At 72.2% G+C, this 57,671-nt stretch carries 49 protein-coding genes and 1 pseudogene (1 of these 50 running past the window's edge); 11 read left to right on the top strand and 39 right to left on the bottom strand.

What is annotated here, in order from left to right:
• Positions 1 to 1,164: the 5' portion of an alpha/beta hydrolase gene (locus ACZ4FV_RS24335; protein WP_395862494.1), read on the bottom strand. 21 nt of this gene lie to the left of the window's left edge; 1,164 of the gene's 1,185 nt are visible here — the first part of the coding sequence; the start codon lies at positions 1,162 to 1,164; its stop codon lies off the left edge, out of view.
• Positions 1,165 to 1,430: 266 nt separating this feature from the next.
• Between ACZ4FV_RS24335 and ACZ4FV_RS24330 the strand changes: the two genes are divergently transcribed.
• Entirely contained in the window at positions 1,431 to 3,248 is a 1,818-nt protein-coding gene (locus ACZ4FV_RS24330; protein WP_402231724.1) for an ABC transporter ATP-binding protein, read from the top strand.
• On the top strand, positions 3,245 to 5,095 hold the full coding sequence (locus ACZ4FV_RS24325; RefSeq protein ID WP_395862490.1) for an ABC transporter ATP-binding protein: 1,851 nt from the start codon (positions 3,245 to 3,247) through the stop codon (positions 5,093 to 5,095). Before ACZ4FV_RS24330 ends, ACZ4FV_RS24325 begins: the two co-directional genes overlap by 4 nt.
• A 93-nt stretch (positions 5,096 to 5,188) precedes the next feature.
• On the opposite strand, the gene ACZ4FV_RS24320 is transcribed toward ACZ4FV_RS24325, so the two are convergent.
• The 12 genes from ACZ4FV_RS24320 to hisD all read right to left on the bottom strand — a co-directional run bounded on the left by ACZ4FV_RS24320 (position 5,189) and on the right by hisD (position 14,958).
• Complete coding sequence (locus tag ACZ4FV_RS24320; protein WP_395862488.1) at positions 5,189 to 6,043, bottom strand: septum formation family protein; 855 nt, start codon at positions 6,041 to 6,043, stop codon at positions 5,189 to 5,191.
• Between the two features lie 36 nt (positions 6,044 to 6,079).
• Positions 6,080 to 6,934, bottom strand: a complete 855-nt coding sequence (locus ACZ4FV_RS24315; RefSeq protein WP_395862486.1) for a septum formation family protein — start codon at positions 6,932 to 6,934, stop codon at positions 6,080 to 6,082.
• 142 nt (positions 6,935 to 7,076) lie between these two features.
• Entirely contained in the window at positions 7,077 to 8,303 is a 1,227-nt protein-coding gene (locus tag ACZ4FV_RS24310) for an MFS transporter (RefSeq protein ID WP_465323259.1), read from the bottom strand.
• Between the two features lie 98 nt (positions 8,304 to 8,401).
• Positions 8,402 to 8,968 carry a helix-turn-helix domain-containing protein gene (locus tag ACZ4FV_RS24305; RefSeq protein WP_395862483.1) on the bottom strand — a complete coding sequence of 189 codons (567 nt, stop codon included), beginning with the start codon at positions 8,966 to 8,968 and terminating at the stop codon, positions 8,402 to 8,404.
• Positions 8,969 to 9,087: 119 nt separating this feature from the next.
• Positions 9,088 to 9,849, bottom strand: coding sequence for an imidazole glycerol phosphate synthase subunit HisF (hisF, locus tag ACZ4FV_RS24300; RefSeq protein ID WP_395862481.1), 762 nt, complete (start codon positions 9,847 to 9,849; stop codon positions 9,088 to 9,090).
• Entirely contained in the window at positions 9,846 to 10,274 is a 429-nt protein-coding gene (locus ACZ4FV_RS24295) for a RidA family protein (RefSeq protein ID WP_395862479.1), read from the bottom strand. Before ACZ4FV_RS24295 ends, hisF begins: the two co-directional genes overlap by 4 nt.
• On the bottom strand, positions 10,271 to 11,005 hold the full coding sequence (gene priA / locus ACZ4FV_RS24290) for a bifunctional 1-(5-phosphoribosyl)-5-((5-phosphoribosylamino)methylideneamino)imidazole-4-carboxamide isomerase/phosphoribosylanthranilate isomerase PriA (RefSeq protein WP_395862477.1): 735 nt from the start codon (positions 11,003 to 11,005) through the stop codon (positions 10,271 to 10,273). The genes ACZ4FV_RS24295 and priA overlap by 4 nt, the downstream gene beginning before the upstream one ends.
• A gap of 90 nt (positions 11,006 to 11,095) precedes the next feature.
• Positions 11,096 to 11,734, bottom strand: a complete 639-nt coding sequence (gene hisH, locus ACZ4FV_RS24285) for an imidazole glycerol phosphate synthase subunit HisH (RefSeq protein WP_395862475.1) — start codon at positions 11,732 to 11,734, stop codon at positions 11,096 to 11,098.
• Between the two features lie 4 nt (positions 11,735 to 11,738).
• On the bottom strand, positions 11,739 to 11,894 hold the full coding sequence (locus tag ACZ4FV_RS24280) for a hypothetical protein (protein WP_170222315.1): 156 nt from the start codon (positions 11,892 to 11,894) through the stop codon (positions 11,739 to 11,741).
• The gene (gene hisB, locus ACZ4FV_RS24275) at positions 11,891 to 12,487 is read right to left on the bottom strand and encodes an imidazoleglycerol-phosphate dehydratase HisB (RefSeq protein ID WP_395862473.1); all 597 of its coding nucleotides are present in this window, start codon (positions 12,485 to 12,487) and stop codon (positions 11,891 to 11,893) included. The genes ACZ4FV_RS24280 and hisB overlap by 4 nt, the downstream gene beginning before the upstream one ends.
• A gap of 21 nt (positions 12,488 to 12,508) precedes the next feature.
• Positions 12,509 to 13,606, bottom strand: a complete 1,098-nt coding sequence (locus ACZ4FV_RS24270) for a histidinol-phosphate transaminase (protein ID WP_395862471.1) — start codon at positions 13,604 to 13,606, stop codon at positions 12,509 to 12,511.
• Positions 13,603 to 14,958 (bottom strand): histidinol dehydrogenase, encoded by a 1,356-nt coding sequence (gene hisD, locus ACZ4FV_RS24265; RefSeq protein ID WP_395862469.1) that lies wholly within the window; start codon positions 14,956 to 14,958, stop codon positions 13,603 to 13,605. Before hisD ends, ACZ4FV_RS24270 begins: the two co-directional genes overlap by 4 nt.
• Positions 14,959 to 15,064: 106 nt before the next feature.
• Between hisD and ACZ4FV_RS24260 the strand changes: the two genes are divergently transcribed.
• Genes ACZ4FV_RS24260 through ybaK form a run of 3 tightly spaced genes read left to right on the top strand, consistent with a single transcriptional unit; the run spans position 15,065 to position 17,799 of the window.
• Positions 15,065 to 16,555, top strand: coding sequence for an oxidoreductase (locus tag ACZ4FV_RS24260; protein WP_402231733.1), 1,491 nt, complete (start codon positions 15,065 to 15,067; stop codon positions 16,553 to 16,555).
• Positions 16,556 to 16,594: 39 nt separating this feature from the next.
• Positions 16,595 to 17,281: an LON peptidase substrate-binding domain-containing protein gene (locus ACZ4FV_RS24255; protein ID WP_402231735.1), complete on the top strand. Its 687-nt coding sequence runs from the start codon at positions 16,595 to 16,597 to the stop codon at positions 17,279 to 17,281.
• Between the two features lie 20 nt (positions 17,282 to 17,301).
• Positions 17,302 to 17,799, top strand: a complete 498-nt coding sequence (ybaK, locus tag ACZ4FV_RS24250) for a Cys-tRNA(Pro) deacylase (protein WP_402231736.1) — start codon at positions 17,302 to 17,304, stop codon at positions 17,797 to 17,799.
• A 324-nt stretch (positions 17,800 to 18,123) separates the two neighbouring features.
• On the opposite strand, the gene ACZ4FV_RS24245 is transcribed toward ybaK, so the two are convergent.
• The 4 genes from ACZ4FV_RS24245 to ACZ4FV_RS24230 form a co-directional block, all read right to left on the bottom strand.
• Positions 18,124 to 18,837, bottom strand: coding sequence for a hypothetical protein (locus tag ACZ4FV_RS24245; RefSeq protein WP_465323258.1), 714 nt, complete (start codon positions 18,835 to 18,837; stop codon positions 18,124 to 18,126).
• 88 nt (positions 18,838 to 18,925) lie between these two features.
• Complete coding sequence (locus ACZ4FV_RS24240; RefSeq protein WP_402231738.1) at positions 18,926 to 19,729, bottom strand: ABC transporter permease; 804 nt, start codon at positions 19,727 to 19,729, stop codon at positions 18,926 to 18,928.
• A 14-nt stretch (positions 19,730 to 19,743) separates the two neighbouring features.
• Entirely contained in the window at positions 19,744 to 20,772 is a 1,029-nt protein-coding gene (locus ACZ4FV_RS24235; protein WP_395862458.1) for an ABC transporter ATP-binding protein, read from the bottom strand.
• 87 nt (positions 20,773 to 20,859) lie between these two features.
• Positions 20,860 to 21,498: a hypothetical protein gene (locus tag ACZ4FV_RS24230; RefSeq protein WP_465323257.1), complete on the bottom strand. Its 639-nt coding sequence runs from the start codon at positions 21,496 to 21,498 to the stop codon at positions 20,860 to 20,862.
• A gap of 159 nt (positions 21,499 to 21,657) precedes the next feature.
• Between ACZ4FV_RS24230 and ACZ4FV_RS24225 the strand changes: the two genes are divergently transcribed.
• Complete coding sequence (locus tag ACZ4FV_RS24225) at positions 21,658 to 22,902, top strand: mechanosensitive ion channel family protein (protein WP_395862794.1); 1,245 nt, start codon at positions 21,658 to 21,660, stop codon at positions 22,900 to 22,902.
• Here the strand turns inward: ACZ4FV_RS24225 and ACZ4FV_RS24220 are convergent.
• From ACZ4FV_RS24220 to ACZ4FV_RS24200, 5 genes and pseudogenes are all read right to left on the bottom strand, one after another.
• Positions 22,806 to 23,405 (bottom strand): dienelactone hydrolase family protein, encoded by a 600-nt coding sequence (locus ACZ4FV_RS24220; protein WP_465323256.1) that lies wholly within the window; start codon positions 23,403 to 23,405, stop codon positions 22,806 to 22,808. The genes ACZ4FV_RS24225 and ACZ4FV_RS24220 overlap by 97 nt on opposite strands.
• Positions 23,406 to 23,481: 76 nt before the next feature.
• The gene (locus ACZ4FV_RS24215) at positions 23,482 to 25,071 is read right to left on the bottom strand and encodes a Na+/H+ antiporter (RefSeq protein WP_465323255.1); all 1,590 of its coding nucleotides are present in this window, start codon (positions 25,069 to 25,071) and stop codon (positions 23,482 to 23,484) included.
• Positions 25,072 to 25,187: 116 nt separating this feature from the next.
• Positions 25,188 to 26,132, bottom strand: a complete 945-nt coding sequence (locus ACZ4FV_RS24210) for an RluA family pseudouridine synthase (RefSeq protein WP_395862450.1) — start codon at positions 26,130 to 26,132, stop codon at positions 25,188 to 25,190.
• A gap of 284 nt (positions 26,133 to 26,416) precedes the next feature.
• Positions 26,417 to 27,034: pseudogene (gene lspA / locus ACZ4FV_RS24205) on the bottom strand (signal peptidase II); the annotation flags it as partial.
• A 30-nt stretch (positions 27,035 to 27,064) separates the two neighbouring features.
• A complete protein-coding gene (locus ACZ4FV_RS24200) occupies positions 27,065 to 27,514 on the bottom strand; it encodes a TraR/DksA family transcriptional regulator (protein WP_395862449.1) in 450 nt (149 codons plus the stop codon).
• Positions 27,515 to 28,141: 627 nt separating this feature from the next.
• Here ACZ4FV_RS24200 and ileS point away from each other — a divergent pair.
• The gene (gene ileS / locus ACZ4FV_RS24195; protein WP_465323254.1) at positions 28,142 to 31,291 is read left to right on the top strand and encodes an isoleucine--tRNA ligase; all 3,150 of its coding nucleotides are present in this window, start codon (positions 28,142 to 28,144) and stop codon (positions 31,289 to 31,291) included.
• A 139-nt stretch (positions 31,292 to 31,430) separates the two neighbouring features.
• Here the strand turns inward: ileS and ACZ4FV_RS24190 are convergent, their stop codons facing one another.
• From ACZ4FV_RS24190 to mraZ, 17 genes are all read right to left on the bottom strand, one after another.
• Positions 31,431 to 32,696: a DivIVA domain-containing protein gene (locus tag ACZ4FV_RS24190; protein WP_395862445.1), complete on the bottom strand. Its 1,266-nt coding sequence runs from the start codon at positions 32,694 to 32,696 to the stop codon at positions 31,431 to 31,433.
• A gap of 45 nt (positions 32,697 to 32,741) precedes the next feature.
• On the bottom strand, positions 32,742 to 33,026 hold the full coding sequence (locus tag ACZ4FV_RS24185) for a YggT family protein (protein WP_020552920.1): 285 nt from the start codon (positions 33,024 to 33,026) through the stop codon (positions 32,742 to 32,744).
• Between the two features lie 65 nt (positions 33,027 to 33,091).
• Complete coding sequence (locus ACZ4FV_RS24180; protein WP_026218733.1) at positions 33,092 to 33,736, bottom strand: cell division protein SepF; 645 nt, start codon at positions 33,734 to 33,736, stop codon at positions 33,092 to 33,094.
• Positions 33,737 to 33,809: 73 nt separating this feature from the next.
• Positions 33,810 to 34,535: a YggS family pyridoxal phosphate-dependent enzyme gene (locus ACZ4FV_RS24175; protein ID WP_465323253.1), complete on the bottom strand. Its 726-nt coding sequence runs from the start codon at positions 34,533 to 34,535 to the stop codon at positions 33,810 to 33,812.
• 43 nt (positions 34,536 to 34,578) lie between these two features.
• Complete coding sequence (gene pgeF, locus ACZ4FV_RS24170) at positions 34,579 to 35,310, bottom strand: peptidoglycan editing factor PgeF (RefSeq protein WP_395862442.1); 732 nt, start codon at positions 35,308 to 35,310, stop codon at positions 34,579 to 34,581.
• A 58-nt stretch (positions 35,311 to 35,368) separates the two neighbouring features.
• Positions 35,369 to 36,541, bottom strand: coding sequence for a cell division protein FtsZ (gene ftsZ / locus ACZ4FV_RS24165; RefSeq protein ID WP_395862440.1), 1,173 nt, complete (start codon positions 36,539 to 36,541; stop codon positions 35,369 to 35,371).
• A 290-nt stretch (positions 36,542 to 36,831) separates the two neighbouring features.
• Positions 36,832 to 37,656: a cell division protein FtsQ/DivIB gene (locus tag ACZ4FV_RS24160; protein ID WP_402231745.1), complete on the bottom strand. Its 825-nt coding sequence runs from the start codon at positions 37,654 to 37,656 to the stop codon at positions 36,832 to 36,834.
• Between the two features lie 21 nt (positions 37,657 to 37,677).
• Entirely contained in the window at positions 37,678 to 38,772 is a 1,095-nt protein-coding gene (gene murG, locus ACZ4FV_RS24155) for an undecaprenyldiphospho-muramoylpentapeptide beta-N-acetylglucosaminyltransferase (protein WP_395862436.1), read from the bottom strand.
• A 5-nt stretch (positions 38,773 to 38,777) separates the two neighbouring features.
• Positions 38,778 to 40,100: a putative lipid II flippase FtsW gene (ftsW, locus tag ACZ4FV_RS24150; protein WP_395862434.1), complete on the bottom strand. Its 1,323-nt coding sequence runs from the start codon at positions 40,098 to 40,100 to the stop codon at positions 38,778 to 38,780.
• Positions 40,101 to 40,111: 11 nt separating this feature from the next.
• Positions 40,112 to 41,611, bottom strand: a complete 1,500-nt coding sequence (gene murD / locus ACZ4FV_RS24145) for a UDP-N-acetylmuramoyl-L-alanine--D-glutamate ligase (RefSeq protein WP_395862432.1) — start codon at positions 41,609 to 41,611, stop codon at positions 40,112 to 40,114.
• Positions 41,612 to 41,616: 5 nt separating this feature from the next.
• The gene (gene mraY / locus ACZ4FV_RS24140) at positions 41,617 to 42,675 is read right to left on the bottom strand and encodes a phospho-N-acetylmuramoyl-pentapeptide-transferase (RefSeq protein ID WP_395862430.1); all 1,059 of its coding nucleotides are present in this window, start codon (positions 42,673 to 42,675) and stop codon (positions 41,617 to 41,619) included.
• Positions 42,672 to 44,093 carry a UDP-N-acetylmuramoyl-tripeptide--D-alanyl-D-alanine ligase gene (locus ACZ4FV_RS24135; protein ID WP_395862428.1) on the bottom strand — a complete coding sequence of 474 codons (1,422 nt, stop codon included), beginning with the start codon at positions 44,091 to 44,093 and terminating at the stop codon, positions 42,672 to 42,674. The genes mraY and ACZ4FV_RS24135 overlap by 4 nt, the downstream gene beginning before the upstream one ends.
• Positions 44,090 to 45,763 (bottom strand): UDP-N-acetylmuramoyl-L-alanyl-D-glutamate--2,6-diaminopimelate ligase, encoded by a 1,674-nt coding sequence (locus tag ACZ4FV_RS24130; RefSeq protein WP_395862427.1) that lies wholly within the window; start codon positions 45,761 to 45,763, stop codon positions 44,090 to 44,092. The genes ACZ4FV_RS24135 and ACZ4FV_RS24130 overlap by 4 nt, the downstream gene beginning before the upstream one ends.
• Before the next feature lie 96 nt (positions 45,764 to 45,859).
• Positions 45,860 to 47,623, bottom strand: coding sequence for a peptidoglycan D,D-transpeptidase FtsI family protein (locus ACZ4FV_RS24125; protein WP_402231751.1), 1,764 nt, complete (start codon positions 47,621 to 47,623; stop codon positions 45,860 to 45,862).
• 1,446 nt (positions 47,624 to 49,069) lie between these two features.
• Positions 49,070 to 49,705: a cell division protein FtsL gene (ftsL, locus tag ACZ4FV_RS24120; RefSeq protein ID WP_402231753.1), complete on the bottom strand. Its 636-nt coding sequence runs from the start codon at positions 49,703 to 49,705 to the stop codon at positions 49,070 to 49,072.
• A gap of 28 nt (positions 49,706 to 49,733) precedes the next feature.
• Complete coding sequence (rsmH, locus tag ACZ4FV_RS24115; RefSeq protein ID WP_395862421.1) at positions 49,734 to 50,687, bottom strand: 16S rRNA (cytosine(1402)-N(4))-methyltransferase RsmH; 954 nt, start codon at positions 50,685 to 50,687, stop codon at positions 49,734 to 49,736.
• 248 nt (positions 50,688 to 50,935) lie between these two features.
• Positions 50,936 to 51,376: a division/cell wall cluster transcriptional repressor MraZ gene (mraZ, locus tag ACZ4FV_RS24110; protein ID WP_402231755.1), complete on the bottom strand. Its 441-nt coding sequence runs from the start codon at positions 51,374 to 51,376 to the stop codon at positions 50,936 to 50,938.
• A 348-nt stretch (positions 51,377 to 51,724) separates the two neighbouring features.
• Between mraZ and ACZ4FV_RS24105 the strand changes: the two genes are divergently transcribed.
• From ACZ4FV_RS24105 to ACZ4FV_RS24090, 4 genes are all read left to right on the top strand, one after another.
• Positions 51,725 to 52,249, top strand: a complete 525-nt coding sequence (locus ACZ4FV_RS24105; RefSeq protein WP_395862417.1) for a beta-class carbonic anhydrase — start codon at positions 51,725 to 51,727, stop codon at positions 52,247 to 52,249.
• Positions 52,250 to 52,496: 247 nt separating this feature from the next.
• A complete protein-coding gene (locus tag ACZ4FV_RS24100; RefSeq protein ID WP_395862415.1) occupies positions 52,497 to 53,672 on the top strand; it encodes an AAA family ATPase in 1,176 nt (391 codons plus the stop codon).
• Position 53,673: 1 nt separating this feature from the next.
• Positions 53,674 to 55,077 carry a DUF58 domain-containing protein gene (locus ACZ4FV_RS24095; RefSeq protein WP_402231757.1) on the top strand — a complete coding sequence of 468 codons (1,404 nt, stop codon included), beginning with the start codon at positions 53,674 to 53,676 and terminating at the stop codon, positions 55,075 to 55,077.
• On the top strand, positions 55,074 to 57,509 hold the full coding sequence (locus ACZ4FV_RS24090; protein WP_465323252.1) for a transglutaminase TgpA family protein: 2,436 nt from the start codon (positions 55,074 to 55,076) through the stop codon (positions 57,507 to 57,509). The genes ACZ4FV_RS24095 and ACZ4FV_RS24090 overlap by 4 nt, the downstream gene beginning before the upstream one ends.
• Positions 57,510 to 57,671: the final 162 nt, after the last annotated feature.

Here is a 57,671-nt window from a genome sequence, read left to right as displayed (position 1 = left end):
CGCGGAGTCCTTGGGTTGGTCGGTGTTCTGTTGCGTGCTCATCCAGCGCAGCGCGTCCGGCAGGACCGCCTGCCAGGTCTTGAAGTTGTGCCCGCCGGTGGGCAGGAGCAGCGTGTCCACCTTCAGCGGCGGTTTGGCCAGTCGCTGGAACTCCTTGGTGTCGGCCAGGTTCGGCTCACCGCTCTCGCTGCTGGTGAGCAGCAGGCTGACGGGTGGCATCGGCATGTTCTTCAGCCGCCACATCAGGTCGTGCTGGTTGCGGTACGCCTTGCTGCCGCCGTACAGGTCGCCGGTGTCGCCGTCCATCGGCGCGCCGTAGTCGGCGGACAGCGCGACGCCCGCGCCGATCCGGTCCGAGTGCAGCATCGCGAGCTTGGCCGCGCAGTAGCCGCCGGTGGAGTCGCCGAGCATGCCCCAGCCGCGCGGTCCGGGGGCGACCCGGTAGGCCTGGCTGATCGCCTCGGGCAGGTCCTGGCTGAAGAACATGCCCACCTGCGGCCCACCGGGCACGTCGGTGCACTCGGTGTCGCGGGCGACGCCGACGCTCGGTTTCATCATCACGTAGATGGTGGGCTGGACCCGGCCGGCGGCGATCTCGGTGGCGGCGAACTTGGGCAGTTCCAGGCGGGTGACCAGGTTGCGCTCGTTGCCGGGGTAGCCGGTGAGCACGACCACGACCGGGAAGCGCCGGTCCTTGTACTGGGCCTGGAAGTACTGCGGCGGCAGGTAGACCAGCGCGGCCGTGCCCAGCCCGCTGCGTCGCCCTGCCACGTCCACCTGCATGATCTGGCCCGCGGCCTGCGGGTTCTTGCCCTGCGGGACGTCTATCGTCTCGGTCCCGTTCTCCTTGACCAGCTTGGGCACGTCACCGGGACCGTTGGTGCCGAAGTTCACCACCGGCTTGCCGGTGTGCCCGAGCAGGTCGTCCCAGGTCGTGTAGAAGACGAAGTAGCGGTTGCCGATCACCGCGACGGTGGCCATCAGCAGCACCTGCGTGCTCAGCAGGATGCCGACCCGTCCCAGGATCGGCAGTACCCCCTGGCGGGACAACTTCGGCCAGAAGTACACGGCGGCCGCGGCCGCCGCGAAGGCGACGACGCCGAGCAGGATTATCAGTTTGAGGCTGGTCAGGCCCACAGCGGCGTCCTCGGTCCTATGGATCATGGTCAGGGCACGCCCGTGGAGACGAGACCGGCCCGGGGTTTGGTTGCGGATGCCGGCGACACTCCGGCACGGCCGGCGGGGAACGCCCGAAACAGGGTGACATGCGGGAAAGGTGCGGTCCAAGCCGAGCCGGGTGCGTCGATCCTGATCGAACCGAGGTCCGCGCCGGGGAATCCGGGCCGTCCGACGTGCCTTGTACTTTCATTGGACAACCATCCTTCGAGAGCCCCGTTCGCGGCGGCCGGATTCCCGTGAAAGTGAGCCCCGTGGCGGACAAGGTCGTGCTGCGACAAGGACTGCGCGTCATCGGTGTGGCGATCCGCGAGGAACCGCGGATCTTCGCCGCCGCGGTGGGCGCGAGCGCGGTGTACGGCGTGATGACGGTCGGCTCGGCCCTGGTGCTGGGCCGGGTCACCGACGAGGTGATCATTCCCGCGTTCCGGGACGGGCGGACCACGGCCGGTGCGCTGATCGGCGCGTTCGCGGCGGTCTTCGGCATCGCGCTGCTCAAGGCGTTCGGCGTGATCGGGCGCCGCCTGTGGGCGGGTGTGATGCAGTACCGCCTCCAGGCCACCTACCGGCGTCGGGTCACCCGGCAGTACCTGCGGCTGCCGCTCGCGTGGCACCACCGCCACCCCACCGGGACGCTGCTGTCCAACGCGAACGCCGACGTCGAGGCGGCCTGGAATCCGGTCGCGCCGCTGCCGATGGCCACCGGCGTGGTGGTGATGTTGTTCGTCGCGGCGATCTCGATGGTGCTCACCGACTGGGCGCTCGCGCTGGTCGGCTTCGTGATCTTCCCGGCGATCGCCCTGCTCAACGTGATCTATCAGCGCAAGCAGGGCCCGCTGGCGATGCGCGCGCAGGAGTTGCGTGCCGACGTCGCGGAGATCGCGCACGAGAGCTTCGACGGCGCGTTGGTGGTCAAGACGCTGGGCCGCGAGACCGAGGAGACCACCCGCTTCGCCGCCGCGTCGCGCGAGTTGGCCGACGCGAACATCGCGGTGGGCCGGGTGCGGGCGCTGTTCGACCCGATCCTGGAGGCGCTGCCCAGCTTCGGCGTGCTGCTGGTGCTGGTGGTCGGCACAGTCCGGGTCTCGCACGGGGACCTGGCCCCCGGCGACCTGGTCCAGGTGGCCTACCTGTTCACCCTGTTGGCCTTCCCGGTCCGGGCGATCGGCTGGCTGCTGGGCGACATGCCGCGCTCGGTGGTCGGCTTCGACCGGGTCAAGGGGGTGCTGGAGGCCGAGGGCGAGCACGCCTACGGGGCGATCGAGGGCGGCGACGCCTCTGCCGGTCCGGCCCGCCTGCAGGCCCGCGCGGTGCGCTTCGGCTACACCGACGACACCGACGTGCTGCACGACGTGGCCTTCGACGTCGAGCCCGGGCGCACCATCGCGGTCGTCGGCCCGACCGGGTCCGGCAAGTCCACGCTGGTCTCGCTCCTGGTGCGCCTGGTCGACCCGGTCGACGGCGCGATCCTGCTGGACGGCACCGACCTGCGCGACTATCGGCGTGGCGGGATCGCGGCCACCGCGGCGCTGGTGCCGCAGCAGGCGTTCCTGTTCGACGACAGCGTGCGCGACAACATCACCCTGGGCCTGGACCTGGACGACGCGGCGGTGCAGGAGGCGCTGCGGATCGCCCAAGCCGACTTCGTCACCGCGCTGCCCGAGGGCCTGGACACCCAGGTGGGCGAGCGCGGGACCACCCTCTCCGGCGGCCAGCGCCAGCGCATCGCGCTGGCCCGGGCGCTGGTGCGGCGCCCGCGCCTGTTGGTCCTGGACGACGCCACCTCTGCGGTGGACCCGCGGGTGGAGGCGGCCATCCTGCACGGGCTGCGCGACGCGGGCCCCGCGACGGTGGTCGTGGTGGCCTACCGCAAGGCCACCATCGCGCTCGCCGACGAGGTGATCTACGTCGAGGGCGGCCGGGTGCTCGACCGCGGCCCGCACCACGAGTTGCTGGACCGCTCGGTGGGCTACCGCCGACTGGTCAACGCGTACGAGCGCGCCGCGCGCGAGGGCGCGGACGAGGATCTCGACATCGACGTCAGCGAGGCCGAGGAGGCCACGGCTTCATGAGTATCGCCACCGTCACGGCCAAGGCGCCCGAACCCGAGCCGAAGGCCGCGTCGCGGATCGGCGCCGACCCCGCGTCGACCCGGCCGACCGAGTCCGGATGGAGCGTGCTGCGCCGGGGCCTGCGGTTGACCCCGGAGTTCACCGAGGGCTGGATCGTCACGCTGTTGCTGGCCGTGGTGGGCACGGCCGGCCGGATCGTGGTGCCGCTGGCCGTCCAGCAGACCATCGACCGGGGCCTGCGCGCCGACGCCGGCCCGGACCTGACCGTGGTGCGCACGATGGCCGCGCTCGCGGCGCTGGCGGTGGTGGTCACCGCGGTGTCCGCGTACGCGATGAACGTGCGCCTGTACCGCACCAGCGAGCGCGGGTTGTCCACCCTGCGGGTGGCCGCCTTCCGGCACATCCACGACCTGTCCACGCTGCACCAGCAGTCCGAGAAGCGCGGCTCGCTGGTCTCGCGGGTGACCGGCGACGTGGACACGATCAGCCGCTTCATCCAGTTCGGCGGTCTGCTGCTGATCGTCAGCGTCGGGCAGATCGCGCTGGTGACGGTGCTGATGTTCGTCTACTCGTGGCAGCTCACGCTGCTCGTGTGGGTGTGCTTCGCGCCGCTGTACTTCTTCATGCGCGCGGTGCAAAAGCGCATCGCCGCCGCCTACTCGCACGTGCGGGTGGCCATGGGCCGGATGCTCGGCGCGATCGCGGAGCCGGTGGTGGGCGCCGCGATCGTGCGCGCGCACGGCATCGAGGACCGCACCGCGCGTCGGATCGACGCGTCGGTGGACGCGCACCGGGACGCGCAGACCCGCGCCCAGTTGTTCGTCGCGTTGACCTTCCCGATGGGCGAGTTCGTGGTCGGCCTGGCCAACGGCCTCGTGGTGGTGGTGGGTGTGTGGCTGGGCATCGACGGGCAGCTCAGCGTCGGCGAACTGGTCGCCTTCCTGTTCCTGGTCACCCTGTTCGTGGGCCCGGTGCAGATGGGCGTGGAGATCCTCAACGAGGCGCAGAACGCGCTCGCGGGCTGGCGCCGGGTGCTGGAGGTGCTGGACGCGGAGCCGGACATCGCCGACCCGGGCGACGCGGGCGAGGAACTCCCGCGCGGCCCGGTCGAGGTCGCCTTCGACCACGTCTCGTACGGGTACCCGGGCGGGCCGCGGATCCTGCACGACGTGGACGTCACGCTCGCGCCCAGGACGAGGATCGCGGTGGTCGGCGAGACCGGCTCCGGCAAGACCACGTTCGCCAAGCTGCTCACCCGCCTCGTCGACCCGGACGAGGGTCGGGTGCTGCTGGACGGCGTCGAACTGCCCCGGGTGCGCTTCTCGTCGCTGCGCGCCCGGGTGGTGATGGTGCCGCAGGAGGGCTTCCTGTTCGACGCCACGCTGCGCGAGAACGTGCGCTACGGCCGGCCGGACGCGGACGACGCGGCCATTCGCACCGCGTTCACCGACCTGGGGTTGGCCGATTGGTTGGCCGGGCTGGCCGCGGGCCTGGACACCCCCGTGGGCCAGCGCGGCGAGTCGTTGTCGGCGGGCGAGCGGCAACTGGTCGCGCTCGTGCGGGCCTACATCGCCGATCCCGACCTGCTGGTCCTGGACGAGGCGACGTCGGCCGTGGACCCGGCCACCGAGGTACGGATCGGGCGGGCCCTGGACGGGCTGACCCGGGGCCGCACCGCGGTGTTCATCGCACACCGGATGTCCACCGCCGAATCGGCCGACGAGGTGCTCGTGTTCGACGCGGGCAAGCTGGTCGAACGCGGGCCGCACACCCGCCTGGTCGGGGCCGGCGGGATCTACTCGCGGCTGCACGCCTCGTGGACGGCGCAGCAGAAGACGTCGCGCTGAGCCGAGCCCGGTCTTGGGCCGGTCGCCCCCGAGGGTCGGACGGGCCGTGCGGCCCCGTCCGGCCCTCGGGTCCGTTCGCGGTCCCCTGCGGTCCTATCGCAGGGGCGCCGTCAGCTTCTTGGTCTCGTCCACGTAGGACACCAGGCACTGCACCTCGCGGTCGCCACTGATCCAGCCCGATTCCTTCGGGTAGATGTAGAGCCAGGTCAGCTGCTCCGCCTCGGGTTGGCGGGCGATCACGGGTTCGGCGATCGGCTTGCACACCGCGGACGCCTGGGTGTCCATCGCCGCGTCGCCGGGCCAGGTGCCGTCCGGCAGCGCGACGTTCCGGACGTGCTGCCCGTCGTGCGGCGCCGTGCACGCGACCTTGTCCACGTCCGTGCCGACGGCCGCGAACGAAATGCAGTCGCCCGGGCTGAGCGGGACCTTCTTGACCGCGACGCTGCCGTTGGAGTTGGTCGCCTGGGGCGTGACGGCCCGGGTACTCGGCGGCTCGCTCGACGGCGGCTCGGGGGTGTCCGTGGGCGGCGGAGTGCTCGCCGGCGCGCTCGTGCGCCCGGTCGCGGTGTCCGCCGGGCCGGCCTTGTCGCCCTTGTCGTCGTCCCCGCCCAGGCTCAGCACCAGGGCGATCACGCCGCCGGCGATCACCAGCGCGACGACCACCACGATCGCCACCACGCGCCCGCCGCCCCGCCCGCCGGAGGGGCCGCCGGGACCGCCCGGGCCGTAGGGCGGTCCGCCTCCGTACGGTGGGCCGCCACCACCGTACGGAGGGCCGCCGCCGTAGGGCGGGCCGCCGATCGTCGGACCGTCGTAGGGCGACGGCGGGTTCGTGGGCGGCGGCCCCGCGGGGCCGCCGGGATAGCCGCCCGCACCGCCGCCGTACCCGCCCCCGCCGTAGCCGCCGGAACCGTGGTTGCCGCCCGGGTATCCGCCGGGAGTGCTCATCACGTCGATCCCTCCCCCAAGGGCCGGGCGCTCGGGTCAGCGCAGTGGCTTGGTGAGTGTCTGCCCCGACTTGTACTTCGCGATGCAGGTCACCTTGCGGCGACCGATGTCCCACCCCGGCTGCTTGGGGAAGGTGTAGGTGAAGGTGAACTGCGAGGCGTCGGACCGGCCGCTGAGCGCCGTGCTCATCGCGGGCGTGCACTTCGACTCGGTCTGGTCGGTGATCGCCGCCTCACCCGGGTAGGTGCTGCCGGTGAGCTCGTAGGTCAGGAAGACCTCGCCGGTGTGCGTGCTGTTGCAGGACGTCTTGTCGATGGTGCCCGACGTGGCGTCCAGGGTGACGCAGTCGCCCTTGGACAGGTCCACGTACCGGACCTCCGAGGGCAGGTCCGGGTCGGACGTGCCGGACGTGGTCCGCGGCGGGGTCGGGCGGCTGGTGGTCGGGCGGCCGGTGGGGGTGCTCGGCGCGCTCGTGCTGCTCGTCGGCTTGGAACTGGACGAGGTGGTCGCGCTGTTCGTGGGCCCGGCCTTGTCGTCCTTCTTGTCGTCCCCGCCCAGCACCACGACCAGCGTGGCGATGATGCCACCGACCACGACGATCGCGGCGATCACCACGGCGATCAGCGGGCCCTTGCCGGAGCCGCCCTGGTTGGGGCCGGGCGGCATGCCGCCGCCGTAGCCCCCGCCCCCGTAGTTTCCGGGGTACTGCGGTCCGCCGCCGGCCCCCGGGTACTGCGGCGCGCCGCCGTACGGGTTTTGCGGAGGCGGATACTGCTGCCCACCCTGTGGGTACTGCTGCCCGGGGTACGGCTGGTTGCTCGGATAACCCTGGCCGGGTTGCTGCCCGTAGCCGGGGTAGCCCCCCTGTCCGGGTGATGGCGGCATCGTCATGTGCCTAGCCTGCCCGATCGGGTGAACCCACCGCTCGGCCGGGCCCAACTACTTGACTCCGGGTCAGATGATCGTTGTGGGACCGGAATCCTTCCGTGACCCGATTTCGCGTCTGCCGGCCGGAGTCCGCGCCGGCGGCGCCTCACGGTCGGCGGCGAAACGCTCCGCTCACGAGCGCCAGGAGCACCCCCAGGAGCATCGCGCCGCCACCGGCGGCGAACACGACCGAGGGGCCGTGGGCCGACGCGAGCATGCCGCCGACGGGGTACAGCAGCGGGATCAGACCGACCCCGAACAACATCTGGAGCGCGGTCACCCGACCCAGCGCGCCGGGCGCGCACGTGGTCTGCACCAGGGCGCTCCCGGCACCGCCGACCACGCCGGTGCCCACACCCAGCGCCACCGCGCACGCCACGCCCGCTCCCAGGCCGGGCGCGTAGCCCAGGCCGACCAGACTCGCGGCCATCACGACCATCCCCACCGGCAACACGAGCGCCGGGCGCGGCACCCGGCCCGCGACGGTCAGTGCCAGCGCGCCGATCGCCGCGCCGATCCCCCACGCGCCCAGCACCACGCCCATCCCGCCCGGCCCCCAGCCCGCGTCGTCGGCAAGCAGCACGATGCCGATGTTCATCGGGATGGTGAAGCCCAACTCCATCAGCGCGGTGACCGCCAGCAGCGGCCCCAGCACCCGATGCCGGACCACGTACCGCAGGCCCGCACGCAGGCCCAACTCCGGCTCCTCCTGCCCCGGTTCCGCCTCGGGCGCGGGTCCCGGACGAAGCCGCCACAGCAGTGCGAGGGAGAGCGCGAACAGCGCCGCGTTCAGTGTGAAGGCTGCCTTCGCGCCGCCCATCGCCAGCGCCGCGCCGCCGATCGGCGCGGACACCACGGTGGCCACCCGCTGGGACAACGAGCGCATGCCCTGCACCCGGACCAGTTGCGTACGCGTGGTCAACCGCGCCGGCAACGCGCCCACGGCGGGCATGAACAACGCGTCCACCGCGCCGAACAGCAGCGCGATCAGCACCAGCAGCCCGATCCCGGGGCTGCGCGCGAGCACCGCGAGCGCGGCGACCAGCATCACCGCGCAGCGCACCAGGTCGCTGCCGAGGACCACCCGGCGCGGTCCGTACCGATCCGCGATCGCTCCGCCGGGCAACATCAGCAGGGCTCGGGGCAGCGATCCGGCGGCCAGCACCCACCCGGTCTGCGTCGCGTCGCCGCTGCGCACCGCCGTCCAGGACAGCGCCAGGAACCAGATCTGATCGCCGATCAGCGACGCGGTGTAGGCGCCGAGCCAGGCCAGTACGCGCGGGTCGCGATGGGCGAGCCGCGGTGTCGCGCCGGCGGTCCCGGTGATGGCCATGCTCGTCCCCGTTCCCGTGTGTGTGCGGTGCGTGCGGTCTGTGCGGCGCCGACGGCGCGTGGCGGGCGGCGTCCAGGGGCTCCCGCCCCGTCCGCGGATCACAGCCGGTAGGGGAAGCCGCGGTAGTAGATCTCCACGTGTTCCGCGCCGGGTGTCTCGCGGTCGCGGTAGCCGTCCACGAGGTCCTGGATGGCACCCGCGAGTTCGCGCAGTTCGGCGGCGGTCAGCCGGAGCGTGGGGGCGCCGCTGAAGGCCGCGCCGGCCCACTCCGCCCCCCACACCTGCATCTCGTCCAGGAAGCGCCGGTAGCGGTCCTCGGACTGCGAGCCCAGCACCCGCGCGATGCTCGCGGACAGGTCCCGGCCGACCCGGTCCTCGGCGAAGTCGCCGAACGAGAAGGTGAGGTCCTCGACCACCTTCCACCAGCGCTCGCGCCCGTCCTCGGCGTGCTCGGGGTCCTCGACCACGAAGCCGTGGCCGGCCAGCGTGCGCACGTGGTAGCTGACCAGCGCCGGCGTCGCGTCCACCCGCTTGGCCAGCATCGACGCGGTGGCCGGACCGCCGGCGTGCAACATCCGCAGCAGGCTGATCCGCAGCGGGTGGGTGAACACCTTGAGGGTCTGTACGTCCTTGATCATCCGGCGCGCCGGCGGCTGCTCGCTCATGAGCCCACCGTAGATCCGAAGGAATCTTTTCGCAATGAATCTTTCGAAAGAATCCCTTCGCATTCGGTCACGAAAAAGCCGACCGCGGGTGCGGTCGGCTCCTCGTGGCCCGCCCGTGCTCAGCGCACCGAGTGGCCCGTCGCCCGCAGCACGTCCTTGACCTGCGGGATCCGCAACAGGCCGAAGTGGAACACGCTCGCCGCGAGCACCGCGTCCGCGCCCGCGTCCACGGCCGGCGCGAAGTGCTCCAACGCGCCCGCGCCCCCGGAGGCGATCACCGGGATGCCCACTTCGGCCCGGACCAGTCGGGTCAGCTCCAGGTCGTAGCCGTCCTTGGTGCCGTCCGCGTCCATCGAGTTGAGCAGGATCTCGCCCGCGCCGAGCTCGGCCGCCTTCGCGGCCCACCCCACCGCGTCGATGCCGGTGCCGGTGCGCCCGCCGTGCGTGGTCACCTCGAAGCCCGGCGCACCGTCCCGGCGCCGCCGCGCGTCCACCGAGAGCACCAACACCTGCGAACCGAACCGGTCCGCGATCTCGGCGATCAGCTCGGGCCGTTGGATGGCCGCGGTGTTCACGCCCACCTTGTCCGCGCCCGCCCGCAGCAGCTTGTCCACGTCCTCGACCGCGCGCACCCCGCCGCCGACGGTGAGCGGGATGAACACCTGCTCGGCGGTGCGCCGGACCACGTCGTACGTGGTCTCCCGGTTGCCCGAGGACGCGGTGATGTCGAGGAAGACCAGTTCGTCCGCGCCCTCGGCGTCGTACACCCGGGCCATCTCGACCGGGTCGCCCGCGTCCCGCAGGTTTTGGAAATTGACGCCCTTGACCACCCGGCCGGCGTCCACGTCCAGACACGGAATCACCCGTACGGCCAACGTCACGAGGCCCTCCCCCGGTACGCGTCCACCTCGACCTCGACCAGCATCCGCGAGTCGATCAGCCCGGCCACCACGACCATCGTCGCGGCGGGCCGGGTCTCGCCGAACAGCTCGCCGTGCGCGCGGCCCACGTCGTCCGAGTCGCGGGCGTGGGTGATGAACATCCGGGTGCGCACCACGTCCGCGGCGCCGAGCCCGAAGTGCGCCAGCGCGTCCAGCGCGATCGCGAACGCCGCGAGCGTCTGGTGGTGCGGGTCGCCCTCGTGCGCGAGGTTGCCCTCGACGACCGCGGTGCAGCCCGACACGTGCACGTAGTCGCCGACCGCGACGGCGCGCGAGTACCCGAAGGTCTCCTCCCACCGCCCGCCGGACGAATACCGCTCGATATTGCCCGAGTTGTCACTGCCCAAATTGTCACTGCCCGTCACCGGGACACCGCCTCCAACGCCTCTTCGAGGGTGAACGCCTGGGCGTACAGCGCCTTGCCGACGATCGAGCCTTCCACACCCAGCGGCACCAGTTCGGCGATGGCGCGCAGATCCGCCAACGAGGACACCCCGCCCGAGGCCACCACCGGGCGGTCCGTGGCCGCGCACACGTCCTTGAGGAGTTGCAGGTTCGGGCCGGTCAGGGTGCCGTCCTTGTTCACGTCGGTGACCACGTAGCGCGCGCAGCCGTCCGCGTCCAGGCGGGCCAGCGTCTCGAACAGCTCGCCGCCCTCGCGAGTCCAGCCGCGACCGGCCAGCGTGGTGCCGCGCACGTCCAGGCCGACCGCGATCCGGTCCCCGTGCCGGGCGATCGCCGAGCGCACCCAGTCCGGCGTCTCCAGCGCGGCGGTGCCCAGGTTGACCCGCCGGCAGCCGGTGGACAGCGCCGCCTCCAGCGACGCGTCGTCGCGGATGCCGCCGGACAGCTCGACCTGGACGTCGAGCCGGCCGACCACGTCGGCGAGCAGCTCGCGGTTGCTGCCCTTGCCGAACGCGGCGTCCAGGTCGACCAGGTGGATCCACTCGGCGCCGGCGCTCTGCCAGGCCAGGGCGGCGGTCAACGGGTCACCGTAGGAGGTCTCCGACCCGGCCTCGCCCTTGACCAGGCGGACGGCCTGGCCGTCGGCGACGTCGACGGCGGGCAGCAGTTCGAGGCGGTGGGTCTGGGTCATGACGGTGGGGATCCTCAACAGTTCGTACGGACGATGCGTTCAAGGGCGCGGCGCGAACACGGCACGGCGGGGACTTGCGAAAGAGCGGGCCTACAGGGTCGCGAGCCAGTTGCGCAGCAGTTGCGCGCCGGCCTCGCCGGACTTCTCCGGGTGGAACTGGGTGGCGCTGAGCGCGCCGTTCTCGACGGCGGCCACGAACGGCGTGCCGTGCGTGCTCCAGGTGACGTCCGGCGGGATGTGCGGGCCGTCCTGGACCACCGGCATCTCCCACGTGCGCACCGCGTAGGAGTGCACGAAGTAGTACCGAGTGTCCGGCGTGACATCGCGGAAGAGCACGCTGTCCGCGGGTGCCTCGACGGTGTTCCAGCCCATGTGCGGCACCACCGGGGCGGCGAGGCGCTCGACCGTGCCGGGCCACTGCGCGCAGCCCTCGGTGGCCACGCCGTGCTCGACGCCGCGCGCGAACAGGATCTGCATCCCGACGCAGATGCCCAGCACCGGCCGGCCGCCGGCGAGTCGCTTGTCCACGATGGTGTCCCCGCGGACCGACTTGAGGCCCTGCATGCACGCGGCGAACGCGCCCACGCCGGGCACGAGCAGTCCGTCGGCGTTCAGCGCCGCCTTGTGGTCGGCGCTGATCTCCACGTCGGCGCCCGCGTGCGCGAGCGCCCGCTCGGCCGAACGCACGTTCCCGAAGCCGTAGTCCAGGACGATGACCTTCTTGGGCACGCGGCTATCCGATCTTCAGGACGCCGGCCGCGATCGAGAAGAACGCGCCGACGGCGAGCAGGGCGATCACACTCTTGGGCAGGCCCTGCTTGACGAACGAGATGCATCCGCCGACCAGGAACAGCCCGAAGACGATCAGGACCATCGCGCCGGTGCTCACAGCGCGCCCTTGGTGGAGGGGATCACGCCGGCCCGGCGCGGGTCGAGCACGCACGCGTCGGACAGCGCCCTGGCCAGCGCCTTGAACTGCGCCTCGACGATGTGGTGCGCGTTGCGCCCGTACGGCACGTGCACATGCAGGCAGATCTGCGCCTGGGCGACGAACGACTCCAGGATGTGCCGGGTCAGCGTGGTGTCGTAGTCCGGGCCGATCATCGGCGCGATGTTCTCCGGCTCCGAGTGCACCAGGTACGGCCGGCCGGAGAGGTCCACGGTGACCTGCGCGAGCGCCTCGTCCAGCGGCACCGACGCGTCGGCGAACCGGCGGATGCCCTTCTTGTCGCCGAGCGCCTGGCGGAACGCGGCGCCGAGCGCGAGCGCGGTGTCCTCGATCGTGTGGTGCGCGTCGATGTGCAGGTCGCCGCGGGTCTTGACGGTCAGGTCGAACAGGCCGTGCTTGCCGAGCTGATCGAGCATGTGGTCGAAGAAGCCGACGCCGGTCGCGACGTCGACCTTCCCCGAGCCGTCCAGATCGATTTCGACCTCGACGGAGGTTTCCTTGGTGGCGCGTTCGACGCGACCGATTCTTGCCATGGCGGTGATTCCGACTTTCTCTCAGTCCTTCAGGACGCGGCGCATCGCATCCAGGAAGGCCGTGTTCTCGGCGTCCGTGCCGGCGCTCACGCGCAGCATGCCGGGGACCCCGTTGTCGCGAACCAGGACCCCGTGTTCGAGGATCCGCGCCCAGACCGCGTGCGGGTCCTCGAATCGGCCGAACTGAACGAAGTTGGCGTCCGAGGCGGTCACCTCGCAGCCCAGCGCGCGCAGTTCGACGACCAGCCGGTCGCGCTGCTCCTTGAGTTCGCGGACGTAGCCCAGCAGCGTGTCCTCGAACTCCAGGCAGGCCAGCGCGGTGGCCTGGTTGACCGCCGAGAGGTGGTACGGCAGCCGGACGAGCTGGACCGCGTCGACCACGGCGGCGTCCGCCGCGAGGTAGCCCAGGCGCAGGCCGGCCGCGCCGAACGCCTTGGACATGGTCCGGGTCACCACCAGGTGCGGCCGGCCCGCCAACAGCGGCAGCAGCGACTCGGTGTGCGCGAATTCGACGTACGCCTCGTCCACGATCACCAGCGAGGGCCGCGCGGCCTGCGCGGCGTCGTACACCTTCTCGACCACCTCGCCGGCCAGCGCGGTGCCGGTCGGGTTGTTCGGCGAACACAGGAACACCACGTTCGGGCGGTGTTCGGCGATCTGCGCCGGCGCGTGTTCCGGGTCGATCCGGTAGTCCGCGTCACGCGAGCCGGAGATCCACCCGGTGCCGGTGCCGCGCGCGATCAGCGCGTGCATCGAGTAGGACGGGTCGAAGCCCAGCGCGGTGCGCCCGGGGCCGCCGAAGGCCTGGAGCAGTTGTTGGAGCACCTCGTTGGAGCCGTTCGCCGCCCACACCTGGGCAGGGCTCAGCGGGTGGCCGCCGGTCCGGGTCAGGTAGGACGCGAGCGCGGTGCGCAGCTCGACCGCGTCCCGATCCGGGTAGCGGTTCAGGTCGCGCGCGGCGACCGCGACCCGCTCGGCGATCCGGGCCACCAGCGCGTCCGGCAGCGGATACGGGTTCTCGTTCGTGTTGAGCCGGACCGGGACGTCCAACTGCGGGGCACCGTACGGCGACTGACCGCGCAGTTCGTCGCGGATCGGCAGGCTGTCCAGGTCGGTCACCGGCCCTCCTCCCACGCCGCGAGACCGGCCACCTCGCCGGCCGCGAACCGGGCCCGCACCGCCGCGCCGTGCGCGGGCAGGTCCTCCGCGTCGGCGAGCACGCTCACGTGCTCGGCGACGTCGGCCAGCGCCGCGCGCGAGTAGTCCACGACGTGGATGCCGCGCAGGAAGGACTGCACCGACAGGCCCGAGGAGTGGCACGCGCAGCCACCGGTGGGCAGCACGTGGTTGGACCCGGCGCAGTAGTCGCCGAGCGAGACCGGCGCGAACGCGCCGACGAAGATCGCCCCCGCGTTGTGCACCCGGGCCGCGACGTCGGCCGCGTGCGCGGTCTGGATCTCCAGGTGCTCGGCGCCGTACGCGTCCACCACCCGCAGGCCGTCGTCCACCGAGTCGACCAGCACGATGCCGGACTGGCGGCCGGCCAGCGCCTCGATGACCCGCTCGCGGTGCCTGGTGGCGTCCACCCGTACCTTGAGCTCCTCGACCACCGCGTCGGCCAGCGACGCGGAGTCGGTGACCAGGATCGACGCGGCCAGCGTGTCGTGCTCGGCCTGGCTGATCAGGTCCGCCGCGACGTGCCCGGCGTCCGCCGTGTCGTCGGCGAGCACGGCGATCTCGGTCGGACCGGCCTCCGCGTCGATCCCGATCCGGCCCTTGAGCAGCCGCTTGGCGGCGGCGACGTAGATGTTGCCGGGACCGGTGACCAGGCGCACCGGGGCGCACGAGCCCGCGCCGTAGGCGAACATCGCCACCGCTTGGGCGCCGCCGACCGCGTACACCTCGTCCACCCCGAGCAGCGCGCACGCGGCCAGGATGGTGGGGTGCGGCAGGCCGCCGAAGTCGGCCTGCGGCGGCGAGGAGACCGCCATCGAGGCAACGCCGGCCTCCTGTGCGGGGACCACGTTCATGATCACCGACGACGGGTAGACGGCGTTGCCGCCCGGTACGTACAGCCCGACCCGCTCGACCGGGACCCACCGCTCGGTGACCGTGCCACCGGGCACCACCTGCACGGTGACGTCCCGCCGGCGCTGTTCGCGGTGCACGATCCGGGCCCGGTGGATGGACTCCTCCAGGGCCGCTCGCACCTTGGGCGCGAGCGTGTCCAGCGCCGAGGCGATCGCCTCGGCGGGCACCCGGATGTCGCTCAGCCGCACACCGTCGAAACGCTCGGTGATCTCCACCAGCGCCTCGACGCCGCGATGACGCACGTCCTCGCAGATCGGGCGCACCTTCTCCAGGGCCGCCTCGACGTCGAGTTCGGCTCGGGGCAACACGTCGCGCAGTGCGGCGGGGCTGTCCAGGACAGCCCGCGAGGCGGGACCGCGCAGGTCGATACGGGAGATCACCTGCCCCAGTGTAGAGACGGTGCCGAATCGAACGTCCTCGCGTGTCGGACAGTGAGACACGCGATCATGGGGCACTCAGCAGCCTTCCAGTGTCGGGGGACCACGGATGAGCACACCGCCAGGACATCTGACCGCGATCGAGGCGCGCGTATGGGAGGCGTACCGGCGCGGCGAGCGGCTGGATCTGAGCACGGGTGTACCGGCCGACGACGACCCGCGCGCCGGCGCGGCGTGGGGCGCGGACCGCACCGTCCGGGCCCGGGTGCTGGCCCGGTTGCTGCTCCAGCCGCCGGACGCCGAGCCCGGCCACACCGCGGCGCTGCGGCTGAGCGGGGCCCGGATCGTGGGCGCGCTGGAATTGGGCGGCGCGCGCCTGGACGTGTACGTCTCCTTGATCGACTGCCGGATCGAGGACGAGATCGTGCTGAACGTCGCCTCGACCCGCACGATCATCCTGCGCAACTGCGTGCTCGCCGCGCTGTCGGGGCGCAACATGCGAGTGGACGGCGACCTGTCGCTGCGCTCCTGCGAGGTGGCGGGCGGCCTGCGGATACTGGACGCGCGGGTGGACAACGACCTGCGGATCGACGACTGCGTGATCGGGCCGGATCGGCACGGCGGCGCGCTGCACGGCAACGGCCTCCAGGTCGGCGCGGACACGTCGATGGACAACACGGTCTTCACCGGTCAGGTGAGTCTGTACGGCGGTCGCTTCGGGGGCCGGGTGACGCTGTACGGCTCGACCGTCGACCGCCCGGGCGAGTTGGCGATGGATCTCGGGCGGATCAGGGTGGAGCACTCGCTGCACCTGAGCGTGGGGTTCGCGGTGCGCGGTTCGATCCGGATGAACGACGCGCGCCTGGGTGGCGGCATCGTGCTCAGTCGGGCGGTGGTGTGCGCCGAGCCGGACGAACTGTTGACCATGTGGCGGGTGGCTGCGGAGGGCCTGCACATGGCCCTCGCGCAACCGCCGCGCGGGCGGATCGTGCTGGCCAACGCGACCTTCGGCACGCTGACCGACGCGCCGAACACCTGGCCGGCGCCCGGGGACCTGGACCTGTCCGGGACGCGGTACTCGGTGCTGCGCGCCGAACAGCCGATGAGCGTGGAACAGCGGGTGGACTGGGTCGAGCGCGGCACTCCGGAGTACACCCCGCAGCCGTACGACCAGCTCGCCGGCGTGTACCGGGCGGCGGGCGAGGACGAGGTGGCGCGGACCGTGCTGCTGGCCAAGCAGCGCCGGCGGCGCGCCGGACTGGGCCCGGCGGGCCGGTTGTGGGGCCACGTGCAGGACGTCGCGATCGGTTACGGCTACCGGCCCGCGCGCGCCTTCGGCTGGTTGATCGCGCTGATCGCGGTCGGTACGGCGGTCTTCGCGGCCGACCCGCCCGCGCCGCTCAAGCCCGGCGAGGCGCCGCACTGGAACCCGTTCTGGTACACCCTGGACCTGCTCCTGCCGGTGGTCACCCTGGGCCAGGACGCCGCGTGGAAGCCGACCGGCGCCGGGCAGTGGCTCGCGTACACGCTCATCCTGCTCGGCTGGGTGCTCGCCGGGGCCGCCGCGGCGGGCGCCACACGGGTGCTCAATCGCGCCTGAGATCAATGATCGACGCGGTCCGGCGGTCAGGCCCTACTCTTGGTCACCGTGACCGACCGGCTTCCGCTCTTCCCGCTCAACTCGGTGCTCTATCCGGGTCTGGTGCTGCCCCTGCACATCTTCGAGGAGCGGTACCGCACGCTGGTCCGGGACCTGGAGGTGCTGCCCCAGGCGGAGCAGCGGTTCGGGGTGGTCGCGCTGCGTACCGGGCGCGAGGTGGGCGACATCCAGGGCGATCCGCTCGACGTCCTGCACCCGGTGGGCTGTACGGCGGAGATCGCCACGATCAAGACGCACGAGGACGGCCGCTACGACCTGGTGGCCACCGGGGCGACCCGGTTCCGGCTGGTGTCCGTGGACGACTCGGGTCCGTACCTGTACGCCGAGGTGGAGTACCTGGAGGACCCGGTCGGCGAGCGGGCCGACGTGCTCGGTCTGGCCGCGACCCGGGCGTTCGCCGAGTACCAGCGTCGGCTGCTCTCGGCCCAGCAGCGCACCCCGATGAGCCTGCCGGAGTTGCCGGACGACCCGGTGGTGCTGTCCTACCTGGTGGCCGCCGCGGTGGTGCTCGACCCGCACGACAAGCAGCGGCTCCTGGAAGCCGAGGACGCGACCACCCGGTTGACCGCCGAGGTGGAGCTGCTGCGCCGGGAGGCGGCACTGCTGGACCGGCTGCCGTCGTTGCCGGCGGTCGAGCTGTTGCGGCAGAGCATCGAACCCAACTGACCGATCGAGGGGTCGCCGACATGGCGAAGGGCAGGAGCAAGGGCGGACAGGGCACGCCAGCGACGGTGGCGCTGACCCGCGAGGGCGTCACGTTCAGGGTGCACGCGTACGAGCACGACCCGAACGCGGCGTCCTACGGCGAGGAGGCCGCGTCCGTGCTCGGCGTCCCGACGGAGCGGGTGTTCAAGACGCTGCTGGCGGACGTGGACGGTGCGCTGACGGTCGCGGTGGTCCCGGTGGCGGGCCGACTCGACCTCAAGGCGCTCGCGGCGGCGGTCGGCGGCAAACGCGCGGCGATGGCGGACCCCGCCGCGGCCGAACGGGCCACCGGCTACGTGCTGGGCGGCATCAGCCCACTGGGCCAAAAGCGCCGACACCCCACCGTGCTGGACGACTCCGCCCTCACCCTGCCCACGATCTACGTATCGGCCGGCCGCCGCGGCCTGGAAATCGAACTCGCCCCCACCGACCTGATCCGCCTCACCACCGCAACCACCGCAAGCGTGAGCCGAACCTGACCCCCGACCTGAAACACCGGCCGGGCTGAACCCACCCCATGCGGCGCTCGACCACACCAGCCGCCGGCGCACTCGAGCCAATCAGCCCGGCCGGCGCCTGAGCACACCAGCCCGTGCGGCGCCTGAGCACAAACAGCCCGGCCGGCGCTTGAGGCCAAACAGCCCGTGCGGCGCCTGAGCACACCAGCCCGGCCGGCGTTTGAGGCCAATCAGCCCGGCCGGCGCTTGAGGCCAAACAGCCCGTGCGGCGCCTGAGCACAAACAGCCCGGCCGGCGCTTGAGGCCCAGCGGGCCGCAGGCCGGCCAACCCCGCCCCGGCCGGATTCAGCCCTTGTCCGAGTCCCGCTTGGTCAAATCCACACGCGGCAGAGGCGCAGCCGTGTGCGCCCAAGGAAAACCCTGCCCGCCCGGCGGAGAAGGCGGCCACCCGTACGGCCCCGGACCCGCCACCGGTTCCTCCCGATCCGCCGGCGCGAACCCCGCCGACAACCCCAGAAAGATCACCATCGACGCGATCGGCCACAACAGCAGCACGCCCTTGGCCTTGAGGTCGAGCGGCTGGTCGAACCGCTTGCCCAGCCCGATCCGCCGCACCTGCTCCATGATCCCGTCCGGCCCCAGCCGCACGCCGACCTTGAACGCCAGATAGGACCCGGCCAGCCCGCCGACGGTCAGCGCGAGCGCGGTGGCCACGCCCTGCCGGCGAAAGCGCCAGAACGCGAGCGGCGCCAGCACGATGCCCGCGATCACGCCGCACACCGCGAACCAACCGTCCAGCGCGATCGAGGTCTCGGTCTCCGGTGAGGTCTGGAAGACCCCCTCCTGCGTCGCGAGCAGCGGTACGCGCGGCGTGATCTGCTCCCAGATCAGGCCCACGATCGCCCCCACGACCAGGCACGCCGCGACCACGACGGCGAACGCCACCGCGTCGGCGCGATAGCGCCGCCACAACGTGGGGGGCGCCTCGGGCCCGGGCGCGAAGCCCACGTGCGCGCCCTCGGGCGAGGGGTAGGGGGCGAAATCCCCGGCAGACGTCATCTGGTCAGCGTCCCATGTGCGGATCGAGCCGGCGGGACGACCCCGCGCGGCGGTGTGTCTGGTGGTCGCGGCGACGAGGGCCGGAGCGCTACGCGCGGGTACTGCGCCGGAAGGACCACGTGGCCGACGAGAGCATCACCACGCCGACCGCCGCGCACACCGCGAGGTTGCCCGCCACCGCCGCCCAGTCCGGGTCGCCGTAACTGGCGATGAACGCGTCCACACCGTAGGAGGAGGGCAGCACATCGCGGGCCAACACGATCGCGTCGGGCATCCGGTCCTCGGGCAGCACGCCGAGCAGGAGCGCGGCGGACATACCCAGTTGGCCGAGCAGGGTGGCCAGTTCGGGACGCGGCGCGAGCAGGCCGAGCACCGCGCCGATGCCCGCCAGCGCCGCGCCGGACAGCGGCACGACCAGGAGCAGCACCCACAGGTTGGCCAGCGGCAGTTGGAACATGAGCGCGCCGATGACGGCGGTGGCCACGGTGCCGGGCAGCGTGAAGGACGCGTACGCGGCGGCGATGCCCAGCACCACCGCGGCCGGGCGTACCGGCAGGGTCAGGTAGTAGTCGAGCGCGTTGGCCGCGCGCAGGTTGCCGAAGTGCTGGGCGAGCAGGTTGAGCGCCACGAAGGCGACCACGAGCACGCTGGAGCCAGCGACCACCGCCTGGCGCGCGCTGTCGCTGCCGGTGTCCACCACGCCACGCATCAGGATCATGATGCCGACCGACTGGAACACCGCGACGAACAGCAGCGGGACCCGGGAGACCCGCACCCGGGACAACTGCGCGCGGTAGACGGTCAGCAGCCCCGCGCCGAGCGACGTGGCCGGGGCGGGTACCACCGCCTCGGCCGGATTCGCCGGCACGGCCTCGATGCTCGCTGCACTCACCGGTGTCGACACTCTCATCCCTTGACCAGTCCCTGGTGGCGCCCGCCGAGCGCGAGGTAGACGTCCTCCAGGCTCGGCGTGGACAGCGTGAAGTCGTCGAGCGCCTCGAACGCGGGCCCGGAGGTGACGCCGGCGAGCAGTTCGCGGGCCACCCCCGGTTCCATCCGGGTGCTCCACCGCCTGCCGGTGCGCACCGCGGTCTGCGCGAGCATGCTCACCGCCGGGTCGTCCATCGGCGGGTCGGCCCGCCAGACCAGATCGAGCCGCACCTCGTCGCCGACCATGGCCTTGAGTCCGCCGGGCGTGTCGCACGCGATCACCCGGCCCTCGTCGAGCACCGCGACCCGGTCCAGCACCGTCTCCGCCTCGATCACGTTGTGCGTCACCAGGAGCACGGTGGCGCCCTGTTCGGCCCGGCGGCGATCCACCGCGGCCCACACCGCGCGGCGAGCGACCGGGTCCATGCCGGTGGTCGGCTCGTCCAGGACCAGCACCGGGCGGGCGCCGACCAGCGCGGTGGCAACGCACGCGAGTCGGCGCTGGCCGCCGGAGAGCTTCTTGAGCGGTCGGTCCGCGATCGCGCCCAGGTCGAGTTCCTCGAGTACCGCGTCCCGCTCGGCCCGGGCCCGCGCGGCGTCCAGGGCGCGCAGCCGGGCGGTGGTCTCGATCGCCAGTGCGACGGTCAACTCGTCCAGCGCGCCGGACTCCTGACCGAGGTAGGCGACCAGCCGGGCGGCGATCTCGGGGCGGCGCACCAGGTCGTGGCCGAGCAGGTCGATCGTGCCGGTGTCCGGTCGCAGCAGGCCGGTGAGTTGGCGGACCAGGGTGGATTTGCCCGCGCCGTTGGGGCCGAGCAGGCCGAAGATCTCGCCGCGGCGCACGTCCAGGTCGATCGCGTCGTTCGCGGTCAGCACGTGCCGGCTCTTCCGACGCCCGGTGCGATATGTCCTGGTCAGCCCGCGCACCGTGAAGCACGGTTCGGCCCTCGCGCGCTCGCCGGGGATGGTCACGCTCCGCTCGTCCGTTCCGGGCAGCTTGTACATCCGACCCCGCGCGTCGTCCTGAAGGTGGTGGAGATGGCGTGCGACCCGCGTCGAGTGCGCGGCCGGGTGACACACGACGAGACGACTCTACGCGGTCCCCTCGCCCGCCCGGCCGCCCGCCTCCTTGGCGAGCAGCACCCGGGCCCGCTGCCACTGCTCGCGCGGGATCACCGCACGCCAGTCGATCGCCGCGAACGCGGCCTCGCGCTCCGGGTCCAGGCGGCGGCCGACCCGGGCGGCGGCCACCTTGAGCAGCGCGAGCGGCCGGCTGGGCAGGCCCACCCGTTCGACCTCCCGTTTGAGGTTGGGCCACCACACCGTCGCCGCGTCGGTCATCTCGTTCTCCGCCGCGCCCAGGCGGTGGAAGGCGGCGAGCCGACCGATCCCGCGCGCGATCACCCACTGCACCAGCGCGGCGAGGCCGAACAGCACCAGCAGCAGGATCCCCGCCGGCGGGAACAGAAACAGCAGCGGCAGGCCCGTCACGAGCAGGAGGTACTTGAGCAAAAACACGAACTCCAGCCGGCCCAGCACCACCTTGCCCGCCAGATAGCGGATCAGCAGCGCCGCCTGGCGCGGGGTCAACCGGGTGTCCACGTCCGGGTCGAACGCGGTCGCACCACCGGCGGCGGAACGTTCCGCCGCCGCCCGGGACGCGCTGCGAAAGCGTTGTCCGCGCCGCACCGCGCCGAATCCGGCCTTGCCGATCCTGGTCCACTTGGACATCGCGGGTCCTCCGTACGGTCCACTGCCTGACTCGCACGTTAGCGCCCCGCGCGGGCTGCGGTGGCCGGCGCGCGCGGGACGGACGCGTGGGTGAGCCCGGCCCGCTCGGGTACCGTACGGGTTTGACCACAAGCCCCCTAGGAGGCTCTCGACGTGGACGTGTGGCACATACTTCGCCCCTTGATCGTGCTCGTCTCGGTGATCGCCTTCACGGGTCTGGTGACCTGGGGAATGGCTCGCCTGGCCCGCGAAGTACAGACCCGCAAGCCGCTGACAGGACCCCTCTGGTCGATGATGCGGCGCGGCCGTGCGTCGATCGTGGCGACGCTCGGCACCTCGGTCCTGTTGCTCGCCGAACCCGCGGCGGCCCTGCCCGACAAGAGTCGCGGGATGGTCCGGCACATCCTGGTCCTCACCGTGATCGCCGCGTGCGCGTGGCTGATCGTGCACGCGGTCACCCTGCTGGTGAACACCTCGTTCGAGCGCTACGCGGCGAACGCGACGGACACCGGCCGGGTACGCCGGATCCAGACCCAGATCGCGTTGATCCGCCGGACCGCCGTGGCGATCGTGGGCATCATCACCTTCGCGGCGATGATCATGACCTTCCCGGGCATGAAGACCATCGGCACCAGCCTGCTGGCCTCCGCCGGTCTGCTCGGCGTGGTGGCCGGTCTGGCCGCGCAGAGCGCGCTGGCCAACCTGTTCGCGGGACTGCAGATCGCCTTCAGCGACATGGTCCGGATCGGCGACTCGGTCGTGGTCAACCAGGAGATGGGCACGATCGAGGAGATCACCCTGACCTACCTGGTGGTGAACACGTGGGACCAGCGCCGGATCGTCATGCCGGTCTCCTACTTCACCTCCCGGCCGTTCGAGAACTGGTCGCGCACCGACATCCGGATGACCGGCACCGTCTTCCTGCACCTGGACCACTCCGCGCCGGTCGCCGAGCTGCGCGAGGAACTGCATCGCATCCTCAAGGACACCGGGCTGTGGGACGGCCAGGGCTGGAGCCTGTACGTCACCGACACCACGCCGACCACGATCCTGGTCCGCGCCGTGGTGACCGCGCGCGACTCCGACGACCTGTGGACGCTGCGCTGCGAGGTGCGCGAGAAGCTGCTCGACTACCTGCGCTGCGAGCACCCGTACGCGCTGCCCCGGATCGCCACCGCGCCTGCGCCGCTGGGCAACGAGGCGGTCGGCCCGTACAGCGGCAACGGACGCTTCGCCAAGGCCCAGCCGGCCGTGCAGGTGCCCGCGCAGACCGGCCCGCGCAAGTACGTCGACCTGGCCAAGAAGCCTCAGTCGTTGGCCGCCGCGGCGGCCGCGGCCGAGTCGATCTCGCTGAGGAAGTCCGAGGCGATCGCCCAGGCGCGCGAGGCGGCCTCGCGGTCGTAGTCCGGCAGCTCCGGATCGGTGAACAGGTGGCCGGCGCCGCGGTAGCGGTGAATCTCCACGTCCGCGCCGGCCCGGCGCATGCCCAGGTACCACGTGCCGAGCCAGTCCTCGGTCTCGAACGGGTCGGGCTCGGCCACGTGCAACTGCACCGGAACCTCGGTGCGGGCGTCCTCGCGCAGGTCGGAGGTGCCGTGGAACATCAGCAGCCCGGCCGCCGAGGAGTCCGCGAACGCGGCGTTCTGGGCGATCGAGGCGCCGAGCGAGAAGCCCACGTAGACCAGCCCGGGACCGAGCCCGGCGGCCGCCTTCACGGCTCGGCGGATCAACTCGTCCGCGCCGATCTCGTCCTTGATCTCCATGCCCTCCTCGACCGACTCGGTGCGACGCCCGTCGTACAGGTCGGGCACGGTCACCTCGTGCCCGTCCGCACGCAGCCGCTCGGCCGCGGCGTGTACGGCGGGGCGCAGCCCATAGGCCGAGTGGAACAGCACGATGCGGGCCACGTGGGGGTCCTTCCGGGGACGGGATGCGGGAAACCATCGGACAAAGGGTCAACCGTACCGGGCGCCGACGCCGGGTTCAGCGCATGCTGCGCAGGTCCAGGCGGCGCAGCACCCGGTCGGCGGCGGCCGGGTCCACCCCGCGCCGGCTCCGGGCCGCGATCACCTCGCGGCGCGCGGCGGCGGTCATCTCCGCCTCGATCTCGTGCAGCAACTTGATCCGTCGGGAGCGTTCGACCACCGCGTCGGCCAACTCCTCGGTCGCGCCCTCCGGCCTGAGCTCGGCGAGCATCGCCTTCTGCCGGGCGCGCAGCCGCTGCACCATCTCGTCCGGGAGGTCGCGCTCCTCGTCCAGTTCGCGCAACCGGCCCAGCGCCGCCTTGGTCGCGGCGGCCACGATGGCGCGTTCGTCGCGGCCCTCCGCCTCGTCCTCCTCGGCGACCCCGAGCCGGCGCACCAGCCAGGGCAGGCTGACCCCCTGGAGCAGCAGGGTCACCACGATCACGCAGAACGCGATCGCGATCAGCCGTTGTCGCTCGGGGAACGCCTCGTCGGCGTCGGTGGTCAGCGGCAGCGCGAGCGCCAGCGCGATGGTCACCACGCCGCGCATGCCGGCCCACCACACCACGACGGTCTCGCGCGGGTCCGGGGTCTGCGTCTCGCCGGTGGTCGGCAGCCGGTTGTGCAGCCGTCGGGCCAGCGCCGCGACCGGGAACAACCACAGGCCGCGGACCACGATCAGCACCAGGACCACGGCGCCGGCCTCCCAGAACAGCCGGACCCGGTCGCCGCGCAGGTCGTGGAAGATCTCCCACATCTCCAGGCCGATCACGCCGAACGCGACGCCGGTGACCACCAGGTCGACGACCTCCCAGAACGAGCGCCCGGTGAGCCGGCCGACCACGTTGTCCGCGTCCTCGGCGACCGAGCCCAGGTAGAACGCGGTGGTCAGGACCGCGAGCACGCCGGAGCCGTGCAGTTCGTCGGCGACCACGTAGGCCAGGAACGGCACCAGCAGGGTGAGCAGGGTCTGCAGGGTGGGCTCGTCGAGCCGGCCGAGCAGCAGTCGACCGGCCAGGCCGACCGCGAAGCCGATCCCGACGCCGACCACCGCGGACAGCGCGAACATCCCCACCGCCTCGACCGGCGAGAACGTGCCGCCGACCACGGCCGCGACCGCGACCTGGTAGAGCACGAGCGAGGTGACGTCGTTGAAGAGCCCCTCGCCCTCCAGGATCGACACCAGGCGCCGGGGCAGTCTCAGGCTCCCGGCCACCGCCGTGGCGGCCACCGGGTCCGGTGGCGCGACCAACGCGCCCAGCGCGACCGCGGCCGCGAACGGCAGCCCCGGCACCATCGCGTTCGCCACCGCCGCCACCGCGGCCGTGGTGACCAGGACGAGCGCGACCGCGAGCAGCAGGATCGGGCGGGCGTTGGCGGCGAACTCGCGCCAACTGGAGCGCTGCGCCGCCGCGTAGAGCAGCGGCGGCAACAACAGCGGCAACAGCAGGTCGGGATCGATCCGCAGGGTCGGCACGAACGGCAGCCAGCCCAGCAGCACGCCGTACAGGGTGAGCAGCACCGGGAAGGGCAGCCGCAGTCGCCCCGCGAGCGGCACGACCACGACCGTGCCGAACATCAACAGGAACAGCAGCGTGAGCTGACCCACTCCGCCCCCAGACCGATCGACCGCGATTCGATCTTGGAGCGTTCCCCGAATCTCCGCCGATTCACCGATCCGCAGGCATCGGTGTCACGGCGTCGGCACAGGGTGAAGGGGGAGGATCAGCGGTCGGTGACCCGCTCCAGAGTCGCGGTCAGGTCGGCGGGGTAGCCGCTCTCGTACTGCACCCACGTGCCGTCGCCGGGGTGCTCGAAGGCCAGGCTCACCGCGTGCAGCCACTGGCGCTCCAGGCCCAGCCGCTTGGACAGCGTCGGGTCCGCGCCGTAGGTCAGGTCGCCCACGCACGGGTGCCGCAGCGCCGCCATGTGCACCCGGATCTGGTGGGTGCGGCCGGTCTCCAGCTTGATCGACAGCAGGCTCGCGGCGCGGAACGCCTCGATCGTGTCGTAGTGCGTGACGCTGGGCTTGCCGCCCATCACCACGGCCCACTTGTAGTCGTGGGTCGGGTGCCGGTCGATCGGCGCGTCGACGGTGCCGGTGTGCGGGTCCGGGTGGCCCTGGACCAGCGCGTGGTAGCGCTTGTCCACGGTGCGATCGCGGAACTGCTGCTTGAGCAGCGTGTAGGCGCGCTCGGACTTGGCGACCACCATCAGGCCGGAGGTGCCCACGTCCAGGCGGTGTACGACGCCCTGGCGCTCGGCCGCGCCGGACGTGGAGATCCGGTAGCCGGCCGCGGCGAGGCCGCCGACCACGGTGGTGCCGGTCCAGCCGGGGCTGGGGTGCGCGGCGACGCCGATCGGCTTGTCGATCACCACGATGTGGTCGTCGTCGTGCACGATCCGCATGCCGGGCACGGGTTCGGCGACGAGTTGCACGGGCCTGGGCGCCCCGGGCATCTCGACCTCGATCCAGGCCCCGCCGTTCACGCGGTCGGACTTCCCCGCCGCCCGGCCGTCGAGCTGCACCTTCCCGGCGGCGGCCAGCTCGGCCGCCTTGGTGCGCGAGAAGCCGAACATCCGCGAGAGCGCGGCATCGACCCGCTCGCCTTCGAGGCCATCGGGAACGGGAAGAGTACGGATTTCGGGCGAGCCGGGATTGACAGTCACGAGATACGAGTATGCCCGGCGTCCGGGCCGGACTCGACGGCGTGGTCGGCGCCGGCCGGGTCGACGGGCCGCGTGGACTTCGCCTCGGCCGGGTCGACGGCGGCCCTGGTGGCACCGGACGGCGCGTCGGCGACGCCCCTGCTCGTGCCGTTCACGGTCTCGGCCGACGTGTCGGTCGCGGTCTCGGTCGAGCTCTCGGTCTCGGTCTCGGTCGAGCCGGCGGGAGTCGGCTCGGCCGCCGCGTCGTCCTCGCCCGCCGCCTCGCCTGCCGCGTCGTCCTTCTCGTCGCCCTCCCGGGTGCCGTCCGGCTGCAGGCCCAGGAAGGACAGCAGCACGATCAGGCAGCCGCCGACCACGATCGCCGAGTCGGCCAGGTTGAAGATCGCGAAGTGCTTGGGCGCGATGAAGTCCACGACGTGGCCCTCGAACACGCTGGGCGCCCGGAAGATCCGGTCGGTGAGGTTGCCGAACGCGCCGCCGAGCAGCAGGCCCAGCGCGATCGCCCACGGAAGGCTGTTCAGCTTGCGCGCGAGCCGCAGGATCACCACGACCACGGCGCCGGCGATCACCGTCAGCACGATGGTCAGGCCCTGCCCCATGCCGAACGCCGCACCCGCGTTGCGGGTGGCCCGGAACTGGAGCCAGTCGCCGAAGATGTCGATCGGCGCGTGGTACTCGAGTTTCGCCACCACGATCAGCTTGGTGATCAGGTCGAGGGCGTACGCGAAGCTCGCCACGCCGAGCAGGACGAGGATGTATCGACGGGTGCGCGAACCGGCGGGCGCGGTCGGCTCCTCGCCGCCCGCCCCGCTCTCGGTCGCCCCGGTGTCCGGCTCCTGTGCGAGGGCCTGCGACTCCGCGTCATCCCGTCGTTCCGCTCCGGTGCCGATGGCTCGCTCCAGTCCTTCGGCGCGCCGCCGGCCGCGTGGGCGTTACCGGCGTTCTTCGCGCTGTTTGCAGGTCACACACAGGGTCGCACGCGGGAACGCCTGCAGGCGTGCCTTGCCGATGGCCGAACCACACGACTCGCAGGCCCCGTACGTGCCGTCGGCCAGGCGGCGCAGCGCCTTCTCCGACTGGAGCAGCATGCCACGCGCGTTGTTGGTCAGGGACATCTCGTGCTCGCGCTCGAAGTTCTTGGTCCCGGTGTCCGCCTGGTCGTCGCCCGCGCCCTCGCCGGAGTCGCGCAGCAGATCGGCGATGCCGTTCTCGGAGACCGCGATCTCGGCCCGAAGCTCGTGCGCGGTCTCGATCAGCCCCTCGCGCACCTCGCGCAGTTCCGCGTGCTCCCACGGGTCCTCACCGGGTCGCACCACATAGACCGTCGGTTCATGGAACCCGTCGGGCGGCGTCGCCAGCGTGGTCGTGGCCGTTGCAGTCACGTGTGCAGGTGCCTTCACGGTGCGTCCCGTTCCTCCCCGTACCGAGGCTCGCGGCGTCGCCGTCGTGGTCGCACGACGCGTCCGCCCGCCAGTCGCCTTCTCTGTATCCGTCATGGTCACGGCCCCCTTGTTTCGCTTAGGGATGGGTCGCCCCGGACAACCGGACGCGCCGTCCCGTCACTGATTGCGCCGGGGCGGCGACGTAAATCGGTTGTGCCCAGACGCAACCACGCTTATCCCTCTTCTACGTGTCCCGTTCGTTACCGGTTCCCGAGCGGATCGTTATGCACCCGGGGCGGGTGAAGTCGGAGGCACGACGACCCGTTCGGGTCGTACAATCCGCAGAGCGAGACGGTGTCGATGGGGACGAGTAGCGCCGCACGCAGCCATCAGCGATCCGGGGACGGTGTGAGCCCGGGGGTGTGCGCGACGTGAAGATCACCCCGGAGCTGTCGGAGGAAAGGTCGATGCGATCCCGGATCGGCCCGTAGAACCGGCCCTCGCACACACGAGTGGGTTGTGCCCGCCCCCGCGGCGCGCGGCCAAGAAGGGTGGTACCGCGGGACCGGCGCACGGCGGTCTCGTCCCTTCGGTAGGCACGCATCACAGCCCGCGGAAGGAAGCCACATGTACCGCCCGGTACCGGCGCAGGTCGACCTGCCCGCCATGGAGCACGAGGTCCTCGCGTTCTGGCGGGACAACGACATCTTCGAGCGCTCCCTCGAACAGAACGCCGACGGCCCGCGCTGGGTCTTCTACGAGGGCCCGCCGACGGCCAACGGCATGCCGGGCGCGCACCACATCGAGGCGCGCGTGTTCAAGGACGTGTTCCCGCGCTACCGCACCATGCGCGGCTACAACGTGCCGCGCAAGGCCGGGTGGGACTGCCACGGTCTGCCGGTCGAACTGGCCGTGGAGAAGCAGCTCGGCTTCTCCGGCAAGCCGGACATCGAGCGGTACGGGATCGCCGAGTTCAACGCGAAGTGCCGCGAGTCGGTGATGACCCACGTGGGCGCCTTCGAGGACCTGACCACCCGGATGGGCTACTGGGTCGACCTGTCCAAGGCGTATCGGACGATGGATCCCGAGTACGTCGAGTCCGTCTGGTGGTCGCTCAAGCAGATCTTCGACAAGGGCCTGCTGACCCAGGACTACCGGGTCGCGCCGTGGTGTCCGCGCTGCGGCACCGGGCTGTCCGACCACGAGCTCGCCCAGGGCTACGAGACGGTCGTGGACCCCTCGGTCTACGTACGCTTCCCGCTCACCTCCGGGCCGCTGGCCGGGCAGGCCGCGCTGCTGGTGTGGACCACCACGCCGTGGACGCTGGTGTCCAACACCGCCGCCGCGGTGCACCCGGACGTGACCTACGTGGTGGCCACCGACGGCGAGGAGCGCCTGGTGGTCGCCGAGCCGCTGGTGGCGAAGGCGCTCGGCGAGGGTTGGGTGGCCACCGGCGAGCGCTTCACCGGCCGGGAGATGGAACGCTGGGCCTACCGGCGTCCGTTCGACCTGCTGCCGCTGGAGGACGCGAACTTCGTCGTGCTCGCCGACTACGTCACCACCGAGGACGGCTCGGGTGTCGTGCACCAGGCGCCCGCCTTCGGCGAGGACGACCTCAGGACCTGCCGGGCGTACGGGCTGCCGGTGGTCAACCCGGTCCGCCCGGACGGCACCTTCGAGCCGGACCTGCCGCTGGTGGGCGGGCAGTTCTTCAAGAAGGCCGACGAGGCGCTGGTCGCCGACCTGCGCGAGCGCGGGCTGCTGTTCCGGCACCTGGAGTACGAACACAGCTACCCGCACTGCTGGCGCTGCCACACCGCGCTGCTGTACTACGCGCAGCCGTCCTGGTACATCCGCACCACCGCGGTCAAGGACGCGCTGCTGCGCGAGAACGAGCGCACCAACTGGCACCCGGACACAGTCAAGTGGGGCCGCTACGGCGACTGGCTGAACAACAACATCGACTGGGCGCTGTCCCGGAACCGCTACTGGGGCACGCCGCTGCCGATCTGGCGGTGCGACGAGGATCACCTCACCTGCGTCGGCTCACTGGGCGAACTGTCCGAATTGACCGGGCGCGACCTGTCCGGCCTGGACCCGCACCGGCCGTTCATCGACGAGGTGGTCTTCGACTGCCGGGCCAAGAGCGGCGACGGCGCGACGTGCGGCGGGCGGGCCGTCCGGGTGCCCGAGGTGATCGACGCCTGGTACGACTCGGGCTCGATGCCGTTCGCCCAGTTCGGCTATCCGTACCGCAACCGCGAGTTGTTCGAGCAGTCCTACCCGGCGCAGTTCATCTCCGAGGCGATCGACCAGACCCGCGGCTGGTTCTACACGCTGATGGCGGTCGGCACGCTCGTGTTCGACCGGTCCTCCTACGAGAACGTCGTGTGCCTGGGGCACATCCTGGCCGAGGACGGCCGGAAGATGTCCAAGCACCTGGGCAACACACTCGAGCCGATCCCGCTGATGGACCGGCACGGCGCGGACGCGGTGCGCTGGTTCATGGCCGCCGGCGGATCGCCCTGGTCGGCCCGCCGGGTCGGGCACGGCACCATCCAGGAGGTGGTCCGCAAGACGCTGCTGACCTACTGGAACACGGTCAGCTTCCAGGCCCTGTACGCGCGCACCGGCGGCTGGACGCCGAGCGCGAGCGACCCGGCCCCGGCCGAGCGCCCGCTGCTGGACCGGTGGTTGCTCTCCGAGCTGAACACCCTCGTGGGCGACGTGGACGCGGCTCTGGAGGCCTACGACACGCAGCGCGCGGGCAAGGCGCTCACCGCGTTCGTGGACGACCTGTCGAACTGGTACGTGCGTCGGTCCCGGCGGCGCTTCTGGAACGCGGAGCCGGCTGCCCTGGCCACGCTGCACGAGGCGCTGGAGACGGTCACCCGGTTGATGGCGCCGCTGGTGCCGTTCATCACCGAGCGGGTCTGGCAGGACGTGGTCCGTCCGGTCACCGCGGACGCGCCCGAGTCGGTGCACATGGCCGCGTGGCCGACGGCGGATCCGGCGCTGGTGCACCCGGAGTTGGGCCGGCAGATGACACTGGTGCGGCGCCTGGTCGAGCTGGGCCGGGCCACCCGCGCGGACTCCGGGGTCAAGACCCGGCAGCCGCTGGGCCGCGCGCTGATCGGCGCGGCGGGCTGGGAGAAGTTGTCCGGGGAACTGCGCGAGCAGATCGCCGAGGAGCTCAACGTGGTGTCCGTCGCGGCGCTGTCCGAGGCGGGCGGCGACCTGGTCGAGTACAGCGCCAAGGGCAACTTCCGCGCGCTGGGCAAGCGGTTCGCCAAGCGCACCCCGGTGGTGGCCGCGGCGATCGCCGCCGCCGACGCCGGGACGCTGGCCGCGGCGCTGCGCGCGTCCGGCACCGCCGTCGTCGTGGTCGAGGGCGAGGAGGTCGAGGTGGTGGCCGAGGAGGTCATCGTCACCGAGACCCCGCGCGAGGGCTGGACGGTGGCCGGGCAGGACGGCGCCACCGTCGCGCTCGACCTGACCATCACGCCCGAGCTGCGGCTCGCGGGCCTGGCCCGCGACGTGGTCCGGCTGATCCAGGAGGCGCGCAAGAACAGCGGCCTGGAGGTGTCCGACCGGATCCTGGTGTGGTGGGCCGCGGACGAGTCGGAGGAGACCACGTCGGCGCTGCTCGCGCACGGCGTCCAGGTCGCCGACGAGGTGCTGGCGACGCAGTTCACCCAGGGCTCGCCGGAGGACGAGGAGTTGTTCGAGCACGGCGACCCCGCGCTCGGTCTGCGGTTCTGGTTGCGCAAGGTGTGAGCCGACGGGCGGGGCGGCCCCGGCCGCCCCGCCCGAACCATCCCGAGTCGCCCGAAACGCCCCGAAAACCCGAGAAGCGCCCGTCCCCCCGGAGGGGGCGGGCGCTTCTCGGATGTGCCGACCGACGCTCAGTGGCCGGTCAGTTGTCGGGGTCCTCGTCGATCAGGAACCCGCGCATCGGCGACGGCTGCTGCATCTGCTGCGGCTGCGGGGCCTGCGGACGCACCGGCGACATCTGCTGCGTCATGGCCGGGCTCATCTGCTGCCCGATCGACGGCGTCATGGCCGGCGACATCGACGAAGGCTGGGACATCGACTGCGACATCGGTACCGGCGCGGACGACATGGCCGGCGGCAACGAGGCCGTGGCCGGCGTACGCGGCGGCGCGAGCGAGTCGTCGGCCTGCGACTCCAGCTGGCGGAGCTGGCTCTCCAGGTACGACTTCAGGCGCGTGCGGTACTCGCGCTCGAACGCGCGCAGGTCGTCGACCTTGCGCTCGAGCGTGGCGCGGGCGCTCTCCAGCGAGCCCATCGCGACGCGGTGCTTCTCCTGCGCGTCCCGCTCGAGGGCGTCCGCCTTGGAACGCGCGTCGCGCTCCATGCCCTCGGCGCGGGTGCGCGCCTCGCCCACTATCTTGTTCGCCTCGGAGCGGGCCTCGGCGATCGCCTGGTCCGCCGTCTGCTGCGCCAGCGCGAGCACCCGGGCGGCACTGTCGCCACCGGGGTTGCCCATCTGCTGCTGCGGTCCACCGGGACCGAGCTGCGGCGGGCCGCCCTGCAACTGGTGCTGCTGAAGCTGCTGTTGGTGCTGCGGCGGGCCCTGGAGCTGGTGTTGCCCGCTCATGCCGGAATTGCCCATCCCGGGGCCGCCCTGCAGCTGGTGCTGGCCGCCCTGGAGCTGGTGCTGCTGCTGACCGGGCAGCTGGTGCTGACCGCTCTGCATGCCGGGGCCGCCTTGGAGCTGGTGCTGCGGCGGGCCCTGGAGCTGGTGCTGACCGCTCATGCCGGGACCGAGCTGCTGCGGTCCCCCCATGGGGTGCTGCTGCGGTCCACCGGGACCGAGCTGCTGCGGGCCGCCCTGCATCTGGTGCTGGCCGCCCTGCATCCCCTGCGGTCCACCCATCTGGGGCGGCGGGGGAACCGGGGTCGGCCCGGATATGGCTGCCGGGACGGGTGCGTCGGGGCGCTCGCGCTCCTTGCGCTGTTGAGCCTGCTGCTGACTCTGCGCGGCGGCACGGGTCGCCGCCGCGAGTTTCGCTCGCAGGTCCTCGTTTTCCCGGAGAAGTCGGGTCAGTTCGCCCTCGACCTCATCGAGGAACGCATCGACCTCGTCCTCGTCATAGCCCTCACGGAGACGGACGGTCGTGAACTGCTTGTTACGCACGTCTTCGGGGGTCAACGGCATCTCTTCACCTCAGCGTGATCGTCGGCATCGGACAGACGGTACCGCTTACAGCCTGCCCACGACGGAGATCAGGATGTAGACGATGATCATCAGTACGAAGAAGGACAGGTCGAGTGCTACACCCCCGAGGCGCAGCGGAGGAATGAACCTGCGCAGCAACTTCAACGGTGGATCGGTGATGGAGTACGTCGCCTCCAGCAATACCACCATGGCCCCGCGCGGCTCGTACGACCGCGCGAACTGGAACACGTAGTCCATCACCAAGCGGAAGAACAACACGATCAAAAAGCAGTAGAGCACGATGCGGATGATCTCCAGCGCGATGCTCATGTACCTGCCCCCTCGTGTGCCGTCCTTCTGGTCAGGACCGCACCTAGCCTCAGTTTTCGCACACCTCAGCTCTGATTGAAGAACCCGCCCTCGGCGATGCGGGCCTTGTCCTCGGCTGTCACATCGACGTTAGCAGGCGACAGGAGGAAGACTTTTTGGGTGACCCGCTCGATGCTGCCGTGCAGACCGAACACGAGACCGGCGGCGAAGTCCACCAGGCGCTTGGCGTCGGTGTCCTCCATTTCGGTCAGGTTCATGATCACGGGCGTGCTCTCGCGAAAGTGCTCGCCGATCGTGCGGGCTTCGTTGTAGGTACGCGGGTGCAGCGTCGTGATGCGGTAGGGCTCACGTTCGCTGACGACTTTGTGTACGGTCACCGGTGTGCTGCTCTCGGGACGGCGTTCGGGCATGGCGGACACTGTTGCGCGGTGTTCTTCAAGGCGGCCTTCGTCGCGAAGGGCCCCCGCTTCGCGAAGGGCAGTAGCTCCACGAACGAGATCCTCGCGACGTTCCCGCGATTCCCCACGCGGTTCGCGTACTTCACGTGGCTCCTCACGACGCTCGTCCCGCCGCTCCTCGCGACGATCGGTGCGCTCGACCCGGTCGCGGCCGTCCTGGCCGATGTCGTCCTCATCGTAATCGTCATACTCGTAGACATCGTCCTCCACGAGGCCGAGGTAGACCGCCATCTTGCGCATTGCGCCGGCCATGTTCCGCTTCCTCCGGTCTCACGGTGGATCGGCTGAGGTCACCGTGGGTCGTGCGATCCACTTCACGGCGACGCTACCGGAGGGAAGGCCGGACTCCGAGCACCGCAGTACCGATGCGTACATGTGTCGCCCCAGCCTCGATGGCCGCTTCGAGGTCGTTGCTCATCCCCGCGGAAACCATGTTCGCAGTCGGATGGGCTTCGCGTAGGCGGGTTGCGATTTCTCGCAACCCGGCGAACGCGCGGGCGGGTTCCACGCCCAGCGGGGCCACCGCCATCACCCCGCCCAGGGTCAGGTTCGGCGCCTTGGCCACCACGTCCGCGAGTTCCGCCACATCGGCCGGCGACACCCCGCCGCGCGCCGGGTCTTCATCCAGGCTGACCTGCAACAGCGCGGTGATCGTGCGGTGTTGCCGAACCGCCGCGGCGGACAGCGCGTGGGCGAGTCGGACCCGGTCCAGCGAGTGCACCACATCGGCGTAACCGGCCACCGATTTGGCCTTGTTGGTCTGCAGTTGCCCGACGTAGTGCCACGTCAGGTCGAGGTCCTCGGTGGCCTCCGCCTTGGGCGCGGCCTCCTGGTCGCGGTTCTCGCCCACGTCGCGGACGCCGAGTCCGGCGAGCAGTCGCACGTCGCTCGCCGGGTGGGTCTTGGTCACCACGACGAGGGTGACGTCCTCGCGCGGGCGGCCGGCGGCGGCGCACGCGGTGGCGATGCGATCGCGGACGGCGGCCAGGTTGGCGGCGAGTTCGGCGCCTCGCCCGGCGGGGTCTGCGCTCGGATGAACGTGCGTTTCCATTCGCCCATCGTCGCCGACGGGGGCCGAACACGCCCGGGCGGGGTCAGCCCTCGGCGAGCCACACGTAGCCGGCGATCCGACCCGTGGCCCGGTCCCGCCGGTAGGAGAAATGGTCCGCCGACTCGCGCGTGCAGATGTGCGATTTCTCACCCGACGCCACCCCCTGCGCGGCGAGTTGCGCCCACACGCCGGCCGGGATATCGAGCCCCGGAGTGCCCTCACGGGTGCGCGCGCGGGCCGCTGGGACAACTGCGGACACTTCGTCGCACATCGCCTCGGGAACCTCGTAGCAGGCGCCGCAGACCGCGGGGCCGGTCTCCGCGACGATCCGGGCCGGGTCGGCGCCGAGGGCTCGCATCGCCTCGATCGCGGCGGGCACCACGCCCGCGGCCAGTCCGGGCCGCCCGGCGTGCGCGGCGGCCACGACGCCGGCCTGTGGATCGGCGAGCAGTACCGGGGTGCAGTCGGCGACCAGGACCACGAGCGCCAGGCCCGGGGTCGCGGTGACCACGGCGTCGGTGGCGGGCAGCGGCTCGGCCGAGGCACGGTCGACGACGGTGACCGTGTTGCCGTGTACCTGGTTCATCCAGACCACCCGTTCGGGCGACAGGCCCAGCGCCTCGGCGGTGCGCGCGCGGTTCGCGGCGACCACGCGCGGATCGTCGCCCACATGGTCGCCGAGGTTCAGTTCGTCATACGGCGCGGCGCCCGTGCCGCCCCACCGGTCGGTGAAGGCGAAACGGGCGCCGCCGGCGGCGGCCCTTCGCGTGAACACGTCGGGCCCACCCCTTGTCCGAATTTTTTCGCTACTGCTGCAACCTGCCGATTGTCTTCTACTTCATGAACGGCGGGATGTCGAGATCCAGATCGTCCTTGATCGGTTCCGGCACCAGCGGCGTGCGCGGGCCCGGGGTGGTCGGCGCCGGGTAGCTGGTCGGCGCCGGGGTCGGGTCGTGCAGCACACCCGGACCCGGGTTGGACGCGGGCCGCCCCACCGGCTCGGGCCGCGACGCCTGGGTCGTGGTCGCCGGCTTGCCCAACTCGCTCTTGGACGGCGGCTGCCCACCGTCGAAGCCGGCCGCGATCACGGTGACCCGCACCTCGTCGCCGAGCGCGTCGTCGATGACCGCGCCGAAGATGATGTTGGCCTCGGGGTGCGCGGCCTCGCTGACCAGTTGCGCGGCCTCGTTGATCTCGAACAGGCCGAGGTCGGAGCCGCCGGAGATGGACAGCAACACGCCCCGGGCGCCGTCGATGGACGCCTCCAGGAGCGGGCTGGAGATGGCCATCTCGGCCGCCGCCACGGCACGGTCGTCGCCGCGCGCCGAGCCGATCCCCATCAGCGCCGAACCCGCCTCGGACATCACCGACTTGACGTCGGCGAAGTCCAGGTTGATCAGGCCGGGCGTGGTGATCAGATCGGTGATGCCCTGCACACCGGACAGCAGCACCTGGTCGGCCGAGCGGAACGCGTCCAGGACGCTGACCTGCCGGTCGGAGATGGAGAGCAGTCGGTCGTTGGGGATGACGATCAGGGTGTCGACCTCGTCGCGCAACTGCGCGATGCCGTCCTCGGCCTGGTTCGCGCGCCGCCGTCCCTCGAAGGTGAACGGGCGCGTGACCACACCGATGGTGAGCGCGCCGAGCGAACGGGCGATGTTGGCCACCACGGGAGCGCCGCCGGTGCCGGTGCCGCCGCCCTCACCCGCCGTGACGAAGACCATGTCGGCCCCCTTGAGGACCTCCTCGATCTCCTCGCGGTGGTCCTCGGCGGCCTTGCGACCGACGTCGGGGTTGGCGCCGGCGCCGAGGCCGCGGGTCAATTCCCGGCCGACGTCGAGCTTGACGTCGGCGTCGCTCATGAGGAGGGCTTGGGCGTCGGTGTTGATCGCGATGAACTCGACGCCCTTGAGACCGACCTCGATCATCCGGTTGATGGCGTTGACACCGCCACCGCCGATACCGACCACCTTGATGACTGCGAGGTAGTTCTGGGGTGCTGCCACGTCGAAGGCCTCTCGCCTCGAGTTCCGGTCGGCACGCCGTGGTTCCGGCATGCCGACATTTGCCGACTTGGGGAGGTCGGGACGCGATTTCCGCGAGCCACCAAAACCCTCACCCTCAGGTATAGAGTTACACCGATTCGCGTCGAATGCCGCCGATGCGAACGGTGCGGATTACTGCTTTGTCAACCTGGGGCTAGGCCGACACTAGGTCCCCATCGGACACGGTTCAACGAACACGCCGAACCTGTCCCTATTGTTTTATCGCAGTGACGGGGTGCTTTCGCTCCACGTCACACGGCGGGCGAGGTCGAAACCGCCGCCGCGGGTGCGACCGGAGGTAACGACTGCGCGGGCGCCGGCGGCGCGAGCGAGGGAAACGGCTGGGTTCGGGTCACCGGCGCGTCGGGCGCGCTGACGTCGTAGAACTTGGCGGGCCGCGGCAACAGCGCCGCGAGTACGAGGGCCTTGCGGTCGGACGCGTCGGCCCCGCCCCACAGCACGGTCTCGCCCTTGTCGAGCACGAGCACGATGTCGTCGCGCGTTCGAGCGGTGATGTCACGTACACGTTGGGCGACCGGCGGCGGCAAGGCCGATACCACCTGCACCACCCCCCGTAGCGTTTGCGTACTCACCGTGTTGGCGTCGGCCTTGACGACCGGCACCCCCGGCGGCGCGGCGTCCACCGTACCGAACCGTACGCCGTCCTTGTCGATCTCCGCATAGCGGCCCGCGTCCGGCATCACCAGCGCGGTCACCCGTTCGCGCACCGAGATCCGCACCGTGTGAGGCCAGTCCCGCTCGACGCGGACCGAGGCCACTCGCGGGATCGCGGCCACCCGGGCCCGGATCGCGTCCAGGTCGACGGAGGCCAGCGGCTCGCCGATCGGCACCGCCGCCACGTGCGCGACCTGATCCCGGGGCAGCGCGCCCAGGCCGCCGACGGCCACTTTGCGAGTGTCCAGCAGCGGCGAGTGGTAGACGAGCGCCCAACCGGTGACCGCGACCAGCACGAGCAGCACCAGGACCAGGAGCGGGCGCAGGTTGGTCCAGCGCCGGCGCGGCGGCCGCCCGGCCTTCGCCGGTCGCCCCGGCGCGCGCTCCCTCGTCCTGGGCAAGAACGCTCCCCCCGGCCCGCGCTACTGGGGCAACCGCGCGGCGGCGATCGCCTCGTGGACCATCCGGACCAACTCCTCGTCCGCGTCGCGCCGGCCGAACTCGGCCGCCGCCTTGCCCATGTCGTGCAGCCTGCGCGCGTCGGTGAGCACCGGCAGCACGGAGGAGCGGATCCAGTCCGGGGTCAGGTCCGCGTCGTCCACCAGCAGGCCGCCGCCCGCCTTGACCACGGGCTGCGCGTTCAGCCGCTGCTCGCCGTTGCCGATCGGCAGCGGTACGTAGGCCGCGGGCAGGCCGACCGCGGCCAGTTCGGCGCAGGTCATCGCGCCGGCCCGGCACAGCACCATGTCGGCCGCCGCGTAGGCCAGGTCCATCCGGTCCAGGTAGGGCACCACGACGTAGGCCGGTCCGCCGGGCGGGGAGGTGATCTTCAACTCGTTGTTGGGGCCGGCCGCGTGCAGCACCTGCACGCCCTCGGCGAGCAGTTGTTGCGCGGTGGCGGCGAGCGTCTCGTTCAGCCGCCGGGCGCCCTGCGAGCCGCCGAACACCAGCAGCGTGGGCCGCATCGGGTCCAGGCCGAACATCGCCCGGGCCTCGTCGCGCAGCGCGTTGCGGTCCAGCGTGGCGATCGCGCGGCGCAGCGGGATGCCGATGTAGCGAGCGCCGCGCAGCTTGCTGTCGGGCGTGCTCACCGCGACGAATCGGGTGTACCGGGCGCCGATCTTGTTGGCCAGGCCCGGCCGGGCGTTGGCCTCGTGCACCACGGTGGGCACGCCCTGGCGCTTGGCCGCGAGGTAGCCGGGCAGCGCGACGTAGCCGCCGAAGCCGACCAGGCAGGACGCGTTGGTCCGCTCCAGGACGGCCGCGGCCTCGCGGATGGTGCCGCGCAGTCGACCGGGGACGGTCATCAGTTCGGGCGTGGGCTTGCGCGGCAACGGCACGGCCGGGATCAGAGCGAGTTCGTAGCCGCGAGCGGGAACGAGCTTGGTCTCCAGGCCCTTGGCCGTGCCGAGCGCCGTGATACCCACATTGGGGTTCTGGCGGCGCAGCGCGTCCGCCAATGCCAGAGCGGGCTCGATGTGCCCGGCGGTTCCTCCGCCGGCAAGGACGACATGCACCTGATTCACCCATCCCTGCGCGGCAGGATCCGCGCGAACGCTCGACGAACCGCCCCGGGCCCGCGTGCGGCGAGCGCCGCCTCGGCCTTTGGCTCACCTCGGGCGAAGGACAACAGCATGCCCACGGCGAACATGGTCGGAAGCAGGGCGGAACCTCCGTAGGACACCAATGGCAACGGCACTCCGGCGATCGGCAGCAGGCCGAGCACCGCTCCGACGTTGATCATGACCTGGGCCATGATCCACGCGGTCGCGCCACCCGCGGCGAGCCGTACGAACTGGTCTTTCGTCCGACTCGCGACGCGGATACCTGCATAGCCTAGGGCCGCGAAGAGGGTGAGTACGGACAGCGTCCCCACGAGACCCAATTCCTCGCCGATGACGGCGAAGATGAAGTCTGTATGTGCCTCGGGCAAAGTGCCCCATTTGCCGTAACTTGTCCCGATTCCACTGCCGAACCAGCCGCCCGTGGCCAGCGAGTAGATGCCCTGCGCGGCCTGCAGCGTGCTGCCGTTGGGGTCGGAGAACGGATCCAGGAAGCCCGCGAAGCGGGCGGCCCGGTGCGGCTTGAGCACGATCAGCACGGTGGCCAGCACGGCCACCACGGCGATCGCCATGGCGAACAACCGGCCCGGCGCGCCGGCGATCCACAACAGCGCAAGCACCAGCACGGTGATGATCATCGCGGTGCCCATGTCGCCGCCGAGCAGCACCAGGAACAGGATCACCAGGGCGCCGGGCAGCAGCGGGACGAACATGTGCCGCCACTGGCCGAGCAGCCGGCGCTTGCGGGTGAGCACGTCGGCCCCCCACAACACCAGGCCCAGCTTGGCGAACTCGGAGGGCTGGATCTGGAACGAGCCGAAGCCGATCCAGTTCCGGTTGCCGTTCACCTCGATACCCAGGCCGGGCACCAGGACCAGGCACAACGCGCCGACGCAACCGATCAGGAACGGGTACGCCAGCCGGCGATACCAGCGCAGCGGCAGACGTGACGCGATCCACATCAGCGGGAATCCCATGGCGACCGCGATCAACTGCTTGGTGAAGATCTCGTCGAAGGAGCCGTAGATCGTCCGGGAGGTGATCTGCGACGCGGAGAGCACCATCACCAGGCCCAGCACGGTCAGCAGCAGGCCCGAGCCGAGCAGCAGGTAGTAGGCGGTCAGCGGGCTGTCCAGGGCCCGGCGCAGTTCGCGGCGCGCCGAGCCCGCCGGACGCGGCGCGGGCCTCGCGCGCGGTTTGGGCAACCGCGAACCGCCCCACGGCCGCCGCTTGTCGGCGGGGGGCGTGGGGCGTGCCTCGCGCGTCTGCGGACCGGCGGCCATCGCTCGCCCGGTCAGCCGGCCGCTGTGTCGAGCCCGCGGACCGCTTCGGCGAACGCGTCGCCACGCCTGCCGTAGTTGGCGTACATGTCCATCGACGCGCACGCGGGCGCGAGCAGCACGGTGTCCCCCGGCCGCGCCAGCGCCGCCGCCTCGCCCACGACCTGTTCCATGGCCCCAGTGTCGGTCGCGGCGACCTCCACCACGGGGACATCGGGGGCGTGTCGCGCGAGCGCGTCCCTGATCACCGCGCGGTCGGCGCCCATCAGCACCACCGCGCGCAGCCGGTTCTTCGCGCCGGAGACCAGGTCGTCGAAGGACGCGCCCTTGGCCAGGCCGCCGGCGATCCACACGATGTCCCGGTAGGCGGCCAGCGAGGCCGCCGCGGCGTGCCCGTTGGTGGCCTTGGAGTCGTCCACGTAGTCGACGCCGGCCACGGTGGCCACGTGCGCGATGCGGTGCGCGTCCGGCCGGAAGGCGCGCAGCCCGTCGCGCACCGCCACCGGCCGCACGCCGTAGGCACGCGCCAGCGCGGCGGCGGCCAGCGCGTTCGCCACGTTGTGCGGCGCGGGCGGGTTCACGTCGCCCACGCCGGCCAGTTCGGCCGCGGTGCTGTGCCGGTCGGGCACGAACGCCCGGTCCACGAGCAGGTCGTCGACCACCCCGAAGTCGGACAGCCCCGGCGGGCCGAGCCCGAAGCCGACCGCGCGGCAGCCCTCCTCGACCTCGGCCTCGTGCACGAGCTGCTCGGTCTGCGGGTCGGCGAGGTTGTACACGCAGGCGATCTGGCAACCGCCGTAGATCCGGCCCTTGTCCGCCGCGTACGCCTCCGGCGAGCCGTGCCAGTCCAGGTGGTCCGGCGCGATGTTGAGCACCGCCGCGGCCAGCATCCGCGGCGCGCCGGCGTCGTCCTTGGGGCTTTCCTCCCAGGTCGGCAACCAGTGCAGTTGGAAGCTGGACAGCTCCAACGCGAGAACGTCGTAGGCCGGTTCGCCGTCACCGTCGCGGGCGAGCACCGCGTCCACCACCGGTGTGCCCACGTTGCCGGCCGCCGCCACCCGCTTGCCGGACGCCTCCAGGATCGAGGCGAGCATGCGCACGGTCGTGGTCTTGCCGTTGGTGCCGGTGATCGCCAGCCACGGCGCGGGGTTCTCCCGCGGGCGCAGCCGCCACGCCAGCTCCACATCGCCCCACACCGGCACGCCGGCCGCGCGCGCGGCGGCGAACAGCGGCTTGGTGGGCCGCAGTCCGGGCGAGGCGATCAGCACGTCCACCCGCTCCGGCAGGCTCTCGTCGTCGCCCAGGCGCACGTCGACGCCCAGCGCGCCCAACTCCTCGGCGCGCCGCCGGGCGTTGTCGTCGGCGGAGCCGTCGATCGCCACGACGCGCGCGCCGAGGCCGTGCAGCGCCCGGACCGCGGACGCGCCGGTGACCCCGGTGCCCGCGACACAGAACGACAACTCGGCCCACGGCGCACCGTGATGGGTGAAGGTGCTCAGGTCTTTCGTACTCACGTCTCTTACTGTCCCGTAACCCAGCCCGCGTAGAAGATGCCGATCCCGAGAATGGCGCACAGGCCGGCGATGATCCAGAACCGAACCACGATGAGTACTTCGGTCCACCCCTTGAGTTCGAAATGGTGCTGGAGCGGCGCCATTTTGAACACCCGTTTGCCGGTCATCTTGAAGTAGCCCACCTGGATGATCACCGACAACGAGATGATCAGGAACAGCCCGCCGATGAGCGCGGACAGCAGTTCGGTACGGGTCAGGATGGCCAGGCCCGCGAGCGCGCCGCCGAGTGCGAGCGATCCGGTGTCGCCCATGAAGATCTTCGCCGGTGACGTGTTCCACCACAGGAAGCCGAAACACGAGCCCATCATCGCCGCGGACACGATCGCCAGGTCCAGCGGATCGCGCACGTCGTAGCAGCCGACGCCGGGGGCGTTCAGGCAGGACTGGCCGTACTGCCAGACCCCGATGAAGGTGTAGGCACCGAAGACGATCACCGACGCGCCGGTGGCGAGGCCGTCCAGGCCGTCGGTGAGGTTGACGCCGTTGGAGTGCCCGGCGATCAGGATGTAGGCCCAGATCACGAAGAACACCGGCGTCAGGTCCAGCGCGGTGTCCTGCACGAAGGACAGGTGGGTGGACGCCGGGGTGAACCCACGCGCGTCCTTGAACTGGATGGCCAGCAGCGCGAACGAGATGCCCACGAAGGACTGTCCGGCCAGCTTGGCCTTGGCCCGCAGACCCAGGCTGCGCTGCTTGACGATCTTGATGAAGTCGTCGACGAAGCCGACCAGGCCCAGGCCCGCCATCAGATACAGCACCAGCAGCGCGGACGCGCTCGGGGTCTCCAGCGTGATCGCCTTGGCGCCGCCGTAGCCCGCGAGCGCCGCCAGGATGATCACCGCGCCGCCCATGGTGGGCGTACCGCGCTTGCTGTGGTGTCCGGCCGGACCGTCGTCCCGGATGAGCTGGCCGTAGCCACGCTTGACCAGGATTCGGATCGCGAGCGGCGTACCGATCAGCGACAGCACCAGGGCGATGCCGCCGGCGATGAGGATGGCCCTCACCCGTGCACCTCCGAGTTGCTCACGTCGTCCCCGGCCGCGTCCGCCAACAGCGCGTCCGCGAGCCGTTCCAGGGCCACCCCTCGGGAAGCCTTCACCAGTACGACGTCGCCCGGGGCCAGTTCGCCCCGGAGTAGTTCGACGGCCGCCTCTACGTCGGGCACCAGCACCGACTCCTCACCCCACGAACCCTCGTTCTTCGCGCCCATGTCGATCCAGGCGGCCTCCCTGCCGCCCACGGCCACCAGCCGGTGGATGTTCAGGCGTACCGCGAGCCGCCCGATCGCGTCGTGCTCGGTCAGCGACTCCTCGCCCAGCTCCCGCATCGCACCCAGCACGGCGAACGTACGATTGCCGCCCGCCATCGCGACGAGCGCCTTGAGCGCGGCTCGCATCGACTCCGGGTTGGCGTTGTACGCGTCGTTCACGACGGTCACCCCGTCGTCCCTGCGGGTGACTTCCATCCGCCAGCGGGAGATCGTACCGGCCGCGCCGAGGGCCGCCGCGATGTCCTCGACGGTCATGCCCACTTCGCGTGCCACCGCGGCGCACGCGAGTGCGTTGGCCACGTGGTGCTCACCGTACAGGCGCAAGATCACCGGCGCACTGCCCTCCGGCACGCACAGCGTGAAGGAGGCCCGGCCCTGCTCGTCGAGTGTCACGTTCTCGGCCCGTACGTCGGCCTTCGCGCTCTCGCCGAAGGTCACCACGCGGGCCTTGGTGCGCGAGGCCATCGCCCGCACCAGCGGGTCGTCCTGGTTGAGCACGGCCACGCCGTCGGCGGGCAATGCCTCGACGAGTTCGCCCTTGGCCCGGGCGATGCCCTCGCGCCCGCCGAACTCGCCCATGTGCGCGGAGCCGACGTTGAGCACCAGGCCGATCCGGGGCGGGGTGAGCTCGCACAGGTAGGCGATGTCGCCGACGTGGCGGGCGCCCATCTCGGCGACCAGGTACCGGGTTTCCTCGGTCACGCCGAGGACGGTCAGCGGCAGGCCGATCTCGGTGTTGAAGTTGCCGCTCGGGGCGATCGTCGGGCCCGCGGTGGCGAGCACCTGGCCGAGCAGGTCCTTGGTGCTCGTCTTGCCGGAGGACCCGGTCAGCGCGATCACCGTGGTGTCGGGATGCCGCTCGGTGATCGACCGGGCGAGTCGGCCGAGTGCCGCGACCACGTCATCGACGAGGATCGCCGGGGTGTCGGTGTCGCGCTCCGCGAGGACCGCGACGGCGCCCGCCTCGATCGCGGCGCGCGCGTAGTCGTGCCCGTCGACGCGCTCGCCGCGCACGGCCACGAACAGCGTGCCGGGGCCGACCTTGCGGGAGTCCACGACCACCTCGGCGGTGATGCGCGCGTGCGGATCCGCGCCGCCCGAAAGCCGCCCTCCGAGAGCGGTGGCGATCTCGGCAAGAGTGGTGGAAATCACTGGTTCGTCTCCTCGGCACGCGAGGTGCCGGTCGCCGGGACGCCTGGGGTCGGGGTCTCGGACGTCGGGGTGTGCGTTGATGGTGCGGGGGTCACGATCCTCGCATCGTCGGACTGCTCCGGGGACGCGGGGCCGCCTCGCATGGTTCTGGTCAGCGCGCGACGCAGCTCGACACGGTCGTCGAAGGGGTGTTTGACCGCGTTCGCGAACTCCTGGCCCTGCTCGTGCCCTTTGCCCGCGATCACGACCGTGTCACCCGCGCGGGCCCGCTCGACCGCGAGCGCGATGGCCGCGGTCCGGTCCGGCTCGACCAGCACGCTGCCGTGCGGTTCGGCCGGCCCGCGGGTGCCCGCGAGCATGTCGTCCAGGATCGCGAGCGGGTCCTCCGAACGCGGGTTGTCGCTGGTGAGCACGACCCGGTCGGCGAGTCGGGCGGCGGCATCGGCCATCAGCGGGCGCTTGGCCCGGTCCCGGTCGCCGCCCGCGCCCAGCACGATGGTCAGTGTGCCGGTGGTCACCGGACGTAGTGCCTCGAGCAGCGTCCGGACCGCGTCCGGGGTGTGCGCGAAGTCGACCAGGGCCAGGAACGGCTGGCCCGCGTCCACCCGCTCCATCCGCCCGGGCACGCCCGGGGTCCGGCCCACACCCTCGACCGCGTCCGCGAGCGAGACGCCGCCCGCGGTCAGCGCGACGATCGCCAACAGCGCGTTGCTCACGTTGAACGGACCGGCCAGCCGCACGCTCGCGTCGGCCTTGTGCCCGTCCGGGCCCACCACGGTGAAGCGGCTGCCGTCCGGACCGAGGTCGACGTTCTCGGCCCGCCAGTCGGCGTCCGGGGCCCCCGTCGCCGAGACGGTCAGCACCGGCACGCTCGCCAGCGCCGCCAGTCGGCGACCGTAGGCGTCGTCCACGTCGATCACGCCGATCCGCGAGCGCCGCGGGGTGAACAGGTCCGCCTTGGTGGCGAAGTACTCCTCCATGGACCCGTGGAAGTCCAGGTGGTCCTGCGACAGGTTGGTGAACAACGCGACGTCGTACACGGTGCCGTCGACCCGGCCCAGCGCGAGCGCGTGGCTGGAGACCTCCATCACCGCGGCGGTGACGCCGTTCTCCAGCATCGACGCGAGCAGCGCTTGGACGTCGGTGGCCTCGGGCGTGGTGCGCACGCTGGGCACCACCTCCTCGCCGATCCGGGTCTCCACGGTGCCGATCACCCCGGTCGTGCCGCCGCCGGCGCGCAGCCCGCCGTCGAGCAGGTAGGCGGTGGTGGTCTTGCCGTTGGTGCCGGTGACGCCGAACATCACCAGGTCCTCCGCGGGTCGCCCGTAGACCCAGGCCGCGATCTCACCCAGTCGGCCGCGCGGATCCTCGACCACCAGGGTCGGCAGGCCGCTGTCGGCGGCGAGTTCGGCGCCCGCCGCGTCGGTGAGCAGGGCCACCGCTCCGGCCGCGGCGGCCTGCCCGGCGAACACGGCACCGTGGAAGTTGTCGCCGGGCAGCCCGGCGTACAGATCCCCCGGGCGCACGGCCCGCGAGTCGTGGGTGACGCCCGTCAGCGTCGCCTCCGGATCGCTCGGGGCCCCGGTCAACGGAACACGGACGAACCCGGCCAGGCCGGTCAGCGGTTGGGGGCGCACCTCGGCTGGGCGGCGCAGATCACGGTTGGGCACGGCGGGCAGGCTACCGCGCTTTGGGCCGTCGGATCGTCCTCGCCCCGGTGCCGCGACCGGCCGCGCAGCCGCGGACCCGGCCGGTCACCGCGCCGGTCACCACTCGATCGGCAGGTCCACCGGGGCGGCGCCGCTCGGGGCGATCCGGCGGCTCTGCAACGCGAATGTCATCACCTGCTGGAACACCGGCGCGCACAGGCTGCCGCCGCCGCCGTCGATGCCCGGGGCCTGGAGCGTGACCGACACCACGACCTGCGGGTTGTCCGCCGGGGCGAAGCCGATGAACGAGGTCGTGTAGCCGTTGTAGCGGCCGGTCTTGGGATCGACCCGGTTGGCGGTGCCGGTCTTGCCCGCGACCCGGTAGCCGGGGATCCGGCCGTTCTTGCCGGTGCCGCCGTCGTCGGCGACCACCGTCTCCAGCATGTCGGCCACCTGGCGGGCGGTCTCCGGGCTGACCACGACGTTCGACTTGGGCGCGGCGGCGGGCTTGAACTTCCCGTCCGGGCCGGTGCTGCCCTTGACCAGGCTCGGTTCGATCCGCACGCCGCCGTTGGCGATGGTCTGGAACACCGAGGTGGCCTGCACCGAGTTGACCGACAGGCCCTGACCGAAGGGGATCGTGTACTGCTGGGAGCCGTTCCACTTCGGCGCCGGGGCCAGGATGCCGGGCGTCTCGCCCGGGAACTTCAGCCCGGTGGGTTGTCCGACGCCGAACCGGGTCAGGTAGTCGTGCAGCTTGGCGTTGGCCTCGGCGCGGTGGGGCGAGAGTTGTTCCGAGGCCAGGATCGTGCCGATGTTGCTGGACTTGGCCAGTACGCCGGCCAGGGTCAGCTGCTGCGTGGCGTGGTCGTGCTCGTCCTTGAACATCTGGTCGGCGCGGGCGAGTCGGTTCGGCACGGTCACGTGGGTGCCCGGGGCGGCCTTGCCCTCCTGGATGACCGCGGCCATGGTCATCACCTTGCCGGTGCTGCCCGGCTCGTAGGCCTCCTCGACGGCCCGGTTGCCCAGGTTGTGCACGTCGCCGGGGCCGATCCGGTTGGGGTCGTAGCCGGGCGCGGTGGCCATCGCCAGTATCTGTCCGCTGCGCACGTCCTGGACCACCACGGTGCCCGACTCGGACTTGGTCTCGGCGACCTTGGCGCCGATCAACTGCTCGGCGTACCACTGGAGGTCGCGCGAGACGGTCAGTTGCACGTCGGCACCGGGCACCGCCTCCCTGCCGGTGAGGTCGGAGGTGGGCACCCGGCGGCCGTAGACCATCTCCTGGGTGGTCCGCCCGTCCTTGCCCGCCAGTTGGCCGTCCAGGGTCATCTCCAGGCCGCCGCCGCCGTGTCCGGTGGCGTTGACGAAGCCGACCAGGTTCGCGCCGACCGGTCCGGCCGGGTAGACCCGCTTGCTGTGCTTGGTCGAGTAGATGCCGACCAGGTCGTTGCGGCGCACCTTGCCCAGGTCCTTCTGCACCTGGCGGATGTTGTTCCACACCGCGGGCTCGACCTGCTGGGCGAGCACCACGTAGCGGGACTTGGGGGTGCGCAGCTTCTCCTCGAGGGCGACCGGGTCGCCGTTCACCAGCGGGGCCAGCGCCAGCGCGGTGGCGTGCGGGTCGTACTTCTGCACCTGGGTCGGGTCGGCGGTGACGTCGTACGCGTCCACCGACTTGGCCAGGCTCACCCCGAACGCGTCGGTGAGCGCACCGCGTTCGGCCGGTACGTTGACGGTCTGGGTGCGCTTGGCGGCGGCCTGGGCGGCGTACGCGGGGGCGTCCAGCGCCTGCAACTGGAGCAGTCGGCCGGCGAACAGGGTCAGCACCACGCCGAGCGCGATCAGCCCGATCCGCAGCCGCTTGCGCGGGTCGCCCATCCGGGCGGCGCTCCGGGGTCGCCGGGCGGGCCGGGGACGCCCGGACGCGTGCGCGTCGCGAGTACGCCCGGGCCGGGCCGCGCCCGGACGCGGTCGGGCCGGGCGCGCCGGGCGTGCGCCGGCATGGTCGGCCCGCACGGCGTCCCGGGCGCCGCGCGCGGAACCGTCACCGGTGACCGGGCGCGGACGCCGGGTCCGCTCCGGACGGCCGGGCACATCGACGCCCCGCGCGTCCGGCCGCGGACGCGGGCGTACACCGGGGCGCGCACCGGCACCGCCCTCGACCGATGCCTCCGCCGACCTCGGCCGCGGCCGACGCGCGCCCGAACGCTCCTCACGGGAGCGCGTGCCCTCACCCGTGCGCCGCCCGGACCCGGCCGAACCCGCACCGGACCCGCCGGACCACCCGGCATCGCCACGCGGGCGCGGCGGGCGCCCGGCGGAGGCCGCGTCACCGGCGCGGGCCGAACGCTCGCCCGAGCCGGCGTCCCCCGCCCGCAACCGGGACCAGAGCCCACCCGAGGCGCCGCTGTCGGGACGCGGCCGGCTCGGCCGCTCACCGGACGACGCGGCACCGCCGCGCGGGCGGCCCCACCGCCCTTCGGAGGCGCCCGACCGGGCCGAGTCCTCGCCGCTCGACGCGCCGGCACCGGACCGGGGCCGAGCCGGACGCCCGCCGGACGCCGCGTCGCCGCGGGGTCGGGCCGGGCGCTCACCGGACGGGCCGCCGGCCGTGCCTTGGCGGGCCGACCGGGGCGCGTCGGGATCCCCGGGTCGGGCGCTCCGGCGTGCCGGGGGCGCCTGTCCGCCGCTCGGCCGACGCGGACGGCCGGAACGCGGGGTTTCCGCACCGGGCTCGTCCCGCTGCCCGGAACTCGCGCGTGGGCGACCCGCACCGGGCTCGGCCCGCTCCGGGTCGCCCGCGCGCGGGCGACGCGGGCCACGCGGCCCTGCCGGTTCCTCGCCCGCTCCCGGGCGCGGGCGTCGGCCCTCCGCCGCCCCGGAGCCGTCGGCCGCTCGGGGCCGGGCCACCGGGCGGGGTCGGCGCTCCGAGGACGCGGCCGGGTCGGCACCGCGTTCCCGGCGGGCCCGCCCCGCCGAACGCGGCTCGTCGGGATCACGCGGATCACGGGGGTCACGGCGTCCGTCGGTCAACGCGAGGTCCCTTCACCTGGATTCGGCGGCGCGGCGCGCGCGGCGACACGTACGTACAACGAGCGGGCCGGTGATCGGGGCCGACCCGAGTTCCCTCGGCGGACCGCTCGGCGCCCATCCGCCCGACGGTCGACATCACCCGGGCGATCCCGCCGCGGGCCGGCCCGCGGCGGGATCGCCGCCGGTGGCCCGACGCGTCGGGATCGCCCGAACGGTCCCGGGTGTGGCCCGACCCGCCGAGCCGAGGGGACCGGTCGCCGGGGTGGGCGAACCGGTCGGCGAAGGCATGCGTCAAGGGGTGGCTTCCGGCGCCGTGGGGCCTGCCGAGGCGGCCGGCGCGTCGGAGGCCGGCGGCATCGCCGCCGGGACCGGGACGGCCGGGGCGGCGCCGTCGGGCGTGGCAAAGGCGCCGGGCGTGGCGGGCACGGCAGGCGTCCCGGTGCCCGCCGCCGTCCCCGCCGGGTCCGACCCGGCGGTAACCGGTGCCCCCGGACCCCCACCGCCCGCCGGCGGTGCGACGGGCGTCGTGGCCGCGGCGGTCGCCGGGGCCTCGGGAACCAGCGGCGGCTTGGACGTGGCCGGCTTCGGCACGCCGAGCACCTGCCCGGTCGCCGGGTCGATGAACACCGGGCTGCCGCCCGGGACCAGGCCCAATTCCTGGGCACGTCGCGCGAGTTCGCCCGGCGCGGCCTTGGCGTCCAGTTCGCGCTGGAGCGCCTCCCGGTCGTCGGTGAGCTGGTCCTGGCGCTTTTGCAGCCGGCTCAGTTCGAACGAGCCCTGGTTGAGCGCGGTGTTGAGCAGGAGCAGCGACAGTAGGCCGCCGCCGAGCAGGCCGACCACGAGCACCACGAACGGCGTCCGGGTCGAGCCCTTCGCCTGGTGCGCGGCCAGCCGGATGCGGGTCATCGTCCTCGCCGCGCCGCTCATCCCCGGCTCCCCCGTCCGCCGCGTCGATTCACAGGTCTTCCCGCACCCGCTCCGCCGCTCGCAGCCGTACCGAGGCCGCGCGCGGGTTCTCCGCGTTCTCCTGCTCGCTCGCCTTCTCCGAGCCGCGCGTGAGCAGCTTGAACCTGGGCTGGAGGTCCTCCGGGACCACCGGCAGGTCCGGCGGCGCCTTGCTCTCGGCGCCGGCCGCGAGCACGCGCTTGGTCATCCGGTCCTCCAGCGAGTGGTAGGACATCACCACGATCCGGCCGTGCAGCGCCAGTGCCCGCACCGCCGCCGGCAACGCGCGCTCCAAGACCGCGAGTTCGCCGTTGACCTCGATCCGCAGCGCCTGGAAGGTGCGCTTGGACGGGTTGCCGCCGGTGCGCCGGGTGGCGGCCGGGATCGCGGTGCGCACGATGTCGACCAGGCGCGCGCTGTTGGTGAAGGGTTCCTTCTCCCGCTCGCGCACGATCGCGTCGGCGACCCGGCGGGCGAACCGCTCCTCGCCGAAGTCGCGCAGGATCCGGGCCAGATCGCCCGCGGTGTAGCTGTTCAGGATGTCGGCCGCGGTGATGCCCACCGTCGGGTCCATCCGCATGTCCAGCGGCGCGTCCTGCGCGTAGGCGAAGCCGCGGTCGGCCCGGTCCAGTTGCAGCGAGGAGACCCCGAGGTCGAACAGGATGCCGTCGATCCGGTCGATGCCGAGCCGCTCCAGCACCTCGGGCAGTTCGTCGTAGACCGCGTGCACGAGCGTGGCACGCTCGCCGAAGCCCGCCAACCGGGCCCCGGAGCGCTCCAGCGCCTCGGGATCACGGTCCAGGCCGATCAGCCGTGCCTGGGGAAAGGCCGTCAACAGGGCTTCGCTGTGCCCGCCCATCCCGAGCGTCGCGTCCACCACGACCGCCCCGGGCGCCCGCAGCGCGGGGGCGAGCAATTCGACGCACCGTTCCAGCAGGACCGGAATGTGGGCGGGCGCCGTCACGGCCCCTCCACCATCGTCGCGTTCACTCCGGGCCCTTCGTCGTGCGGAAACCCGCAGTCTAGAGGCTGAGTCGCGACCGGCCGGGAGAACATGCCGCCAGGTCCCCGCCCGCTCGTCTGGGGAAGTGACCTCTGGCACCGGGGAAGGAGTGCCAGAAAGCTCGGAGCGGGTGGAGACCTCGCCGCAGGTGCGTCACGGGCGAGATCGCGTTCGGGAGAGTACGAGGCACGGGGTGTACGCCGCCTCGGTCACAGCAGGCCGGGCAGCACCTCCTCGGACAGTTCCGCGAAGGACTGCTCCTGCTCCGCGAGGTAGTCGTGCCAGGTCTTGGTCGCCCACAACTCGACCCGGGTGTTCGTACCGATGACGACGCAGTCGCGGCTGTCCCGGTCGAGCCCGGCGTAGTCGCGCAGCGGTTGCGGCACCAGCACCCGCCCCTGCTTGTCCGGCACCGCGTCGGAGGCACCCGCGTAGAACACGCGCATGTAGTCCCGGGCGGCTTTCGAGGTCACCGGCGCCTTGCCCAGTTGTTCGGCGATCCGGGTGAACTCCGCGATGGGCCACACATAGAGGCAGCGTTCCTGCCCCTTTGTGATCACAAGGCCCTCCGCCAGCTCGTCCCGGAACCGGGCCGGCAGGATCAGCCGACCTTTTTCGTCCAACCGGGGCTCGTATGTGCCCAGGAACACCGAGCACCTCCGGCCGCCGCGTGGAGCCTCTCGGCTCCATTTCCCGCCACTCTACTCCACCAATCCCCACGGTCAACCCTTTTCGGGCGCGTCACTCCGTTCCCATCCTTGACAAAAGCCCAGGTCAGAAGGGGTGCCTCGAGAGAACCACCCGATTGCGCGCCCCCCGCACGCCACTCCCCCACGTCGGGCGCGGGTTTCCACCTCCGCACCATTGGGCTCCCGGTACGAATCTCCCATTCGGGGATGAGCACCCATAGACCGGAAGGAGTGACGAGTCATCCGCTCTTCGCCGGTGTGACTCCCCCCACGAAGCGAAACGCGGCCGAGGTCGCTACCGTCCTGACCATGGTCGATCGTCTTGTCGCAGCGAACCGGCACTACGCGGAGGGGTACCGCAACCCCGGAATGTCGGCGATGCCGGTACGCCACACCGCGGTCGTCACCTGCATGGACGCACGTCTGGACGTGCACGCCATGCTCGGATTGGAGCTCGGCGACACACACGTGATCCGCAACGCGGGCGGCGTGGTCACCGACGACGTGGTGCGTTCACTGACGATCAGTCAGCGACACCTGGGCACCACGCAGGTCGTACTGATCCATCACACCCAGTGCGGCATGCTCACCGTCACCGAGGATTTCCGCCGCGAGTTGGAGGCGGACACCGGCCTGCGCCCGCAGTGGGCGGTGGAGGCTTTCGTCGATCTCGACGGTGACGTGCGCCAGTCGATGAACCGGGTCCGCAGGTCACCGTTCCTGCTGCACAACGACACCGTGCGCGGATTCGTATACGACGTCACCACCGGCCTGTTGCGCGAGGTTTTCCCCCTCCCCGACGTGCAACCGGAAAGCGGCCCCGCACAGTCCTAGGGTCCGTCGCCCCGATCTTGTCGACCCGGATTCCGGCTCGACACGGCACCATCGAGGAGACGGACCCGTCTCGGCCGAGCCTTTTCTGCCGACCGGATCGCCCCCACGCCGCGTCGACTACCCTCCGGAGTCGCACGACGCGTCGTCCGGGCCGTCCAACGGGGTGACGGCAGCGCACGCGACCGGGAGAATCGGCCTGTGGCCCTGACCCAGGGCGTGCACAACGCGGTTCCAGGGAGGGGCACGGGTGTCGACGTTCAACGATCAGGCCGGTCTGGGGGATCTGACGGTCACCGCCGATCGGATCCGCGGGGCCATGGAGACCGTGATCGAGGGCAAGCCCGAGGTCGTCCGCCTCGCCTTGACCGTGCTGCTGGCCGAGGGCCACCTGCTCGTCGAGGACGTTCCGGGAGTCGGCAAGACGATGCTGGCGAAGGCCCTCGCGCGCTCGGTCGATTGCCGGATGCGCCGGGTGCAGTTCACCCCGGACCTGCTGCCCTCGGACATCACCGGCGTCAGCGTGTTCGACCAGGAGAAGCGCGAGTTCGAGTTCAAGCCGGGCGCGATCTTCGCCAACATCGTGGTCGGCGACGAGATCAACCGGGCCTCGCCCAAGACCCAGTCCGCGCTCCTGGAATGCATGGCCGAGCGTCAGGTCACCGTCGACGGCACCACCTACGAACTCCAGGCGCCGTTCATGGTGATCGCGACGCAGAACCCGGTGGAGATGGAGGGAACGTATCCTCTCCCCGAGGCACAGCGGGACCGGTTCATGGCCCGGGTCTCGATGGGCTACCCGGCCGCGGACGCCGAGCTGCGGATGATCGGCGGCCACAGCGCGGGCTCGCCGCTGAGCGACCTGACCCCGGTCGCGCACGCCGAGGACCTGGTCCGGCTCGCCGACGCGGTGCGCCGGGTGCACGTGTCCCCGGCCGTCGCGCGCTATGCGGTCGACCTGGTCAACGCCACCCGCCGCTCGCCCGAACTGCGCCTGGGCGCCTCGCCGCGCGCCACGCTGCACCTGGTCCGCGCGTCCCGCGCGGCGGCCGCGCTGGACAACCGCGACTACGTCCTCCCGGACGACCTGCAGACACTGGCCGTCGCGGTGCTCGCCCACCGGCTGCTGCCCACCGCCGACGCCCAGATGGCCCGGCGCACCCCCGAGCAGATCGTCGTCGACATCGTGCGCCAGGTCCCGGTCCCCGGGTCTCCCGGCCAGGCGCCGGTCCAGGGGCGGGTCGGCGCGCCGCAGATCGTCCCGGCGCCGCCCGCGCCGCCCGCCCACATGCCCTATCCGGGCGCGGCACCGCAGCACAACGGCGGCCGCCCCTACCCGAACCAGGCACCCACCGCGCACCAGGGCTACGCCCCGGTGACCTCCGACGGCCGCCTCGGCGGCACGGGCTCCGGGGCGGCGCGCTGACGTGCGTACCGCCCTGTCCGGCCTGACGACGCGGGGGCGGTCCTTCCTCGCGGCGGGGGTCGCCGCGAGCATCTGCGCGGTGATCCTGGGCCAACGCGACCTGTTGCGGGTCGGATTCCTGCTCACCGCGCTGCCCCTGGTGTCGGTGCTGATCGTCGCGCGCACCCGGCACCTGGTCACCAGCGCCCGCGCGCTGGAGCCGCCCCGGGTCGCGGCCGGTCACGAGTCCCAGGTGCGGCTGCGCGTGGACAACGTCTCGCGCATCCCCACCGGCCTGCTGATGCTCGAGGACCACGTGCCCTACGTGCTCGGTTCGCGGCCCCGGTTCGTGCTCGACCGGATCGAGCCGCACGGCAATCGGCACGTGTCCTACCGGGTCCGCTCGGACCTGCGCGGGCGCTTCCCGGTCGGACCGCTGCGGCTGCGGATGGCCGACCCGTTCGGGATGTGCGAGCTGACCCGTTCCTTCGCCGCGCGCGACACGTTGGTGGTCACCCCGGCGGTCCAGCCGCTGCCCGCGGTCGACCTGGGCGGCGAGTGGACCGGGTACGGCGACAGCCACGCCCGCAACGTGTCCGCGTCCGGTGAGGAGGACGTGGTCCCGCGCGAGTACCGACACGGCGACGACGTACGCCGGGTGCACTGGCGCTCCACCGCCCGCCGCGGCGAACTGATGGTGCGCCGCGAGGAACAAGCCTGGCAGAACCGGGCCACCGTACTGATCGACACCCGCGCGGGCGCGCACGTGGGCGACGGCCCGGCCTCGTCCTTCGAGTGGGTCGTCTCGGCCGCCGCGTCCGTGGGCGTGCACCTGTGCCGGCGCGGCTACACCACCCGACTGCTCGACTCCGAGGGCGACGCGCCGGCCGGCGACCTGGAGGGAATCCGGGCCGCGCCCGGCGACCTGGAGGGCTTCCTGCTGGACGCGCTGGCCGTGGTCGAGACCGTCCCGGTGACCGGGCTGGACCAGGCCGAACCCGCGCTGCGCGACCCCAACGGCGGCGGCCTGACCGTCGCCGTGCTCGGCGCGCTGACCGAGGACGACATCAAACGGCTCGGCCGGGCCCGTCACCGATCCGGCCGAGGCGTCGCGGTGATCCTGGACGTGAGCACGTGGGGCCGGGTGCCCGGCGCGCTGCCGCACGACAGCGCGGTGGCCCTGCTGCGCCAGGCCGGCTGGCGGGTGTTGTCCGCCCGGGCCGGTACCAGGTTGTCCGAACTGTGGCGTTCGGCCGGACGGGTCGGCGACCCGGCCGCCGCCGGTTCGATGTCCTTCGCCGGCACCTCCCGCGCGAGCGCCCCCGCGGCGCCCGCCGCGGAGGCCGGCGGCTCGACCCCGCCCCCGCGCCCGCGTGCGGCGCCCACGGTCGGGGGCGGCACCGTCGATGAAGGGGAACGGTCATGACCGGTCGGCTCCGCCTGGCCCTGGTCGCGGGACTCGCGACCGCGCTGACGTCTTCCTCACTGCTCCCGCTGGTCGACACGGGCGGCTGGATCGCGCAGGGACTGGGCGCGATCCTCCTGGTCGCCCTGGTCGGCGAGGGCGCCCGGCGGATCCGGGTGCCGCGCCCGATCGTGGGACTGACCCAACTCGCCGCGCTGGTGCCCTACCTGCTGCTGGTGTGTGTGCCGGACGCCAGCGGCCCGATCCCCACCCCGAGCAGCATCGACGCGTTCGTGGACCTGCTGCGGGTGGGCGGGCAGGACATCCGGGAGTTCACCGCCCCCGCGCCCGCCTCGCCCGGGATCATCGCGATCCTGCTGCTGGTCATGGGCGGCATGGCCGTGCTCGTGGACCTGATCGCGGTGACCTACGCCCAGGCCGCCCCGGCGGGCCTGCCGCTGCTCGCGCTCTACAGCGTCCCCGCGGCGCTGTCCCGGTCCGGACTGGGCTGGGCGATCTTCCTGATCGCGGCGCTGGCGTACGTCCTGCTGCTGCTCGCCGAGGGCCGCGAGCGGCTGCTGCGCTGGGGTCGGCCGCTGACCCCGCCGCCGGTGGGCCATCCCACGATGCGGCAGTACCGCCCACCCGCGCGCGGCGGCGGCCGGATCGGCGTGGCCGCGCTCGCGGTGGCCGTCGTGGTCCCGGCGCTGATCCCGCTCAGCGCCAACCGGCTGATCGACAAGAACGACAACGGACCCAAGTCGCGCCGACTGACCACGATCAACCCCGTGGTCAAGCTGTCCGACGAGCTGAACCGGGCCGAGAACACCGAACTCATGCGCTACCGCACCACCGCGGCCACACCGGGCTCGGTCTACCTGCGGCTCTCCTCCCTGGACCGGTTCGACGGCCGAAGCTGGCAGCCCTCCGAACGTCCGCTGACCGACGTCCCGCGCGAGTTCCCCAAGCCCGCGGGCCTGGATTCGGCGGTGCGGACGACCGAGGTGACCACCCGGATCGAGGCCGACGACAACTACAAGCAGTTGTCGCTGCCGATGCCCTACCCGGCGACGCAGGTCCAGGTGAAGGGCACCTGGCGCTACGAGGCCGAGGGGCGGCTGCTGCTCGCCGACAACAAGCAGGACACCCGTGGTCTGGGCTGGACGGTGACCAGCCTGGACGTCGAACCGACGCCCGCCCAGCTCAAGGCCGCGCCACCACCGCCGCCCTCACTCGCGCCGTACGTGGCGCTGCCGCTGCCGCCCGACATGGTCGACCGGGTCCGCCGGCAGGCGCTCAAGATCGGCGGGAACGGCACCTCCTACGACCGGGCCCGCAACCTGGAGGAATGGTTCGCCCGGTCGAGCCAGTTCCGCTACGACACCAAGGTCCCGCAGGGCAACGGCGCCTCCGCCCTGGAGAACTTCCTGGAGCAGAAGGTCGGCTACTGCGAGCAGTTCTCGTCGGCGATGGCGGTGATGGCCCGCACGCTCGGCATCCCGGCGCGGGTCGCGGTCGGCTTCATCCCCGGCACGCTGCAGACCGACCTGACCTACAAGGTGAGCAGCCACGACGCGCACGCGTGGCCCGAGTTGTACTTCTCCGGCGCGGGCTGGATCCGGTTCGAGCCGACCCCCTCGCGGGGCAACTCGCCCTCCTACGCCCAGCAGGACGTCGCGCCGGTGCTGCCCTCCGCGTCCCCCGACAGCGCGGACGAACTGCCCACCAAGCAGCCGCAGGCGTCGCCGGGCGCCACGCCGTCGGCGTCCGCGTCCGCCGCGCCGGTCACCGCCGCGGGCTCCTCGAACGGGCCCTGGCTCTCCGGCCGGACGCTGCTGATCGGCACCGGGATCGCGCTGGTCGTGCTGCTCGCGGCGGCACCGATGTTGACCCGGGGCCGGGTCCGGGGCCGCCGACTCGCGGCGCTGACCCGAAACGCGGCGGCGCAGGGGAGTGCCCCCGAACCCGGCGATCGCGCCGGGCCCGTACTCGGCGGTTGGGCCGAGGTGCTCGACACCGCGCGCGACCTGGGCCATCCGGCCTCCGGCGCGGAGACCCCGCGCCAGGCGGTCGAGCGGCTGCTGGGCGTGTTGTCGGACCGGGCGGCGTCGGACACCGACGACACGAAGGCCGAACCCGTCGTGGTGGACGCCGCCGTGCTCGCGGCCCGCGAGGCGCTGCCGCGCGTCGCGCTCGCCACCGAACGGCTGCTCTACGCGCAGACCCCGCCGACTCCGCAACCGGGCCTGGGCGAGGACGTCCGGGCGGTCCGCAAGGGCCTGCTGGCCCGGGCCGGCCGCGGCCGGCGACTGCGCGCGACGCTGCTCCCGTCGTCGTTGCGCCGCCGGGGCCGGCCGAGCCTGGCCGAACGCCGGTACGCGCTCACCGATCGGCTCCGCCGGCGTCGAAGCGACGGCCCGGGACCCGCGCCGAAGCCGGCCGACGTCGGCTGAGGGCGGCGGTCGGACCGACGACGGTCCGGATCGGGAGACGCGGGTCCCGGGCCGGGAGACGAAAACGCCGGTGGGGGGGGGGGGGGGGGGGGGGGGGGGGGGGGGGGGGGGGGGGGGGGGGGGGGGGGGGGGGGAGGGGAGGGAGGGGGGGGGAAGATAGCA

This window comes from Embleya sp. NPDC025285 (assembly GCF_055558835.1).
The sequence above is the reverse complement of the archived record's forward strand: the minus strand, read 5'-3'. Positions and strand labels throughout refer to the sequence as shown.

What these genes read in the sequence shown, in the direction of transcription:
- ACZ4FV_RS24190 (WP_395862445.1), bottom strand. Translation starts at nt 32,696, where the DNA reads ATGCCGTTGACCCCCGAAGACGTGCGTAACAAGCAGTTCACGACCGTC.
- ACZ4FV_RS24125 (WP_402231751.1), bottom strand. Translation starts at nt 47,623, where the DNA reads ATGGGCGACCCGCGCAAGCGGCTGCGGATCGGGCTGATCGCGCTCGGC.
- ACZ4FV_RS24310 (WP_465323259.1), bottom strand. Translation starts at nt 8,303, where the DNA reads ATGGCCATCACCGGGACCGCCGGCGCGACACCGCGGCTCGCCCATCGC.
- ACZ4FV_RS24230 (WP_465323257.1), bottom strand. Translation starts at nt 21,498, where the DNA reads ATGTCCAAGTGGACCAGGATCGGCAAGGCCGGATTCGGCGCGGTGCGG.
- ftsW (WP_395862434.1), bottom strand. Translation starts at nt 40,100, where the DNA reads ATGGCCGCCGGTCCGCAGACGCGCGAGGCACGCCCCACGCCCCCCGCC.
- ACZ4FV_RS24090 (WP_465323252.1), top strand. Translation starts at nt 55,074, where the DNA reads ATGACCGGTCGGCTCCGCCTGGCCCTGGTCGCGGGACTCGCGACCGCG.
- ACZ4FV_RS24325 (WP_395862490.1), top strand. Translation starts at nt 3,245, where the DNA reads ATGAGTATCGCCACCGTCACGGCCAAGGCGCCCGAACCCGAGCCGAAG.
- priA (WP_395862477.1), bottom strand. Translation starts at nt 11,005, where the DNA reads ATGACCCAGACCCACCGCCTCGAACTGCTGCCCGCCGTCGACGTCGCC.
- ftsL (WP_402231753.1), bottom strand. Translation starts at nt 49,705, where the DNA reads ATGAGCGGCGCGGCGAGGACGATGACCCGCATCCGGCTGGCCGCGCAC.
- ACZ4FV_RS24175 (WP_465323253.1), bottom strand. Translation starts at nt 34,535, where the DNA reads ATGGAAACGCACGTTCATCCGAGCGCAGACCCCGCCGGGCGAGGCGCC.
- ACZ4FV_RS24185 (WP_020552920.1), bottom strand. Translation starts at nt 33,026, where the DNA reads ATGAGCATCGCGCTGGAGATCATCCGCATCGTGCTCTACTGCTTTTTG.
- ACZ4FV_RS24245 (WP_465323258.1), bottom strand. Translation starts at nt 18,837, where the DNA reads ATGACGTCTGCCGGGGATTTCGCCCCCTACCCCTCGCCCGAGGGCGCG.
- hisB (WP_395862473.1), bottom strand. Translation starts at nt 12,487, where the DNA reads ATGGCAAGAATCGGTCGCGTCGAACGCGCCACCAAGGAAACCTCCGTC.
- ACZ4FV_RS24235 (WP_395862458.1), bottom strand. Translation starts at nt 20,772, where the DNA reads ATGTACAAGCTGCCCGGAACGGACGAGCGGAGCGTGACCATCCCCGGC.
- ybaK (WP_402231736.1), top strand. Translation starts at nt 17,302, where the DNA reads ATGGCGAAGGGCAGGAGCAAGGGCGGACAGGGCACGCCAGCGACGGTG.
- ACZ4FV_RS24320 (WP_395862488.1), bottom strand. Translation starts at nt 6,043, where the DNA reads ATGAGCACTCCCGGCGGATACCCGGGCGGCAACCACGGTTCCGGCGGC.
- ACZ4FV_RS24315 (WP_395862486.1), bottom strand. Translation starts at nt 6,934, where the DNA reads ATGACGATGCCGCCATCACCCGGACAGGGGGGCTACCCCGGCTACGGG.
- ACZ4FV_RS24180 (WP_026218733.1), bottom strand. Translation starts at nt 33,736, where the DNA reads ATGGCCGGCGCAATGCGCAAGATGGCGGTCTACCTCGGCCTCGTGGAG.
- ACZ4FV_RS24305 (WP_395862483.1), bottom strand. Translation starts at nt 8,968, where the DNA reads ATGAGCGAGCAGCCGCCGGCGCGCCGGATGATCAAGGACGTACAGACC.
- ileS (WP_465323254.1), top strand. Translation starts at nt 28,142, where the DNA reads ATGTACCGCCCGGTACCGGCGCAGGTCGACCTGCCCGCCATGGAGCAC.
- ACZ4FV_RS24105 (WP_395862417.1), top strand. Translation starts at nt 51,725, where the DNA reads ATGGTCGATCGTCTTGTCGCAGCGAACCGGCACTACGCGGAGGGGTAC.
- ACZ4FV_RS24260 (WP_402231733.1), top strand. Translation starts at nt 15,065, where the DNA reads ATGAGCACACCGCCAGGACATCTGACCGCGATCGAGGCGCGCGTATGG.